General features: G+C 72.4%; 49 protein-coding genes (1 of these 49 cut by a window edge). 31 read left to right on the forward strand and 18 right to left on the reverse strand.

Features of this window, described 5'->3' with window-relative positions:
* From N538_RS0120040 to N538_RS0120055, 4 genes are all read right to left on the reverse strand, one after another.
* Nucleotides 1-487, reverse strand: the 5' portion of a protein-coding gene (locus N538_RS0120040; protein ID WP_028638775.1) for an ABC transporter substrate-binding protein. It extends 470 nt beyond the left edge of the window; 487 of the gene's 957 nt are visible here — the first part of the coding sequence; its start codon is at nucleotides 485-487; its stop codon lies off the left edge, out of view.
* 79 nt (nucleotides 488-566) lie between these two features.
* Nucleotides 567-1,295 carry an ABC transporter permease gene (locus N538_RS0120045; RefSeq protein ID WP_028638776.1) on the reverse strand — a complete coding sequence of 243 codons (729 nt, stop codon included), beginning with the start codon at nucleotides 1,293-1,295 and terminating at the stop codon, nucleotides 567-569.
* Complete coding sequence (locus N538_RS0120050; protein WP_197025407.1) at nucleotides 1,285-1,971, reverse strand: ABC transporter permease; 687 nt, start codon at nucleotides 1,969-1,971, stop codon at nucleotides 1,285-1,287. Before N538_RS0120050 ends, N538_RS0120045 begins: the two co-directional genes overlap by 11 nt.
* Nucleotides 1,972-1,980: 9 nt before the next feature.
* Nucleotides 1,981-3,090, reverse strand: coding sequence for a glycosyltransferase family 2 protein (locus tag N538_RS0120055; RefSeq protein WP_028638778.1), 1,110 nt, complete (start codon nucleotides 3,088-3,090; stop codon nucleotides 1,981-1,983).
* A 33-nt stretch (nucleotides 3,091-3,123) separates the two neighbouring features.
* Between N538_RS0120055 and N538_RS0120060 the strand changes: the two genes are divergently transcribed.
* From N538_RS0120060 to N538_RS0120105, 10 genes are all read left to right on the forward strand, one after another.
* Nucleotides 3,124-4,233, forward strand: coding sequence for a sulfotransferase family protein (locus tag N538_RS0120060; protein WP_028638779.1), 1,110 nt, complete (start codon nucleotides 3,124-3,126; stop codon nucleotides 4,231-4,233).
* Between the two features lie 10 nt (nucleotides 4,234-4,243).
* Nucleotides 4,244-5,158 (forward strand): glycosyltransferase, encoded by a 915-nt coding sequence (locus N538_RS0120065; protein WP_028638780.1) that lies wholly within the window; start codon nucleotides 4,244-4,246, stop codon nucleotides 5,156-5,158.
* Between the two features lie 203 nt (nucleotides 5,159-5,361).
* Entirely contained in the window at nucleotides 5,362-6,261 is a 900-nt protein-coding gene (locus tag N538_RS26460) for a Rossmann-like and DUF2520 domain-containing protein (protein ID WP_036571382.1), read from the forward strand.
* Nucleotides 6,258-7,142: a pantoate--beta-alanine ligase gene (gene panC / locus N538_RS0120075; RefSeq protein WP_028638781.1), complete on the forward strand. Its 885-nt coding sequence runs from the start codon at nucleotides 6,258-6,260 to the stop codon at nucleotides 7,140-7,142. The genes N538_RS26460 and panC overlap by 4 nt, the downstream gene beginning before the upstream one ends.
* Entirely contained in the window at nucleotides 7,142-7,561 is a 420-nt protein-coding gene (gene panD, locus N538_RS0120080; protein ID WP_028638782.1) for an aspartate 1-decarboxylase, read from the forward strand. The genes panC and panD overlap by 1 nt, the downstream gene beginning before the upstream one ends.
* Before the next feature lie 9 nt (nucleotides 7,562-7,570).
* Nucleotides 7,571-9,277, forward strand: coding sequence for an L-aspartate oxidase (locus tag N538_RS26465; protein ID WP_036571384.1), 1,707 nt, complete (start codon nucleotides 7,571-7,573; stop codon nucleotides 9,275-9,277).
* A complete protein-coding gene (gene nadC, locus N538_RS0120090; protein WP_028638783.1) occupies nucleotides 9,274-10,149 on the forward strand; it encodes a carboxylating nicotinate-nucleotide diphosphorylase in 876 nt (291 codons plus the stop codon). The genes N538_RS26465 and nadC overlap by 4 nt, the downstream gene beginning before the upstream one ends.
* A 2-nt stretch (nucleotides 10,150-10,151) precedes the next feature.
* Entirely contained in the window at nucleotides 10,152-10,925 is a 774-nt protein-coding gene (locus N538_RS0120095) for a type III pantothenate kinase (RefSeq protein ID WP_028638784.1), read from the forward strand.
* A gap of 88 nt (nucleotides 10,926-11,013) precedes the next feature.
* The gene (locus N538_RS0120100) at nucleotides 11,014-11,343 is read left to right on the forward strand and encodes a histone-like nucleoid-structuring protein Lsr2 (RefSeq protein ID WP_028638785.1); all 330 of its coding nucleotides are present in this window, start codon (nucleotides 11,014-11,016) and stop codon (nucleotides 11,341-11,343) included.
* Nucleotides 11,344-11,606: 263 nt separating this feature from the next.
* Nucleotides 11,607-14,183 (forward strand): ATP-dependent Clp protease ATP-binding subunit, encoded by a 2,577-nt coding sequence (locus tag N538_RS0120105; RefSeq protein WP_028638786.1) that lies wholly within the window; start codon nucleotides 11,607-11,609, stop codon nucleotides 14,181-14,183.
* Between the two features lie 50 nt (nucleotides 14,184-14,233).
* Here N538_RS0120105 and N538_RS0120110 read toward each other — a convergent pair whose 3' ends face one another.
* Nucleotides 14,234-15,109 carry an adenine glycosylase gene (locus N538_RS0120110; protein WP_028638787.1) on the reverse strand — a complete coding sequence of 292 codons (876 nt, stop codon included), beginning with the start codon at nucleotides 15,107-15,109 and terminating at the stop codon, nucleotides 14,234-14,236.
* Between the two features lie 63 nt (nucleotides 15,110-15,172).
* Here N538_RS0120110 and N538_RS0120115 point away from each other — a divergent pair, with 63 nt between their 5' ends.
* Nucleotides 15,173-15,982 carry a hypothetical protein gene (locus N538_RS0120115; RefSeq protein WP_028638788.1) on the forward strand — a complete coding sequence of 270 codons (810 nt, stop codon included), beginning with the start codon at nucleotides 15,173-15,175 and terminating at the stop codon, nucleotides 15,980-15,982.
* Between the two features lie 4 nt (nucleotides 15,983-15,986).
* On the opposite strand, the gene disA is transcribed toward N538_RS0120115, so the two are convergent.
* Entirely contained in the window at nucleotides 15,987-17,069 is a 1,083-nt protein-coding gene (gene disA / locus N538_RS0120120; protein ID WP_028638789.1) for a DNA integrity scanning diadenylate cyclase DisA, read from the reverse strand.
* 9 nt (nucleotides 17,070-17,078) lie between these two features.
* Nucleotides 17,079-18,497: a DNA repair protein RadA gene (gene radA, locus N538_RS0120125; RefSeq protein WP_028638790.1), complete on the reverse strand. Its 1,419-nt coding sequence runs from the start codon at nucleotides 18,495-18,497 to the stop codon at nucleotides 17,079-17,081.
* A gap of 82 nt (nucleotides 18,498-18,579) precedes the next feature.
* Between radA and N538_RS0120130 the strand changes: the two genes are divergently transcribed.
* A complete protein-coding gene (locus tag N538_RS0120130; RefSeq protein WP_028638791.1) occupies nucleotides 18,580-19,608 on the forward strand; it encodes a LacI family DNA-binding transcriptional regulator in 1,029 nt (342 codons plus the stop codon).
* Here N538_RS0120130 and N538_RS0120135 read toward each other — a convergent pair.
* The 3 genes from N538_RS0120135 to N538_RS0120145 form a co-directional block, all read right to left on the reverse strand.
* Complete coding sequence (locus N538_RS0120135) at nucleotides 19,605-20,297, reverse strand: class I SAM-dependent methyltransferase (protein WP_028638792.1); 693 nt, start codon at nucleotides 20,295-20,297, stop codon at nucleotides 19,605-19,607. The genes N538_RS0120130 and N538_RS0120135 overlap by 4 nt on opposite strands.
* The gene (locus N538_RS0120140) at nucleotides 20,294-20,932 is read right to left on the reverse strand and encodes a VOC family protein (RefSeq protein ID WP_028638793.1); all 639 of its coding nucleotides are present in this window, start codon (nucleotides 20,930-20,932) and stop codon (nucleotides 20,294-20,296) included. The genes N538_RS0120135 and N538_RS0120140 overlap by 4 nt, the downstream gene beginning before the upstream one ends.
* A 68-nt stretch (nucleotides 20,933-21,000) precedes the next feature.
* Nucleotides 21,001-21,762 carry a hypothetical protein gene (locus N538_RS0120145; protein ID WP_028638794.1) on the reverse strand — a complete coding sequence of 254 codons (762 nt, stop codon included), beginning with the start codon at nucleotides 21,760-21,762 and terminating at the stop codon, nucleotides 21,001-21,003.
* 33 nt (nucleotides 21,763-21,795) lie between these two features.
* Between N538_RS0120145 and N538_RS0120150 the strand changes: the two genes are divergently transcribed.
* Genes N538_RS0120150 through proC form a run of 7 tightly spaced genes read left to right on the forward strand, consistent with a single transcriptional unit; the run spans nucleotide 21,796 to nucleotide 27,371 of the window.
* The gene (locus N538_RS0120150; RefSeq protein ID WP_028638795.1) at nucleotides 21,796-22,731 is read left to right on the forward strand and encodes a Ppx/GppA phosphatase family protein; all 936 of its coding nucleotides are present in this window, start codon (nucleotides 21,796-21,798) and stop codon (nucleotides 22,729-22,731) included.
* The gene (locus N538_RS0120155) at nucleotides 22,731-23,522 is read left to right on the forward strand and encodes a sugar phosphate isomerase/epimerase family protein (protein WP_028638796.1); all 792 of its coding nucleotides are present in this window, start codon (nucleotides 22,731-22,733) and stop codon (nucleotides 23,520-23,522) included. The genes N538_RS0120150 and N538_RS0120155 overlap by 1 nt, the downstream gene beginning before the upstream one ends.
* Nucleotides 23,519-24,115 (forward strand): TetR/AcrR family transcriptional regulator, encoded by a 597-nt coding sequence (locus N538_RS0120160; RefSeq protein ID WP_028638797.1) that lies wholly within the window; start codon nucleotides 23,519-23,521, stop codon nucleotides 24,113-24,115. The genes N538_RS0120155 and N538_RS0120160 overlap by 4 nt, the downstream gene beginning before the upstream one ends.
* Nucleotides 24,116-24,143: 28 nt before the next feature.
* The gene (locus N538_RS0120165; protein ID WP_051549472.1) at nucleotides 24,144-24,857 is read left to right on the forward strand and encodes an ABC transporter ATP-binding protein; all 714 of its coding nucleotides are present in this window, start codon (nucleotides 24,144-24,146) and stop codon (nucleotides 24,855-24,857) included.
* Nucleotides 24,854-25,585 (forward strand): ABC transporter permease, encoded by a 732-nt coding sequence (locus tag N538_RS0120170; protein ID WP_028638799.1) that lies wholly within the window; start codon nucleotides 24,854-24,856, stop codon nucleotides 25,583-25,585. Before N538_RS0120165 ends, N538_RS0120170 begins: the two co-directional genes overlap by 4 nt.
* A gap of 39 nt (nucleotides 25,586-25,624) precedes the next feature.
* Nucleotides 25,625-26,560 carry a proline dehydrogenase family protein gene (locus N538_RS0120175; protein WP_028638800.1) on the forward strand — a complete coding sequence of 312 codons (936 nt, stop codon included), beginning with the start codon at nucleotides 25,625-25,627 and terminating at the stop codon, nucleotides 26,558-26,560.
* A gap of 7 nt (nucleotides 26,561-26,567) precedes the next feature.
* Entirely contained in the window at nucleotides 26,568-27,371 is an 804-nt protein-coding gene (proC, locus tag N538_RS0120180; RefSeq protein WP_028638801.1) for a pyrroline-5-carboxylate reductase, read from the forward strand.
* Nucleotides 27,372-27,670: 299 nt separating this feature from the next.
* Here the strand turns inward: proC and N538_RS0120190 are convergent, their stop codons facing one another.
* The 5 genes from N538_RS0120190 to trpS all read right to left on the reverse strand — a co-directional run bounded on the left by N538_RS0120190 (nucleotide 27,671) and on the right by trpS (nucleotide 30,580).
* Entirely contained in the window at nucleotides 27,671-28,072 is a 402-nt protein-coding gene (locus N538_RS0120190) for a hypothetical protein (protein ID WP_028638802.1), read from the reverse strand.
* Nucleotides 28,069-28,743 (reverse strand): TetR family transcriptional regulator, encoded by a 675-nt coding sequence (locus N538_RS0120195; protein WP_028638803.1) that lies wholly within the window; start codon nucleotides 28,741-28,743, stop codon nucleotides 28,069-28,071. The genes N538_RS0120190 and N538_RS0120195 overlap by 4 nt, the downstream gene beginning before the upstream one ends.
* The gene (locus N538_RS0120200) at nucleotides 28,709-29,137 is read right to left on the reverse strand and encodes a hypothetical protein (protein ID WP_028638804.1); all 429 of its coding nucleotides are present in this window, start codon (nucleotides 29,135-29,137) and stop codon (nucleotides 28,709-28,711) included. Before N538_RS0120200 ends, N538_RS0120195 begins: the two co-directional genes overlap by 35 nt.
* Nucleotides 29,134-29,550: a hypothetical protein gene (locus N538_RS0120205; protein ID WP_028638805.1), complete on the reverse strand. Its 417-nt coding sequence runs from the start codon at nucleotides 29,548-29,550 to the stop codon at nucleotides 29,134-29,136. Before N538_RS0120205 ends, N538_RS0120200 begins: the two co-directional genes overlap by 4 nt.
* A gap of 76 nt (nucleotides 29,551-29,626) precedes the next feature.
* Entirely contained in the window at nucleotides 29,627-30,580 is a 954-nt protein-coding gene (trpS, locus tag N538_RS0120210) for a tryptophan--tRNA ligase (RefSeq protein WP_028638806.1), read from the reverse strand.
* A gap of 168 nt (nucleotides 30,581-30,748) precedes the next feature.
* On the opposite strand from trpS, the gene N538_RS0120215 reads away from it, so the two are divergent.
* The 5 genes from N538_RS0120215 (at nucleotide 30,749) to N538_RS0120235 (ending at nucleotide 34,708) form a co-directional block, all read left to right on the forward strand.
* Nucleotides 30,749-31,942, forward strand: coding sequence for an acetoin utilization protein AcuC (locus N538_RS0120215; RefSeq protein WP_231496281.1), 1,194 nt, complete (start codon nucleotides 30,749-30,751; stop codon nucleotides 31,940-31,942).
* Between the two features lie 163 nt (nucleotides 31,943-32,105).
* Complete coding sequence (locus N538_RS0120220; protein WP_028638808.1) at nucleotides 32,106-32,309, forward strand: helix-turn-helix domain-containing protein; 204 nt, start codon at nucleotides 32,106-32,108, stop codon at nucleotides 32,307-32,309.
* Nucleotides 32,310-32,403: 94 nt separating this feature from the next.
* Nucleotides 32,404-32,505 carry a 30S ribosomal protein bS22 gene (locus N538_RS28115; protein WP_008356322.1) on the forward strand — a complete coding sequence of 34 codons (102 nt, stop codon included), beginning with the start codon at nucleotides 32,404-32,406 and terminating at the stop codon, nucleotides 32,503-32,505.
* A 15-nt stretch (nucleotides 32,506-32,520) separates the two neighbouring features.
* Nucleotides 32,521-33,558, forward strand: a complete 1,038-nt coding sequence (locus N538_RS0120230) for an NAD-dependent epimerase/dehydratase family protein (RefSeq protein ID WP_028638809.1) — start codon at nucleotides 32,521-32,523, stop codon at nucleotides 33,556-33,558.
* A complete protein-coding gene (locus N538_RS0120235; RefSeq protein WP_028638810.1) occupies nucleotides 33,551-34,708 on the forward strand; it encodes a lysophospholipid acyltransferase family protein in 1,158 nt (385 codons plus the stop codon). Before N538_RS0120230 ends, N538_RS0120235 begins: the two co-directional genes overlap by 8 nt.
* Nucleotides 34,709-34,724: 16 nt before the next feature.
* Here N538_RS0120235 and N538_RS0120240 read toward each other — a convergent pair whose 3' ends face one another.
* The 3 genes from N538_RS0120240 to N538_RS0120250 form a co-directional block, all read right to left on the reverse strand.
* On the reverse strand, nucleotides 34,725-35,870 hold the full coding sequence (locus N538_RS0120240) for a DUF5667 domain-containing protein (RefSeq protein ID WP_028638811.1): 1,146 nt from the start codon (nucleotides 35,868-35,870) through the stop codon (nucleotides 34,725-34,727).
* 79 nt (nucleotides 35,871-35,949) lie between these two features.
* Entirely contained in the window at nucleotides 35,950-36,714 is a 765-nt protein-coding gene (locus N538_RS0120245) for a sigma-70 family RNA polymerase sigma factor (protein WP_028638812.1), read from the reverse strand.
* A 100-nt stretch (nucleotides 36,715-36,814) separates the two neighbouring features.
* On the reverse strand, nucleotides 36,815-37,693 hold the full coding sequence (locus N538_RS0120250; protein ID WP_028638813.1) for an HAD family hydrolase: 879 nt from the start codon (nucleotides 37,691-37,693) through the stop codon (nucleotides 36,815-36,817).
* Between the two features lie 56 nt (nucleotides 37,694-37,749).
* Between N538_RS0120250 and N538_RS0120260 the strand changes: the two genes are divergently transcribed.
* The 7 genes from N538_RS0120260 (at nucleotide 37,750) to hemB (ending at nucleotide 45,231) form a co-directional block, all read left to right on the forward strand.
* Nucleotides 37,750-39,279: a class I adenylate-forming enzyme family protein gene (locus N538_RS0120260; protein ID WP_036571394.1), complete on the forward strand. Its 1,530-nt coding sequence runs from the start codon at nucleotides 37,750-37,752 to the stop codon at nucleotides 39,277-39,279.
* Nucleotides 39,280-39,283: 4 nt separating this feature from the next.
* Complete coding sequence (locus N538_RS0120265; protein WP_028638815.1) at nucleotides 39,284-39,523, forward strand: glutaredoxin family protein; 240 nt, start codon at nucleotides 39,284-39,286, stop codon at nucleotides 39,521-39,523.
* 174 nt (nucleotides 39,524-39,697) lie between these two features.
* Nucleotides 39,698-40,381 carry a redox-sensing transcriptional repressor Rex gene (locus N538_RS0120270; RefSeq protein ID WP_036571395.1) on the forward strand — a complete coding sequence of 228 codons (684 nt, stop codon included), beginning with the start codon at nucleotides 39,698-39,700 and terminating at the stop codon, nucleotides 40,379-40,381.
* A complete protein-coding gene (locus N538_RS0120275; protein WP_028638817.1) occupies nucleotides 40,378-41,670 on the forward strand; it encodes a glutamyl-tRNA reductase in 1,293 nt (430 codons plus the stop codon). Before N538_RS0120270 ends, N538_RS0120275 begins: the two co-directional genes overlap by 4 nt.
* Nucleotides 41,667-42,620 carry a hydroxymethylbilane synthase gene (gene hemC, locus N538_RS0120280; protein WP_028638818.1) on the forward strand — a complete coding sequence of 318 codons (954 nt, stop codon included), beginning with the start codon at nucleotides 41,667-41,669 and terminating at the stop codon, nucleotides 42,618-42,620. Before N538_RS0120275 ends, hemC begins: the two co-directional genes overlap by 4 nt.
* Nucleotides 42,617-44,251: a uroporphyrinogen-III synthase gene (locus N538_RS0120285; protein WP_028638819.1), complete on the forward strand. Its 1,635-nt coding sequence runs from the start codon at nucleotides 42,617-42,619 to the stop codon at nucleotides 44,249-44,251. The genes hemC and N538_RS0120285 overlap by 4 nt, the downstream gene beginning before the upstream one ends.
* Nucleotides 44,248-45,231: a porphobilinogen synthase gene (gene hemB / locus N538_RS0120290; protein WP_028638820.1), complete on the forward strand. Its 984-nt coding sequence runs from the start codon at nucleotides 44,248-44,250 to the stop codon at nucleotides 45,229-45,231. Before N538_RS0120285 ends, hemB begins: the two co-directional genes overlap by 4 nt.
* The last annotated feature ends 213 nt before the right edge of the window (nucleotides 45,232-45,444 follow it).

The raw sequence follows: 45,444 nt of genomic DNA on the forward strand, positions 1-45,444 counted from the left end.
GGTCCGCGAAGTCCTTCGTGACGAAGAAGGCGTTCTGGTCCGTGGCGTCCGACGGCGGCAGGATCGAGATGCCCTTGGCCTCGGCCAGCGGCTTCAGCGCCTGCAGGGTGGCGTCCGGGTCGTGGCTGGAGACCAGGGGGGCATCGGCGCCGTTCGCCTCGCTGTTGAGGAAGTCGGTGAGGCCCGCGAGGTAGTCGGGGACGATGTCGACCGAGCCCTTGCTCAGCTCGGGCAGGTAGACGTCGCGGGTCGTGACCAGCTTGGTCTGCACGGTGTAGCCGGCGTTCTCCAGCACCTTCTGGTAGATCGCGGCCATGATCTGGCTCTCGGTGAAGTCCTGTCCGCCGACGGTCACCGAGCCCTTGTCGGCGCTGCCGGTGCTGTCGCCCGAGCCCGTGTCCTCCAGCGAGTCGCTCCCGCCGCACCCGGCCGTCGCGAGCAGGAGCGCTCCGGCCACCATCCCTCCGAGTACGCGTCCGATGCGCATGGGCGCCACCACCTTCTGTGTCCCGCGGGAATCCCCGCGCGTGTCCGATGGGCGCCCGTACGGCACCCGCTGTCTGACCCTAACGCGGACCACCGACAGCCGTCGGTGACGATCTGGTGACGGAGACCCGCGCACGACGCATCGGATCGGCGTAGCGCTGGACCAGGGCCATCGTCGCCTCCAGGACCAGTGCCCCGAGCGCGACCAGCACGGCGCCCGCCACCACCTCGTAGGTGCGGTGGTTGGCGAAGCCGCGCGTGATGATCCGGCCCAGCCCGGGACCTGCCACGAGGGCGGCGATCGTCGCCGTGGCCCAGACCTGCACCAGCGCCACCCGCACGCCGGTCATCACGACGGGCATCGCGAGCGGGAGCTCCACCGAGCTGAACACCTTGGCCCCGTTCATGCCCATCCCGCGCGCCGCCTCCACGGCACCGGGATCGACCTCCACCACGCCGACGTACGCGTTCGTGATGATCGGCGGCAGGGCGAACAGCACCAGGGCGATCAGCGTCGCCAGCCCGGCCCGGCCGTAGGGTCCGAACTGCTCCGATCCCACCGGTCCGAGGGCGAGGACCAGCAGCACGGCGAAGACGGGTACGGCGCGCCCGACGTTGGTCACGTTGACCGCGAGCGTGCCGCCGTGGTGGCGGTGGCCGAGGTAGAGCGCGAGCGGCAGCCCGAGCACCATCGCGATCAGCAGCGCGGTCACGGTGAGCAGCAGCTGCTGGACCATGAAGGTGCCGATGCCGGTCGACCCGGACCAGTTCGACCCGTCGGTGAGGTAGGAGAAGACGTCACCGAGCACGGCGCGTCCAGGGGGTGAGCAGGCGCTGGACCAGCACCAGGGCGAGGTCGAACGCCACCGCGAGCACGACGCACAGGACGCTCGCGGCGAAGATCTGAGCCTTGAACTGGTTGCCGACCGCGAGCAGGAGCAGGTTGCCGAGGCCGCCGTACGACACGATCGAGCCCACGGTGACGAGGGCGACGGTCGAGACGGTCGCGACCCGGATGCCGGCCATGATCACCGGCAGCGCCAGCGGGATCTCGATCTGCAGCAGCATCCGCCTGTCGGAGTAGCCGATGCCGCGCGCCGACTCCTTCACCTCCTCCGGCACCGAGCGCAGACCGGCGATCACGTTGCGCACCAGGATCGTCAGCGAGTACAGCGCCAGGCCGATGATCACGGTGGTCGAGGTCAGGCCGGTGAACGGCAGCAGCAGCGAGAACAGGGCCAGCGATGGGATCGTGTAGACGATCGTCGTGCCGCCGACCACGGCGGTCTCCAGCGTCGGGTTGCGGCGGGCAAGCAGCCCGAGGGGGATCGCGATGAGCAGCCCGGCGAGGACCGAGACCACGGTCAGCCAGATGTGCTCGACGGTGGCGTCGACCAGCTCGGGACGGTAGTCGTGCCAGTACTGCGCGCAGATCCAGTCGTTGTCGACGTAGCACTGCGGCACGTCGTCCACGAGAGCGAGCACGGGCTGACGCTACTCCCGGATCTCGAAGTCGCGTAGTGCCAGCGCCACGGGGTCCACGCTGCCGGTCTCGATCACGGGGACGTCGATGCGAGCGCCCGACCCGGTGTGGACCTGGGGGACCGGGCCGCCGATCCGCGCGACGTACTCCATCACCGCGGTCGCGTCGTCCCGGCGGCCCATCTGCACCAGCCAGCCGGTGAGCCGGTGCACGGGCGGAAGCCCGGAGTGCACCAGCGACCGGGTGCCCCAGAACTCCCGCACGCCCGCGACCAGCAGGTCCCACCACTCGTCGGAGCAGCCCGGGATCTCGGTGAAGTAGCGGTGCAGGTCGCCGGCGAGCACCCGATCCACGAAGACCTTGGTGACCTTGTCCGAGCCGAAGCCGGTCACGGTGGCCAGGGACATCCGCTTGGTCGTCCAGCGGTCCCGCAGGTCGTCGAGCGAGGAGCGCTGCTGGGTGATCGAGGAGCCGTCGTACCGGATCCGCCAGTGGTAGACGACGTCGGGCACCACGCCGAAGCGTCGCGCCCGGACGTACGCCGCGGTGGTCGTCGGCTGGTCCTCGTAGCGGATGCCCTCCGGCCAGGACAGGCCGGCGTTGTCCCAGAAGTCGCGCCGGTACAGCTTGTTCCACGCGAACACGTCGCCGAGCAGCTCGGGATGCTCCTCGACCACCACCGCCGCGCGCTGCCGGTGCAGCCGCCGCATCCAGGGCAGCTCGGCCAGCGTGTGGCCGTCCCAGCGCGCGACCGACCCCGTGACGAAGTCCGCGCCGGTGCGCCGCATCTGCCGGTGCAGCACGGCGTACGCGTCCGCGGGCACGACGTCGTCGGAGTCCGCGAAGGCGAGCAGCTCGCCGGTCGCGTGCCGAAGCCCCTCGTTGCGGGCGGCACCGAGACCGCGGTTCTCGACGTGCACGACGCGGACCCGGGGGTCCCGGGCGGCGTACTCGTCCGCGACGGCGCCGGAGCCGTCGGTCGACCCGTCGTCGACGACGACCACCTCGAGGGCGGGGTAGGTCGCGCCGAGCACGCTGTCCAGCGCCTCGGGCAGGTACGCCTCGACGTCGTACACCGGCACGACCACGCTGATCAGCGGTGAGCGGCGCCCGAACTTCATGGGGGAACGCTATCGACCGTAGAGTGCGACAGCGTGAGCGCCGAGCCAGCAGCCGACCCGTCCACCGTGGACCGCAGCGACGTCGACCCGTCGGCCTACCCGCGGAAGGTGCTGTTCGTCGCCGGGGCCGGCCGCAGCGGCACCAGCACGATGGCCGGGCTGATGCAGATCATGGGCCTGCACGTCCCCCTGCCCGAGGTGGCTGCCGACGAGACGAACCCCAAGGGCTTCGGCGAGCCGCAGTGGGTGGTCGAGAACCACGACCGGCTGCTCAAGGAGTCCCTGGTCCAGGTCAGCGACGCGCGCCCGGACGCGTGGTTCGAGACCGGGCGCGTGTCGACCAAGGAGCAGGAGCGGATCCGCGCCGCCGAGTGGCTCGAGGGCCACTTCGCGGTGAACCCCGAGCTCGTCGTGAAGGACCCGCGGCTGAGCTGGTTCCTCTCGTTGTGGCGGGTCGCCGCGATCCGGACCGGTGCGACCCCGGTCTTCGCGACCATGCTGCGCCCGCCCGCGGAGGTGGTCGGCAGCAAGCAGACCTACTACAAGAACCGGCTGGGCTCGGCGCACCTCGCGGCGTCCTGGCTGAACATGCTGCTGCACACGGAGCGGGCGACGCGTGAGTCCGTGGCCGACGGCGGCCGCGTGTTCGTGCGGTACGGCGACCTCCTCGACGACTGGACCAGGGTGGTGATGCGGGTCGGCGAGCAGCTCCAGCTGGAGCACGTCATGCACGCGCGCAGCGAGGCGATCCGCAACGGGCACCGCTTCGTCGACCCGAACCTGCGCCGGATGAGCCAGACCCTCGACGACCTCGGACTGCCGCCGCGCCTGCACGAGCTGACCGCCCAGACGTGGGAGGAGCTCAACAAGCTCGCCGAGCCAGATGGCGACACCGCCGAGGTGCACGCCGCCCTCGACCAGCTCCGCGAGGGGTACGTCGACCTCTACGAGGAGGCGGAGGCGATCTCGGCCTCGTCGGTCGTGGCCGCCGAGCAGAAGGTCCGCAAGCAGCTCAAGGGCGGCGCGAAGCCCGCGCCGGCTCCGGCCGCGTCGGGCGCGGACAGGATCCCGCACGGCGTCCGCGCTGCCGTGCCGGCGCCGGTGCGCCGGGGCATCCGCAAGATGCTCGGCAAGAGCCGATGAGGCGGGGCCGATGACCGCACACCTCGGCGCGACCGGCCTGCAGAATCTCGAGGGCCACACGGACTTCGACATCACCTGGCCGTGGCTGCGGCCGGAGGGCCTGCGGCCGGGCTCGACCGCGGTGCTGCGCGTGAAGAACGAGGCGCCGTCGCTGCCCTTCGTCCTGCCTCCGCTGCTGCGGGCGTGCGACTTCGTGCTGCTCGTCGACAACGGCTCCGAGGACGGTACGCCGGACGTCGCGCGCGAGACGGCGGCGAGGGCGGGGCACGCCGACAAGCTGACGGTCACGTCGTACCCGTTCCCGGTGGCGCGCGCAGGCGCCGAGCACCTCGAGGTGCACGAGCTGTCCGTGCACTCGCTGTCGTACTTCTACAACTGGTGCTTCGCCCAGGTCGGCACCCGCTACTCGTGGAAGTGGGACGGCGACATGGTCCTCACCACCGAGGGCGAGGTCACGATCGCGGACCTCGGCTGGCAGGTCGGGGACGTGCAGACGATCATCCGGGTGCCGCGGCACGGGCTGTACCTCGCGAGCGGGTCGAAGGGCTACCTCGACCTCGGCTGGCGCAACGCCGAGGAGTGGGGCTTCCCGATCGGTCCGGACTTCGTCTACACGAAGGCCTTCGAGTGGGAGATCCGGACCACGCCCGAGGGCGTCCGCTCGGTCGGGCTGCCGCACGGGATGTGCGTGGAGCTGAAGTACCTCGACGGCGAGGAGTTCGCGCACTGGACCGACCCGGAGTCGTTCGCGACGTCCTGGCGCAACCGCCGCAAGCGCCGCGAGTGGGAGGTCTTCCACGCGCTCAAGGACGGCGTCGTGCTGCCCGGCGTGCACGAGATCACCGCGCCGCCCGGCGTGCACATCGTGGACCACGTCACCCACGACTGGCTGCCGCGCGCACCGCGACCCCTCGACGTCGGCTGAGTCCCACCAGTCCCGACGTGTCGGCTACGTCACGTGCACACGCGGTTACGTAGGTCTGGACCGGGGCGTAGATTCGGCATCGCCGGGGAAGAACGACCCCGACACACCACCAGACGAGCACACCGTCCGGTACCCACACCGGCTCCGAACCGCAGACGCGGAGAGGGGTGGTCGGAGGGACTGGAACGAAAGGTTCGACACCCATGACGCATCGGATCGGCGTTGTCGGCGCGGGACGCGTCGGCGCTGTCCTGGCCGCCGCCCTCCAGTCCGCCGGCCACACGGTCGTGGCCGCCGCCGGCGAGTCGGACGCCTCGCGCTTCCGCATCGCCGACCTGCTGCCGGGCGTGGCCCACGCGAAGCCGACCGACGTCGCCCGCGCGTGCGACCTCCTGCTCCTGACCGTCCCCGACGACATGCTCGCGAACGTCGTCACGGTGCTCAGCGACAGCGGTGCCATCCGGCCGGGCCAGTACGTCGTGCACACCTCCGGTCGGCACGGTCTGGCCGTCCTCGAGCCCGCCCGCCGCATCGGCGCGCACGTCGTGGCGATGCACCCCGCGATGACCTTCACCGGCACCGCCATCGACCTGGACCGGCTGGCTGGCTGCGTCTTCGGCCTGACCGCGGCCGACGCGGAGCGCGCGTTCGCGGAGGGGCTGGTCGCGGACCTCGGTGGCCGCTCTATGTGGGTGCCCGAGGAGATGCGCACGCTCTACCACGCGGGTCTCGCGCACGGGGCGAACCACCTGGTCACGCTGGTGACGCAGGCGATGGAGCTGCTGGCCGCTGCCGGCGCCGACGACCCCGCCGGCACCCTGCGCCCGCTGCTGACCGCCGCTCTCGACAACGCCCTCGACCAAGGCGACTCCGCGCTCACCGGCCCGATCGTCCGCGGTGACGTGAACACCGTCCGGGCCCACCTCGCCGACATCGCGGCGAACGCGCCCCACACAATGCCGTCGTACGTCGCCCTCGCCCGCGACACCCTCGACCGGGTGGTCACCGACGGCCGGGTCCTCCCGATCCGCGCGGCCGCGATCCGCCGGGTCGTCGACGACGCCGAACGCACCGCCCAGCTCCAGGCCGCGCGACGCCGATGAGCTCGGGCCCCGCCCTCGCGAGCACGCGCGAGGAGCTCGCCACGCTGCTCGCGGACGCCCGCGGGCCGGTCGGCTTCGTGCCGACGATGGGGGCCCTGCACGAAGGGCACGCCAGCCTGCTGCGGGTCGCCCGGGAGCACATCGGCGGCGGACCCCTCGTCGTGTCGATCTTCGTGAACCCCCTGCAGTTCGGGCCGACGGAGGACCTGGACCGCTACCCACGCACGCTCGACGCCGACCTGGAGATCTGCGCGCGCGAGGGTGTGGACGTCGTGTTCGTCCCCAGCGTCGACGAGGTCTACCCGGGCGGAGAGCCTCAGGTCACGATCCAGCCCGGCCCGCTCGCGAAGGTGCTCGAGGGCAGGACCCGGCCCGGCCACTTCCGCGGCGTGCTGACCGTGATCGCCAAGCTGTTCGGGCTGGTGCGGCCCGAGGTCGCGGTCTTCGGGCAGAAGGACTACCAGCAGCTCGCGCTGATCCGCCGGATGGTGGTCGACCTCAACATGGGCGTGGAGGTCGTCGGCGCCGAGACCGTGCGCGAGGAGGACGGGCTCGCGCTGTCCAGCCGCAACCGGTACCTCGATCCCGACCAGCGCGCGCAGGCCGCGACCCTGAGCCGGGTGCTGCGCGCCGCCCAGGACGCGGCGGAGTACGGCGCCGCGAGCGCCCTCGCCGCCGCCCGTGCCGAGCTGCGGGCCGCCCAGGGGGTCGACCTCGACTACCTGGTGGTCACCGACCCGGACCTGGGCGCGCTGCCCGACGACGTACCTCCCGGGACCGAGGCCCGCGCGCTCATCGCCGCCCGCGTCGGTAGCACCCGGCTGATCGACAACATGCCGCTCGTGCTCGGGCGAGCAACCGCACCCCCGAAGGACTCCTGATGCTGCGCACCATGATGAAGAGCAAGATCCACCGGGCCACGGTCACCCAGGCCGACCTGCACTACGTCGGCTCGGTCACCGTCGACGAGGACCTCCTCGATGCCGCCGACCTGCTGCCGGGCGAGCTCGTGCACATCGTCGACATCACCAACGGTGCCCGCCTCGAGACCTACACGATCGCCGGCGAGCGCGGCTCGGGCGTGATCGGGATCAACGGCGCCGCGGCCCGGCTCGTGCACCCCGGCGACCTCGTGATCCTCATCGGCTACGGCCAGCTGGAGACCGCCGAGGCAAGGGAGCTGAAGCCGCACGTGGTGTTCGTGGACGCGGACAACAAGATCCTGGCGACCGGCTACGACCCGGCCGAGGCCGTCGCAGGGACCGGCCTGGTCCGTGGTGACCAGCCGGCCCAGCGGTAGCCTGCGGCAATGTCCTCAGCGTCCACCGCTCCGGTACGCCGCGTGCCCGGTCGCCTGGTCGCGCCGGAGCCCGGCTGGACCACCACCGCCGACGTCGTCGTCGTCGGCTCCGGCATCGCCGGGCTGACCGCCGCTCTGCGGCTTCGCGGCCAGGTCGAGAAGATCCTCGTCGTCACCAAGGACGTGCTGGCCGCCGGCTCCACCCAGTGGGCGCAGGGCGGCATCGCCGCCGCGCTCGGCCCCGGCGACACTCCCGCCGAGCACGAGGAGGACACCCTCGTGGCGGGTGCCGGTGCCTGCGACCGCGAGGCCGTGCGGGTGCTGGTCACCGAGGGACCGGACGCCGTGCGCGAGCTGATCGCCCTGGGCACCAACTTCGACCACGACCCGGACGGCGAGCTCTCGCTGACCCGGGAGGGCGGCCACCACCGGGACCGGATCGCGCACGCCGGCGGCGACGCCACCGGCGCGGAGATCCAGCGCGCGCTGATCGCCGCGATCGAGCAGGCACCCGAGATCGAGGTGGTCCAGCACGCACTGGCCGTCGACCTGCTGCTCGCCGGCGACGGCGGCGTCGCGGGCCTGACCCTGCACGTGATGGGGGAGGGTCAGCGAGACGGCGTCGGCGCCGTCCGCTGCCGGGCGGTGGTGCTCGCGAGCGGTGGCCTGGGCCAGGTGTTCTCCCAGACCACGAACCCGGTCGTCTCCACCGGAGACGGCATGGCGGTCGCCCTGCGGGCGGGCGCGGTGCTGCGCGACCTCGAGTTCGTGCAGTTCCACCCGACGGTGATGTACCTCGGCCCCGACTCCCACGGCCAGCAGCCGCTGATCTCCGAGGCGGTGCGGGGCGAGGGCGCCTTCCTGGTGGACTTCGAGGGCCACCGCTTCATGCAGGGCGAGCACGAGCTCGCCGACCTCGCCCCGCGCGACGTGGTCGCGAAGGCGATCATGCGGCGGATGATCGAGACCGGACAGCCGCACATGTGGCTCGACGCCCGCCAGCTCGGTCTCCCGGCGAGCGAAGCGAGGCGCGCCGGTGATCGAGTAGGCGGCGAGGAACGAGCCGCCGTATCGAGATTCTGGGAGCGCCGGTTCCCGACGATCCTCGCCACCTGCCGGCGGTACGGCATCGACCCGGTGACCGACCTGATCCCGGTGGCGCCCGCGTGCCACTACGCGTCCGGCGGCGTCCGCACGGACCTGTGGGGCCGCAGCAACGTCCCGGGCCTGTACGCGACCGGCGAGGTCGCCTGCTCGGGCGTGCACGGTGCGAACCGGCTGGCCTCCAACTCGCTGCTCGAGGGGCTGGTGTTCTCCCGCCGGATCGCGCAGGTGCTGCCCGGCGAGCTCCGGGCGCTGCAGCCGCCCGCACCGGACACCCGCACCCCGGGCCTGGTGCCGGGCACGCTCCGGCGCGACCTGCAGGAGGTGATGACCTCGCGCGTCGGCGTGCTGCGCAACGCCGAGGGCCTCGTCGACGCCACGAGCCTGCTGGACAAGCTGGCCGGGACGAGCGCCGACGTCGTCGACCAGGACTCGTGGGAGACCACCAACCTGCTGACGATCAGCACCGCGCTCGCGGACGCCGCCGCACTGCGCGAGGAGACCCGCGGCTCGCACTGGCGCGAGGACTTCCCCGAGCGCGACGACCTGCACTTCGCCGGACACTTCGACGCGGTCATGGCCGACGGCGCGACCACATTGGAGCTCCGGTGACCTCGCCGTACGACGACGAGCTGGCCGCGTCCGGCCTCGACCCGGAGGCGGTGCTCGCCCAGGTCCGGTCCGCGCTCGCGGAGGACCTGCCGCGCGAGGACGTGACGAGCGTGGCGACCATCTCCGCCGACGCCCACGGCTGCGGGGTGTTCGCCGCCCGCGAGCCGGGTGTGGTCGCCGGTCTGGGCGTCGCGGCCCTGGTCTTCCATGCCGTCATGGGCGAGAGCGTCGAGGTCACGGACCGGGTGCCGGACGGCACCAGGGTGGAGCCCGGCGACGTCGTGATGCGCGTGTCCGGCCCGACCCGCGGGTTGCTCACCGCCGAGCGCACCGCGCTCAACTACGCCAGCCACCTCTCCGGCGTCGCGACCGCCACGTCGCACTGGGTGGAGGCGCTGGCCGGGACCAGCGCGCGGGTGCTGGACACCCGCAAGACCCTGCCGACGTTCCGCGCGCTGCAGAAGTACGCCGTGCGCTGCGGTGGCGGCGTGAACCACCGCTTCAGCCTCAGCGACCGGGCGATGGTCAAGGACAACCACGTCGTCGCCGCCGGCGGAGTGGTGCCGGCGTACGAGGCCGTGCGCGCGGCGTACCCCGACCTGCGCGTCGAGGTCGAGGTCACCGACCTCGACCAGCTGCGCGAGCTGCTCGACGCCGGCTGCACCGAGATCCTGCTCGACAACATGGACACCGCCACGATGGCCGAGGCGGTGCGTTTCACGGCCGGCCGGGCCACCCTCGAGGCCTCCGGCGGGCTCACCATCGAGCGGGCCCGTGAGGTCGCCCAAACCGGCGTGGACTTCATCTCGGTCGGCGCGCTCACCCACTCGGTGAAGGTCTTCGACCTCGGACTCGACCTCTCCGAGGGCTGACGATGGCCCTGCTCGCCGCCGACATCGGCAACAGCCACACGCTCCTGGGCCTGCTCGCCGACGGCGAGGTCACCGCTGACTGGCGGGTGGCGACCGACGAGCGGCGCACCTCGGACGAGTGGGCGGTGCTGCTCCGGGGCCTCCTCGGCACCGGCCTCGACGAGGTAGACGGGATCGCGGTCTGCGCGACCGTCCCGGCGGTGCTGCACGAGTGGCGGGACATGCTGGCGCGGCACTTCGCCGACGTGCCCTGCCTGGTGGTCGAGCCGGGGGTCCGGACCGGCATTCCGGTGCTCATGGACAACCCGCGCGAGGTCGGCACCGACCGGATCATCAATGCGCTCGCCGCGGTCCACGAATACGGCGGGCCGGCGATCGTCGTCGACTTCGGCGGCACCGCGACCACGTTCGACGTGGTCAATGCCAAAGGACAGTACGTCGGCGGCGCGATCTCGCCGGGAATCGAGATCTCCCTCGAGGCGCTCGGTCGACGCGGCGCCCAGCTGCGCAAGGTGGAATTGCAGCGACCGCGCACCGTGATTGCGAAGAACACCGTCGAGGCACTCCAGTCGGGAATGGTTTTCGGCGTGGCCAGCCAGGTGGAGGGCATCGTCGCCCGGATGACGGCAGAGCTGGGCGAGCAGCCATCCAGGGTGCAGGTGATCGCGACCGGTTATCTCGCCGGCCTGGTTCTCGACGAATGCACCTGCTTCACCCACCACGCACCGTGGCTGACGTTGCGCGGGCTCGAGCTGGCATTCACCCGCAATAGGTGATGGCGCACACCCCGAAATGGGAAAAGTATTCGTCTTGTGGGAGCATGGGAAATAGTCCAATACCTATTCCCACAGTGAGGTCTAAGAAATGGCCCAGAAGGTCAACATTGTTCTCGTCGACGATATCGACGGGAGTGAGGCGACGGAGACCGTCTCCTTCGGTCTCGACGGCACGACCTACGAGATCGACCTGAACGAGAAGAACGCGGCGAAGCTGCGCGACTCGCTCTCCGGCTACATCGGCCACGGCCGCAAGGTGGGTGCGGCCCCGCGCCGGGGGCGACGCTCCGCAGCTGCCGCGGCGAACGGACCCAGCGCCCGGGAGATCCGGGACTGGGCGCGCTCCAACGGCCACGACGTCCCCGACCGGGGCCGGGTGTCGGCCGACGTACGGGCGGCGTACGACAACGCGCATTGATCACGCCCCCGCGACGGGGTGTCGAGACCCAGCAAGACGACACCCAGCAAGACGACACAGGGCGGTGACCACGCTGGTCACCGCCCTGTTCCGTCCCACCGGGTCTCGACGCGCCCGTCAGGGCTTCGCGTGCGTCGCTCACGCGCTGCTGCTGCCCCCGTGTTCGCTCTCAGCGGACTGACTGGGCTGCGATCGGGGAACGCGTAGGCTGTCCGTGGGGTTGGAGTCCACGTAGCCCCACCGAAGCTTCAGGAGCGATGCGCATGTTCGAGCGGTTCACTGACCGAGCCCGCCGGGTGGTCGTGCTGGCCCAGGAAGAGGCCCGCATGCTCTCCCACAACTACATCGGGACCGAGCACATCCTGCTCGGCCTCATCCACGAGGGCGAGGGCGTCGCCGCGAAGGCGCTGGAGAGCCTCGACATCTCGCTCGAGGCGGTGCGCGCGCAGGTCGAGGAGATCATCGGCCAGGGCCAGCAGGCGCCCAGCGGCCACATCCCCTTCACGCCGCGCGCCAAGAAGGTGCTCGAGCTGTCCCTGCGCGAGGCGCTGCAGCTCGGCCACTCCTACATCGGCACCGAGCACATCCTGCTGGGACTGATCCGCGAGGGCGAGGGCGTCGCCGCCCAGGTGCTGCAGAAGCTCGGCGCGGACCTGAACCGCGTCCGGCAGCAGGTCATCCAGCTGCTCTCCGGCTTCCAGGGCAAGGAGTCCTCGGGTCCCGGCGCGACCACGGGCTCGTCGTCCAGCGACGCGCCGTCGTCCTCGCTGGTGCTCGACCAGTTCGGTCGCAACCTCACCCAGGACGCCCGCGAGGGCAAGCTGGACCCGGTCATCGGCCGGGAGCAGGAGATCGAGCGGGTCATGCAGATCCTGTCCCGCCGTACGAAGAACAACCCGGTGCTGATCGGCGAGCCCGGCGTCGGCAAGACGACGATCGTCGAGGGCCTGGCCCAGGACATCGTCAAGGGCAACGTGCCCGAGACGCTCAAGGACAAGCAGATCTACACCCTCGACCTCGGTGCGCTGGTCGCGGGCTCGCGCTACCGCGGTGACTTCGAGGAGCGCCTGAAGAAGGTGCTGAAGGAGATCCGCACCCGCGGCGACATCGTGCTCTTCATCGACGAGATCCACACGCTCGTCGGCGCGGGCGCGGCCGAGGGCGCGATCGACGCCGCGAGCATCCTCAAGCCGATGCTGGCTCGCGGCGAGCTCCAGACGATCGGTGCGACCACGCTGGACGAGTACCGCAAGTACCTCGAGAAGGACGCCGCGCTCGAGCGCCGGTTCCAGCCGATCCAGGTCGCCGAGCCCTCGATCGCGCACACCATCGAGATGCTCAAGGGCCTGCGCGACCGCTACGAGGCGCACCACCGCGTGACGATCACCGACGAGGCACTCGTCTCGGCGGCGACCCTCGCCGACCGCTACATCTCCGACCGGTTCCTGCCGGACAAGGCCATCGACCTGATCGACGAGGCCGGCTCGCGGCTGCGGATCCGCCGGATGACGGCGCCCGCGGACCTGCGCGAGTACGACGACAAGATCAGCGAGGTGCGCCAGCGCAAGGAGGCCGCCATCGACGGCCAGGACTTCGAGGCGGCCGCCCGGCTGCGCGACGAGGAGAAGCAGCTGATCCTCAAGAAGTCCGAGCGCGAGCGCCAGTGGCGCGCGGGCGACATGGACGAGGTCGCTGAGGTCGACGAGGAGCTGATCGCCGAGGTGCTCGCCGTGGCGACCGGCATCCCGATCGTGAAGCTCTCCGAGGAGGAGTCGACCCGGCTGCTCAAGATGGAGGACGAGCTCCACAAGCGCGTCATCGGCCAGGACGAGGCCGTCAAGGCCCTGTCGCGGGCGATCCGGCGTACCCGTGCCGGCCTGAAGGACCCGAAGCGCCCCGGCGGCTCGTTCATCTTCGCCGGCCCCTCCGGCGTCGGGAAGACGTGGCTGTCCAAGACGCTCGCCGAGTTCCTCTTCGGCGACGAGGACTCCCTGATCCAGCTCGACATGTCGGAGTTCGGCGAGAAGCACACCGTCTCGCGGCTCTTCGGCTCGCCTCCGGGCTACGTGGGCTACGAGGAGGGCGGCCAGCTCACCGAGAAGGTGCGCCGCAAGCCGTTCTCGGTCGTGCTGTTCGACGAGGTGGAGAAGGCCCACCCGGACATCTTCAACAGCCTGCTGCAGATCCTGGAGGAGGGTCGCCTGACCGACTCCCAGGGCCGGGTGGTCGACTTCAAGAACACCGTCATCATCATGACCACCAACCTCGGCACCCGCGACATCGCCAAGGGCATCAACCTCGGCTTCCAGCAGTCCGGTGACGCGGCCGGCTCCTACGACCGGATGAAGGCCAAGGTGTCGGAGGAGCTCAAGCAGCACTTCCGCCCCGAGTTCCTCAACCGCGTCGACGAGATCATCGTGTTCCCGCCGCTGTCGCAGCAGCAGATCGTCGCGATGGTGGACAACATGATCGCCTCGGTCGAGCTGCGGATGCGCGACCGCGACATGCGGATCGAGCTGACGCAGGCGGCGAAGAACCTGCTCGCCGAGCGGGGCTTCGACCCGGTCCTGGGCGCCCGCCCGTTGCGCCGGACGATCCAGCGCGAGATCGAGGACGTGCTCGCCGAGAAGATGCTGTACGGCGAGGTCGGCCCCGGCCAGATCGTGCTGGTCGACGTCGAGGGCGAGGGCCCGACCGCGTCGTTCTCGTTCCACGGCCAGAAGGTCGGCGAGCTGCCGGATCTGCCGCCGTTCGAGACCGCCGAGGTCACCAGCGGTGACGTGGTGGCCGAGGGACCGGACGACTCCGACAGCGGGTCGGACGTCCCCCGCGCCGAGTGATCCACGCCGAGTCGGCGCAGTCTCAGCTGAGACTGCGCCGACTCGGCATTTCAGGGGAGCGCGTAGGTGTCCGGACCGACGTGCACGACCAGGCCGTCCTCGACGAGTGAGGCCAGGCAGCGCACCCGCTGCGCCTCCTCGGTCCACGCGGCATCCAGCCGCGACCGGTGCACCGGCCCGGCGCTGTCGCGCAGCACGGCGAGCAGCCGGCCCCGGCACTGGCGGTCGGTGCCGGCCCACGTCTGCACCTTGCGCGGCGGCCCGTCGTACGCCGGGTAGCCGGCCGCCCGCCAGGCACACAGGTCGCGCACCGGGCAGGCGTCGCAGCGCGGGTTGCCCGCGGTGCAGACGAGCGCGCCCAGCTCCATCAGCGCCACCGACCAGGTCGGTGCGTCCTCCTCGGGCAGCAGCTCCAGCGCGACCTCGCGCTCGGCCCTCGTGACCGCCACTGACGGGAGCTCGACGCCCTGCACCGTGCGGGCCAGCACCCGCCGCACGTTGGTGTCCAGCACGACGTGGCGCCGGCCGTGCGCGAACGACGCGATCGCGGCCGCGGTGTAGTCGCCGATGCCGGGCAGCGCCCGCAGGTCGTCGTACGCCGCGGGCACCTCGCCGCCGTGCCGCTCGACGATCGCGCCGGCCGCGGCGTGCAGCCGCAGCGCCCGGCGCGGGTAGCCCAGCCGGCCCCACGCGCGCACGGCCTCACCGCTCGGCTCGGCCGCCAGCGCGGCCGGCGTCGGCCAGCGCGCCAGCCACTGCTCGTGCACGGGCAGCACCCGGGCGACCGGGGTCTGCTGGAGCATGAACTCGGAGACCATCACCGACCACGGCGACGCCCGGGGGCCGCGCCACGGCAGGTCGCGCGCGTGCTCGCCGTACCAGCGCAGCACCGGACCGTGGAGCCGGCTGCTCGGTGAGGGGTTCATCGGCGCCCATCCTGCCCGGTGTGGCACCACCATCCGGGGCCGGGCGCTGACTAGCGTTCGACCATGCCGCCGCTGACCCGAGGACCGCTCCCCGCGAGGGTCTACTGGACGCGCCGGCTGCTCGTCCTCGGTACTGCGCTTGCGCTGGTCTTCGGCATCGGCCGGCTGCTCATCAGCGGCAGCGACGGAGCGTCCGGCGAGGACGCCGCAGCTCAGGTCGCCGCCGACACGACGCCCACGACGACCCCGTCCGACACCACCCTCACGACCGCCGTCACACCGTCCGGCACGAACCACCGGACGAGCACACCGGACCCGACGCCCACGCTGGCCGTGCCGGAGGGGGAGTGCGCCGGGACCGACATCGCCGTCACGCCGAAGGTCACCAACGCGGTCGGTGGCCGTCCGGTGCGGATCGTGCTGCAGCTGCGCACCCTCGAGACACCGGCCTGCACCTGGCGGATCGACCGCGACGCGGTCACCGTCAACATCACCTCCGGCAAGGACCAGATCTGGTCCAGCCGCCAGTGCCCGCGCGCGATCCCGGTGAGCGACGTCGTCGTGCGCCAGGCGGTCACGACGAACGTCGCACTCACCTGGAGCGCCCGGCGCTCCGACGACGCGTGCTCGAAGTTCACCGACTGGGCCGGCCTGGGCTGGTACCACGTCACCGCGGCCGCGCTCGGCGGCGAGCCGTCCGACGTGCAGTTCGAGCTGAAGGCGCCCACGGCGACCACCATCACCAGGACCGCCCAGCCGACGCAGAGCCCCAGCAACGGGCCCAGCAACCGGCCCAGCAACCAGCCCAGCAGCCGGCCGAGCAACACGGCGAGCGGCCGGCCTCTCACCAGCCCATCGGGCCACCCGGACTGACCGGTTAGACGTACCGCTCGAGGATCGTGGACTCCGCGAGGCGGGACAGGCCCTCGCGCACGCTGCGAGCGCGCAGCTCGCCGACGCCCTCGACCGCCTGGAGGTCGTCGACGCCGGCGGACAGCAGCTTCTGGAGCGTGCCGAAGTGGTCGACCAGCCGGTCGACGACGGTGCTGGGCAGCCGCGGCACCTTGGCCAGCAGCCGGTAGCCGCGCGGGGCGACCGCACCGTCGAGGTGCTCGCCGGTGCCGAGGCCGAGTGCCCGCGCCGCGGCGGCCGGGTCGACGAGCTCGGTCGACGACAGCGACTCGAGCCGGTTGAGCAGCGCCTCGGGGCTCTTGGTCCGACGGCCGGCCGGCAGGTAGTCGCGGATCACCAGCTCGCGCTCGGTGTCGACCCCGGTCACCAGCTCCTCGAGCTGGAGCGAGAGCAGCCGCCCGTCGGTGCCGAGCTCGAGCACGTAGTCCTCGATCTCGACGGCGATCCGGGTGACCATCTCGAGCCGCTGGGCCACGACCGCGACGTCGCGGACCGTGACGAGGTCCTCGATCTCCAGCGCGGACAGGGTGCTGGACACCTCGTCGAGGCGCAGCTTGTACCGCTCCAGGGTCGCCAGCGCCTGGTTCGCGCGCGAGAGGATCTGGCCGGAGTCCTCGAGCACGTGGCGGGTCTCGCCGACGTACGCCGCGATGATCTGCATCGACTGCGACACCGAGATGACCGGGTAGCCGGTCTGCCGTGCCACCCGGTCGGCGGTGCGGTGCCGGGTGCCGGTCTCCTCGGAGGGGATCGTGTGGTCGGGCATCAGGTGCACGGCCGCCCGGCTGATCCGGGTGACGTCCTTGTCGAGGATGATCGCGCCGTCCATCTTGGCCAGCTCGCGCAGGCCGGTGGCGGTGAACGGCACGTCGAGCGTGAAGCCGCCGGTGGAGATCGACTCGACGAGCTTGTCGTGGCCGAGGACGATCAGCGCACCGGTGCGGCCGCGGAGGATCCGCTCGAGCCCGTCGCGCAGGGGAGTGCCGGGCGCGATGGTGGCGAGCGTGGCGCGCAGGCGCAGCTGCTCGTCCGAGCGGTCGGTGGGCACGCGAGGAGTCTAGAGGTCTTCGACGGGTCGCGGACGCTGGACGTCCGTGGTGAGCAGCTGCAGCAGCCGCAGCGCCGAGCCGACGTCGGGAACGTCGAGCACCCGCATGCCGTCGACCATCCACGACTCCGGCGACCGGGCCGCGGGACGCCCGGGCTCGGTCGGCACCACCGCGAGCTGGAACCCCAGCCGGGCCGCCTCGGCGAGTCGCTGCGGCAGGTCCCGGACCCGGCGCAGCTCGCCGGACAGCCCGATCTCGCCCATCGCCACCACGCCCCGCGGCGGGGGTACCCCGCGGCTCGCCGACGTCAGCGCGACCGCGACCGCGAGGTCGCTCGCCGGCTCGACCACGCGGGCACCGCCAACCGTCGAGGCGAACACGTCGAGCGTGTGCAGCCGGACGCCGCAGTGCTGCTGGAGCACCGCCATCACCATCGCGACCCGGGAGGAGTCGAGCCCGGAGGTCGTACGGCGGGGTCGCTCCGCGGCGCTGTGCGTCACCAGGGCCTGCACCTCGGCGAGCAGCGGCCGCCGGCCCTCCATCGTCACCGCGACGCAGGTGCCGGGCACCTGGGCGTGGTGGTTCTCCACGAACAGCCCGGTCGGGTCGGTGACCGCGTTGATGCCCTCGGTGCCGAGGTCGAAGCAGCCGACCTCGTCGACGGGGCCGAACCGGTTCTTCATCGCACGCACCATCCGGAACCGCGAGTCCCGGTGGCCCTCGAAGTGCAGCACCACGTCGACGACGTGCTCGAGCACCCGCGGGCCGGCGATCGAGCCGTCCTTGGTGACGTGGCCGACCAGCACGGTGGTGATGTTGCGGGTCTTGGCCACCCGCACCAGCGCGGCCGCGACCTCCTTGACCTGGCTCACGCCGCCGGGGACGCCGTCCACGCCGGGGGCGCCGATCGTCTGCACCGAGTCCACGACGATCAGCGTCGGCCGCACCTCCTCGATGTGGGTGAGGACCGCGCCGAGGTCGGTCTCGGCGGCGAGGTAGAGCTCGTCGTGCACCCCGCCGGTGCGGTCCGCCCGGAGCCGCACCTGCGACGCCGACTCCTCGCCGGTGACGTAGAGCGTGCGGCGCTGGTAGCGCGCGGTCTGGGCCGCGACCTCCAGCAGCAGCGTGCTCTTGCCGACGCCGGGCTCGCCGGCGAGCAGGATCACCGCACCCGGCACCAGGCCGCCGCCGAGGACCCGATCGAGCTCGGGCACGCCGCTGGTCCGGAAGGTCGAGTCCTCCACCGACACCTGGCCGATCGGGACCGCAGGGCGGGTGACCGGCGTGGCGGCCGTGCGTCCCGCCGGCGCGGCGGCGGCCTCGGCCACCGAGCCCCACGCCTGGCACTCGCTGCAGCGGCCGACCCACTTCGAGGTCTCCCATCCGCACTCGGAGCATCGGAAGGCGGGACGGGCGGTCTTCGGCATGGCGGACACGCTAGGCGGCCGCGCCGACAGCGGGTTCTGTGGTCTCATTGGATCGATCAAGGTCGCGTGGAGAGGAGGGCGGGTGTCCAGGAGCACCGGTCGGCTCGCCACGCCCCCGACGCTCGCCGACGTCGCCGAGCTCGCCGGCGTCTCCCGCCAGACGGTGTCGAACGCCGTCAACAACCCGGACCTGCTGCGCGCCGACACCCTGGCCCGGGTCCTCGAGGCGATCGACGAGCTGGGCTACTCGCCGAACCGCGCCGCCCGCAACCTGCGCACCCGCGCGTCGCACCTGATCGGGATGCGGATCAGCGCGGCGCAGGAGGGCACCGCCAACGCCACCATGGACCGGTTCGTGCACTCGCTGGTGGAGACCTCACGGGAGGCGGGCTACCACGTGCTGCTGTTCGCGGGCGCCCACGAGGACCCCCTCACCGGGTACGACGACCTGCTCCGCTCGACCGCGGTCGACGCCTTCGTCGTCACCGACACCTACCTCGGCAACCCGCAGGCGACCTGGCTCCAGCAGCAGCGGGCGCCGTTCGTGGCGTTCGGCCGGCCGTGGGACAACCCCACCGCCGAGCACGCGTGGGTCGATGTCGACGGTGCGGCCGGCACCGACCTCGCGACCAGCCACCTGATCGAGCGCGGCCACCACCGGATCGCCTGGATCGGCTGGCGCAAGGACTCCTTCATCGGCGAGGACCGCCGCTCCGGCTGGAGCCGGGCCATGCACGCGCGCGGCCTGTCGACCACCGGGCTCGCCTCCCGTGTCGAGGACACCATCGCCAGCGGCCGGGAGGCCAGTGCCGTGCTGCTCGACGAGGCTCAGCCCTCGGCGTTCGTGTGCGCCTCGGACACGCTGGCGATGGGGGTGCTGCACACCCTGCGTGACCGGGACATGGAGGCCGGCCGCGAGATCTGCGTCATCGGCTTCGACGACTCCCAGGTCTCCCAGGTCGTGCCGCCCGGGCTCACCTCCGTCCGCCAGCCCTTGGAGCAGGTCGCGATCGAGATCGTGAAGGCGCTGGAGGGGATGCTCGCGCACCCGCCCGTCGTCGGCCCCGGCGTGATGCTGACGCCGACGCTGGCCGTGCGTGGCAGCAGCTAGTAGCGCCGCCACCAGAGGTTGACCGCGTAGTCGACCTCGGTGCCCTCGTGGGACGCGAGCACCTCGTCGGCCACCTCGCGGCTGAACTCGATGCGGACGACGCTCTCGAGGTCGGCCCGCGACGAGAAGGCCCACCGCATGTCGACGGGCGTGCGCGTCCAGCCGTGCGTCGACCAGAACCGCTCGACAGCACCGGGGTCGACCTCGGGGTACCCCCGGCGGAACCACGCCCCGAACGTCGTGCGGGTCGGGTCGTTGTCGATCACGAACGCCGTGCCGCCCCGGCGTACGACCCGGTCGAGCTCGGCCAGACCGGGCTCGCAGCCGGGGCCGAAGAAGTACGCCCACCGGGCGTGCGCGACGTCGACCGACGCGTCCGGGACCGGCAGTGACTGGGCCGTGCCCTGCACGACGGACACGTTCGGCAGCCGCCGGGTACGCCGGCGGGCCAGCGCGACCAGGTCGCCGTGCGGCTCGACGCCGACCACCGACGAGGCGGTGGAGGCGAACCGGGGCAGGTGGAAGCCGGTGCCGCAGCCGACGTCGAGCACCGCGCGCCGGTCCCACGGGGAGACCGCCCGCATCGCCGCCTCGATGGCCCGATCCGGGTCGACCGCGCGGTTCTCGAGCTCGTAGGTCGACGTGTGGTGCCAGATGTTGGGGCTCGGCCGAGCCCCGGGGTCGATCAAAGACGCACGAGGCCGCTGGGCGTCTGGAACTGCGCGGCGAGGATGCCCGGGGTGCCGTTCGGGGCGACCCACTCCACCTTCACGTCCTCCAGCGGCGCCTCGACGGTCTCGCCGAGCCACTCGCTGACCCGGTGCGGGTCGCCGGCGATCTCCAGGCAGGCCAGCGAGTACGCCGGGTCCGCGCCCGCGCTCGGGTGCATCTCCGCGGGGCTCTGCCACTGGATGAAGAACGGCAGCTGCGGGTCGGCGATCAGGCCGTTGACGCCGATCTGCTTCCACACCAGCTCGCTGCCGTCGGGGCGGTGCCGGTTGCCCTTCGCGGCCTCACGGCCCAGCCGCTGCTCGGCGACCGAGATGTCGTCGACCGCGACGACCCAGCCGAGCCAGCCGCCGCCGAGGAGGGACCGGGCGCGCACGGCCTGGCCGAACGGGGCCTTGTCCGACGCGGGGTGGTCCAGCACCTCGACGATCTCGAGGTAGGTGTTGCCGGCGAGCGGCAGGATCATGTTGCGGGTGCCGAAACGAGGGTGGACACCACCGTCGACGAAGTCCTTGCCGAGCAGACCCCCGATGCGCTGGGCAGTGCTGGCGAGGCCATCCGGTCCTGCTGCGAAAGAGAGATGGTCCAGGCGCATGCGACGATTCTCGGCGTTCTCTCAGGAACGCCGGACACCGGGGTCCCGGTCTCTTGACGTCGAGAGGTCTAGGCCGGATCGGCCGGATGCAGGGCGAGCGCCGACCGCGACCGCAGGTGCGCCTCGCAGTGCCGCACCAGCTCGGCGTACGCCGCCGCGCCCATCAGCTCGGTCAGCTCGGGCGCGTTGGTGACGTAGAGCGGCTCGACGTTGACGTGCGCCTCGGTGTTGCCGGAGCAGTACCAGTCGAGGTCGTGACCGCCCGGTCCCCACCCGCGCCGGTCGTACTCGCCGATCGTCACCTCGGTGTACGTCGTGCCGTCCTGCCGGCTGACCTCGCGGAAGGTACGCCGGATCGGCAGCTGCCAGCAGACGTCCGGCTTGGTCTCGAGGGGGTTCTTGCCGAGCACGAACGCCAGTGCGTGCAGGGCGCAGCCCGCGCCGTTCTTGAAGTCCGGGCGGTTGTGGAACACGCATGCCTGCTGGCCGTCGACGGTGATGGTGAGCGTCTTGCGCTCGCCCTCGTCGTCGACCTCGATCCAGTCCTGCTTGCGCACCTTGCCGGCCGGCTTGTGCTGCCAGAGCTCGTCGTCGAGCATCCCGACGTACGCCGCGACCCGCTTCTCGTCGTCCTTGTCGGCGAAGTGGGCGCCGAGCGTGCAGCAGCCGACGTCAGGGGCGTCCGCGTAGATGCCGGGGCAGCCCTGGCCGAAGATGCACATGTACGACGACGTCAGCCAGGTGAGGTCGCACTTCAACACCTCGGTCTCGTCGGCGGGGTTGACGAACTCGACGAACGCACGGGGGAACACCAGGTCGACTTCGGGCACGGGGAAACCCTACGTGCCTAGTAGCGTGGAGCCATGCGTCTGGGCGTGCTCGACATCGGGTCCAACACCGGACACCTGCTCGTGGTGGACGCCCACCGCGGCGCCGCGCCGCTCCCGGCCTACTCCTACAAGCAGCCGCTGCGCCTCGCCGAGCACCTCGACGGGACCGGCGCGGTGACCGCTGCCGGCATCGACGCGCTGGCCGAGTTCACCGCCCAGGCACTGCGCGTCGCGGAGGACAAGGGCAGCGAGGACATGCTGGCGTTCGCCACCTCGGCGGTGCGGGACGCGGTCAACAGCGAGGCCGTGCTGGCCCGGGTCCGCGAGCGGACCGGACAGGAGATCGCCGTGCTGTCGGGCGAGGACGAGGCGCGGCTGACGTTCCTCGCCGTCCGCCGGTGGTGCGGCTGGTCCGCGGGCCGGCTGTCGGTGTTCGACATCGGCGGCGGCTCCCTGGAGATCGCCGGGGGCGCGGACGAGGAGCCGGACGTCGCCTGGTCGCTGCCGCTGGGTGCGGCGCGGCTGGCCCGGCAGCACTTCGCCGGCGGTGTCCCCGAGGAGGACGACGTCCGGCAGATGCGCAAGGGGATCCGCGCCGAGATCGCCCGCGACGCGGGCCGGCTGCTGCGCGCCGGGACCCCCGACCGCGCGGCCGCGACGTCGAAGACGTTCCGCTCGCTCGCCCGGATCTGCGGCGCGGCGCCCTCGGCCGACGGGCCGCTCGTGGCGCGCTGGCTGCAGCTCGCGACCCTCACCGAGTGGATCCCGAAGCTGGTCGCGATGACGCCGGGCGAGCTCGCCGGGCTGCCGGGTGTCTCGCCGAGCCGCAGCCACCAGGTGGTGCCCGGGGCGCTGGTCGCGGAGGCGGTGATGGACATCTTCGACCTGTCCGAGCTGGAGATCTGCCCGTGGGCGCTCCGCGAGGGTGTGATCCTCGAGCGGCTCGACCAGATCACGGCCGGACTCTGATGGCGCCGCGCATCGGCCTGTCGACGGTCTCGGTCTACCCGGAGTCGTCAGCGCACGCGTTCGGGTACGCCGCCTCGCTCGGGTACGACGCCGTCGAGGTGATGGTCGGCATCGACGCGCTCAGCCAGCAGACCTCCGCGGTGAAGCAGCTCGCCGAGCACCACGGCGTCCCGATCAGCGCCGTGCACGCGCCGTGCCTGCTGTTCACGCAGCGGGTCTGGGGCACCGAGCCGTGGGGCAAGCTGGAGCGCTCCGCCGAGATGGCGCAGGCCGTCGGGGCGGAGGTCGTCGTCGTCCACCCGCCGTTCCGCTGGCAGAAGACGTACGCCGCCGGGTTCGTCGAGGGCATCGCAGCCCTGGAGACGTCGACCGGCATCGCGTTCGCCGTCGAGAACATGTATCCGTGGCGGGCCTCGACCAGGCGCGGCATGGAGATGTACCTGCCCGGCTGGGACCCCTCCGAGGAGCCCTACGCCAACACCACCATCGACCTGTCGCACGCCGCGATCGCGCAGTCCGACCCGATCCTGATGGCCAGGCGGCTCGGCGACCGGCTGCGGCACATCCACCTGACCGACGGCACCGGCTCGGCCAAGGACGAGCACCTCGTGCCCGGGCGCGGCTCGATGGGCGCCGCACCGTTCCTGCGGCACCTGGCCAAGGTGGGGTTCGCCGGCGAGATCGTCGTCGAGATCAACACCCGCAAGTGCCGTGACGTGGTCGAGCGCGAGGCGGACCTGCGGGAGTCGCTCGAGTTCGCGCGCGAGCACCTCACGGTGGCGACCCCGTGACGTCCGCGGCGCCGCGTCGCGGCCGCCGCCCCGGGGCGCCCGACACGCGCGCCGCGATCCTGGCCGCCGCCCGATCGTCGTTCGCCGCCCATGGGTATGCCGCCACGACCGTCCGGTCCGTCGCCGCCGCCGCCGGTGTCGACGCGGCGCTCGTGCACCACTACTTCGGCACCAAGGACGACCTGTTCGTCGCGGCGCTCGAGCTGCCGGTCGACCCGCGCGCCGCGCTGGCGGGGGCGGCCGCCGAGGGCCCGGACGGTGCCGGGGAGCGGATGCTGCGGGTCTTCCTCTCGGTCTGGGACGACCCGGAGCTCCGGCTGCCGCTGCTGGGACTGGCCCGGGGGATGCTCGAGCCCTCGGGCCACCGGCTGCTGACCGACGGCTTCCTCCCGGCCGTGCTCCAGCCGGTCGGCGTCGCGCTGGGCATCGAGCGCCCCGACGTCCGGATGCCCCTGGTCGCCAGCCAGGTCATCGGGCTGATCCTGGTGCGCTACCTGCTCGAGGTGGAGCCGGTCGCGTCGATGCCCCCGGAGGACGTCGTCGCGATCTACGCCCCCACCCTCCAGCGCTACCTCACCGGGCCCTTGCCCTAGGGGTCCGCGCCGGAGCACAATTCATCGCATGGTGAAAAACGCGGTGGAGATCCACGACCTGCACGTCGTACGCGGGAGGCGCACCGTGCTCGAGCACCTCGACATCACCGTCGGGGCTGGTGTCACCGGGCTCCTCGGACCGTCCGGCTGCGGCAAGTCCACGCTGATGCGCTGCCTGGTCGGGGTCCAGCAGGTCGCGGGAGGCGCCGTCTCCGTCTTCGGCGACCCCGCCGGCAGCAGCCGGCTGCGGGACCGGGTCGGCTACGTCACCCAGGCCTCGAGCGTCTACGACGACCTCACCGTCGACGAGAACCTCCGCTTCTTCGCCCGCGTGCTCGGCGTCGACCCGGCCCACGTGGACCGCGCGGTCGACGCCGTCGACCTCGACGACCACCGTGACCAGGTCGTCGGGCGGCTCAGCGGCGGGCAGCGCAGCCGGGCGAGCCTCGCCGTCGCGCTCCTGGGCGAGCCCGACCTGCTCGTCCTCGACGAGCCGACCGTCGGGCTCGACCCTGTGCTCCGCGCGGACCTCTGGCGGCTCTTCCACGACCTCGCCGACCGGGGCACCGCCGTGTTCGTCTCCAGCCACGTGATGGACGAGGCCGAGCGCTGCGACCGGCTGCTGCTGATGCGCGAGGGCCGGATCATCGCCGACGGCACGCCGACGGAGATCAAGGAGAAGGCCGGCGCCGGCAACATCGAGGACGCGTTCCTCGCGATCGTCAGGGGGGCGGCCGCGTGAACCCACGCATCCTGTTCGCCATCGCCGGCCGGGTGCTGGTCCAGCTGCGCCGCGACCGGCGCACCCTCGCGCTCCTGCTGGTGCTGCCCTGCGTCCTGATCACCTTGCTGTGGTGGATGTTCAAGGACACGCCGGTCTTCGACGCGGTCGGTCCCGCGCTGCTGGCGATGTTCCCGTTCATCGTGATGTTCCTCGTGACCAGCGTGACCACGCTGCGCGAGCGCAGCAGCGGCACCCTCGAGCGGCTGCTCGCGATGCCGATGGGCAAGCTGGACTTCCTGCTCGGGTACGGCGTCGCGTTCGGGGTGGTCGCGGCCGTGCAGTCCGCGCTCGCAGTCGCGCTCAGCGTCGGCTTCCTGGGCCTCGACGTGCAGGGCCCGGTCTGGCTGCTCACCGTCGTCGCCGTCGTCGACGCGGTGCTCGGCTCCGCGCTCGGGCTGTTCGTGAGTGCGTTCGCCCAGACCGAGTTCCAGGCGGTCCAGTTCATGCCGGCGCTGGTGATCCCGCAGATCCTGCTCTGCGGGCTGTTCATCCCCCGCGACCAGCTGCCCGCCACCCTGGAGGCGGTCAGCAACGTGCTGCCGCTCAGCTACGCGGTCGACGCGATGCAGACCCTCACCAGCACCACCGCCACCGCGGACGTCTGGCAGGACCTCGCGGTGGTGGCGGGGTTCGCCCTGGCCGGCCTCGCGCTGGGGGCGGCCACGCTGCGCCGGCGTACCCCCTGAAATCGGAGGTTCGGACCCTCCCGTCGTAGCCTGAGGGACATGTCGCTCCTCCGTCAGCCGCTCCTCCTCCTGGCCCGCAGCGCCGCGGTCAAGAAGGCGGTCAGCACCATGCCGGTCTCGGCCGGGATCGTCCGCAGCTACGTCCCCGGCGAGACCACCGCCACCGCCGTCGACGCCACCGCCGACCTGGTCGACGACGGGCTCCGGGTCACCCTGGACTTCCTCGGTGAGGACACCCTGGACGCCGAGCAGGCGGAGGCCACGGTGGCGGCGTACGTCGACCTCCTCGAGCAGCTCGCCGTCCGCGGGCTGACCCGGAGCGCCGAGGTGTCGGTCAAGCTCAGCGCCGTCGGGCAGGCCCTTCCGGACAACGGTCACAAGATCGCGCTCGAGAACGCCCGCACCATCTGTCGCGCAGCCCGCAACGCCGGCACGACGGTGACGCTGGACATGGAGGACCACACCACCACCGACTCGACACTGGCGATCCTGCACGAGCTGCGCAAGGACTTCCCCGAGACCGGCGCGGTGCTGCAGGCGGCGCTGCGGAGGACCGAGGCCGACTGCCGCGCGCTGGCCCACGAGGGCTCACGGGTCCGGCTGTGCAAGGGTGCGTACCTCGAGCCCGAGCACGCCGCGTTCGTCGACAAGCTCGAGATCGACCGGTCCTACGTGCGCTGCCTCAAGGTGCTGCTCGCCGGCGAGGGCTACCCGATGATCGCCACCCACGACCCGCGGATGGTCCGGATCGCCTCGTCGCTGGCCAGCCGCTACGGCCGCACCCCGGGGACCTACGAGTTCCAGATGCTCTACGGCATCCGCCCCGAGGAGCAGCGGCGCCTGGCGAAGGACGGCGAGACCGTCCGGGTCTACGTCCCCTACGGCCTCGAGTGGTACGGCTACCTGATGAGAAGGCTCGCCGAGCGCCCGCAGAACCTGACATTCTTCCTGAGGTCCCTGATCTCCAAGAAGTAGGTACGACATGGCGCAGACCGCGATCCTCGGAGCCGGCGTGATGGGGGAGACCCTGCTGTCCGGCCTGGTCCGCGCCGGCCGCCGCGTCGACCACCTCCTGGTCGGCGAGAAGCGGGCCGACCGGGCCCGCGAGCTCGAGGAGCGGTACGGCGTCGCAGTGGTCGGCAACGCCGAGGCGGCCCGCAAGGCGGACACCCTCGCGCTCGTGGTCAAGCCGCAGGACATGGCGGACCTGCTCGACGAGATCGCCGGCGAGCTGCGCCCCGGCCAGCTCGTCGTCTCGCTCGCCGCCGGGATCACGACGGCGTTCATCGAGTCCCGGGTGCCCGAGGGCGTCGCGGTCGTCCGGGTCATGCCGAACACGCCGGCCCTGGTCGACGAGGGCATGGCCGCGGTCTCGCCCGGCTCGCACTGCTCCGAGGAGCACCTCGCCGAGGCCGAGTCGCTGATGGCCTCGGTCGGGCGGGTCGTCCGGATCCCCGAGCGCCAGCAGGACGCGGTCACCGCGATCTCCGGCTCCGGCCCGGCCTACATCTTCTTCGTCGTGGAGTCGATGATCGAGGCCGGTGTCCACCTCGGCCTGCCGCGCGCGACCGCGACCGAGCTCGTCGTCCAGACCGTGGTCGGCTCGGCGAAGATGCTCCGCGAGACCGGCACCCACCCCGTCGTGCTGCGCGAGCAGGTCACCTCGCCCGGCGGGACCACGGCCGCCGCGCTGCGCGAGCTCGAGGTGCACAAGGTCCGCGCGGCGTTCCTCGCCGCCATGGAGGCCGCCCGCGACCGCTCGCGGTCGCTCGCCGACGGCAGCTGACGGCGACACGCCGGCCGGTTTCTCCGGCTGACCGGAGAAACCCGACCGACACGCCGCGCTGCCCCGGCGTGTCCGTCGGGTTTCACCCGACAAGGTCGGCCAGCGCGTGGTCTGTCGGGCATCGCGCGGGCGCGTGCCCGCAGCGCGGCGACACGCCGGCCGGTTTCTCCGGCTGACCGGAGAAACCCGACCGACACGCCGCGCTGCCCCGGCGTGTCCGTCGGGTTTCACCCGACAAGGTCGACCAGGGCGTCGGGTGTCCGGCATCGCGAGGCGTGTCCCCGCGGCGCGGCGGCTGGCTACGGCCGGCCGCCGGCCGACGGCCGTGAGCGGGCACGCCGAGACCGGGTGAGCAGCCAGTGGGCGAGGAGCACGTTCGTGATCGCCGCGGCGGTCAGCATGAACACCCCGATGGCGTCGGTGGTGAGCTGGAACCACGAGGCGAGGTCCCCGGTGGACGACGACTCACAGGCCCCGCCCGCATTGCACGACCCGCTCCCGCTGCTCGCGTCGGGGTTCGCGCCGGGCACCAGTGCCAGGAGGCCGTACGCCGCGTAGAAGGCGACCAGGCCCGCGAGGCCGGAGGGGAGCGCGAGTGCTGTCGCGGACAGGATCGCCACCGTGGAGTCGCCGGCGAAACCGGCACCCGCGAGCCCGGCCACCGTCCCGACGTACGCCATCGCGACGAGGCGGCCGATCATGACCGCAGGTCCCTGACCAGCCCGAGGACGTCGTCGACGAGCCCGCGAGCGACGGGCAGCCGGGCGAGCTTCACGAGCCGGTCCACGATAGGCACCAGGCCGGCGACCAGCCGCCGGCTGCGCTCCTGGCGCGGGCTGTCGTCGTACACCCAGAACAGCACCACGCCCATCTGCAGCAGCCACAGGAGCTCAGGCAGCTCGGCGCGGAGGTCCGCGGACGCCTTGACGTTCGAGCCGGTCACCAGCGTGCGGAAGACCCCGATGGAGGCGTCCCGGGCCGGGGCGGACTCGGGGCTGAACGGCGACAGCGGGCTGTGCGGGTCCGCGGCGTTGCGGAAGAACTCACCGGCGAACTCGTGGTGCGGCTCGGCGACGTACAGCCACGCGTCCAGCACGCCGCGCAGCCGCTGGTCGAACCGGCTGTCCCGCCCGAGGACCCGCTCCGCCGCCGCCTCGTGCTCGACCTGGAGCTGGTCGTAGAACGCCTGGATCAGGTGCTCCTTGGAGCCGAAGTAGTAATAGGCGTTCCCGAGGGAGACCCCGGCCTCGGTCGCGATCGCGCGCATCGTCGTCCGCCCGTAGCCGTCGCGGCTGAACAGCCGCATCGCAGCGTCCACGATGGTCTGCCTGGTCTGCTCAGCCTTGGGGGAGCGGGCGGCAGGGTCCGGCACAGTCATCAGCGTAGTCACCCCCCGACGCGCCCCTGGAGCCCAACAGGTGACGGAGCCCGGCGGCGCCGTACGCCGCGGCGCGGGCCGTCGGCAGCAGCCGCGGGCTGGACAGCCGCTCGGCCAGCCCGCGGTAGGACCGGGTCGCCCACAGGCACATCACCCACGCCCGGTCGTGGACCCACATCGCACCGTCCCCGCCGATCACGGTGACCTCCTCGAGGGTGCGCGCGTGGTCGAGGTCCGGGAACCGGCGCTGCGCCTCGAGCGAGCCGGCCGCGACCACGTCGAGCGGGACCAGCATCGGCTGCCGGGCCAGCCACCCCGCGAATCCCCGGCACAGCGGGCAGTCCGGGTCGGTGAGCACCGTCAGGCGCTCGACGGCCACCGCGGTCATGCGGGGTACGCCGGCTGCGTCGGCGGGAGGAAGCCCTGCGGCGGGAGCGGCGCGGTCCGGGTCCGCTCCAGCCGGCTCCGGCGGCGGATCGCGTTGAACGCGTAGACGTTGACGAAGTGCAGGACGCCGAGCGTCAGCGTGACGACCCCGACCTTCACGCTGAGGGTGTCGAACATGCCGCGCAGGTCGGCGACCGGCTCGCTGATCCGCAGGAAGAGCATCACGAAGCCGAGGTTCAGCAGGTAGAAGCCGACGACGAGCAGCCGGTTCACGGCGTGCGCGAGCCGCTCGTCCCCGGCGAACACGTCCTCCAGGAAGACCCGGCCGTTGCGCGACAGGGTGCTGGCGACCCAGATGGTGAGGGGGACGGTGATGAGCAGGTAGACGACGTAGGTGCCGACGGTCCAGGTCACGGTGCTCTCGCTTTCTTGAACGTGTTCAAAACTTCCGATGGAGCGACCGTACGCCCGTTTTTGAACATGTTCAAGATCAGAGTCCGAGTGCGGTCTGGGCCGCGGCGACCACCGGCGCCGTCACCTCCCGGCAGCGGGCCGCGCCGGCGGCGAACACCGACGCCACGTGGCTCGGGTCCGCGGCGAGCTCGGCGTACCGCTTCTGCACCGGCTCGAGCTCCGCGACCACCGCGTCGGTCACCGCCCGCTTGAGGGCGCCGTACGTCGTGATCCCGTCGGCCGAGCCCCCGCACGCGGCCAGGATGTCCAGCAGGTTGGTGACGCCGGGCTTGGTCTCCCGCTCGGCCCGGACCGCATCGGGCCCCGTATCGGAGTCGGTCACGGCCCGGGCGACCTTGCGGCGTACGACGTCGGGCGGGTCGAGCAGGCACACCGAACCGGCCGCGTCGGCGGACTTCGACATCTTGCGGGTCGGGTGCAGCAGGTCCATGACCCGGGCGGTGCCGTCCGTGGCGGTGACGACCTCGGGGATCGTGAACACCTCGCCGTACCGGCGGTTGAAGCGCAGTGCGAGGTCCCGGGTGAGCTCGACGTGCTGGTTCTGGTCGGCGCCCACGGGGACCTGGGCCGGCCGGTACAGGAGGATGTCGGCCGCCATCAGCGCCGGGTAGGTGAACAGCGAGACGCGCGTCGAGTCGACACCTCGGCCCTTCTCCTTGAACTGGATCATCCGGTTCAGCTCACCGGTCGTGGCGACGCACTCGAGCAGGTAGGCCAGCTGCGCGTGCGCGGGCACGTGGCTCTGCCGGAACAGCGTCGCCCGGTCCAGCCCGGTGGCGAGGAACAGCGCGGCCGTCTCGTCGGCGTACGCGCGCAGCAGCCGCGGATCGTGCTCGGTCGTCATCGCGTGCAGGTCGGAGACGCCGTAGAAGGCGTCCTCCTGGCGTCGCGACATGGGGCGGAGGGCCCCGAGGTAGCTGCCGAGCGTGAGCCGCCCGGACGGGGTGAGGAGGGAGAGGGTGCGGGTCATGGTGAGCTCCTGTGAGAGCCCACGGGTCGGCGCCGGACACGACAACGGCCGCCCGTGGGCGGCCGGTGGGTGACGTGGGTGCGCGTCGAGAGGTGGTCCGCCCTCAGGCGGGCCACCACAACATGGGACGCGTCAGCACGCCCCCAGAGTACCGGTACCGTCGCCGGCATGCCTCCGGCGTCGACGATGTGTCCCGGGCCCGCGGTGGTGGTCTTCGACCAGAGCCTCACCGAGTACGACTTCGGTGCCTCCCACCCGATGTCACCGGTGCGCGTGGACCTCACCATGCGGCTCGCCGAGAGCCTCGGCGTGGTCGGGGCGGCCGGTGCGCGGCTGGTGCGCGTCCCGGCGCCGGTCGCGACCGAGGACCAGATCGCGCGGGTGCACGACGCCGCGCTGATCGAGGCGGTGATGAAGGCCGAGTACGACGAGGCCCGCGGTCTCGGGACCGACGACAACCCGGTCTTCCCGGGGATGCACCGCGCGGCGGCGCACATCGTCGGCGCCAGCGTGGAGGCGTTCCGCCGGGTCTGGTCGCGCGAGTCCCTGCACGCGGTGAACATCGCCGGTGGCCTGCACCACGCGATGCGCGGCCGGGCCAGCGGGTTCTGCATCTACAACGACGTCGCCGTCGGCATCCAGCAGCTCCTCGACCAGGGCGCCGAACGGGTCGCGTACGTCGACGTCGACGTGCACCACGGCGACGGGGTGGAGCGGATCTTCTGGAACGACCCACGGGTCCTGACGATCTCGCTGCACGAGACCGGGCAGATCCTGTTCCCCGGCACCGGGTTCCCGAACGACCTGGGTGGGCCGGACGCCCTCGGGACGGCGGTGAACGTCGCGCTCCCGCCGGGCACCGGCGACGGCGGCTGGCTGCGCGCCTTCCACGCGGTCGTGCCGGACCTGCTCCGCGAGTTCCGTCCCGACGTGCTGGTCACCCAGCACGGCTGTGACTCCCACGTCGAGGACCCGCTCGCGCACCTGAGCCTGACCGTGGACGGCCAGCGCGCGGCGTACCTCGCCCTCCACGATCTCGCCCACGAGGTCTGCGAGGGGCGCTGGGTGGCGACGGGAGGGGGCGGCTACGCCCTGGTCGAGGTGGTGCCGCGCGCCTGGACCCACCTGCTCGCGATCGTGGGCGGCAGCCCGCTCGACCCGCTCACCGACACCCCCGACGTGTGGCGGGACCACGTGCGCACGGCCCTGGGCCGGGTCGCGCCGTACCGGATGACCGACGGGCGGACCCCGGCCTACCGGGACTGGCGTGAGGGGTACGACCCCGAGGCCTGGCTGGACCGGGCCATCCACGCGACCCGGATGGCGGCGTTCCCGCTGCACGGACTGGATCCGCTGCCCTAGACATCTGCAGGCCGGACGCAAGCGGACACGCCGCGTCCCGCGGGCTACTTTGGTGAACCCCTTCCCCACGAGTCACATCAGGCTCTATTCTCACGCTTGCGTGACGCGTGCACTCACCGGTGGGGAAGCCGGTGGCGCGTCAGACAGAAAGTATCGGTGCACGATGGCTACCAACTCCGGGGACATCTCCGACTCGAAGTTCCTCACCGTTGCCGAGGTGGCCGCGATGATGCGGGTCTCCAAGATGACCGTGTACCGCCTGGTCCACAACGGCGAGCTCCCGGCCGTGCGGGTCGGCCGGTCGTTCCGCGTCCTCGAGAAGGACGTCGACGAGTACCTGCGCAAGAGCTTCTACAGCGCCGGCTGACGGGCCGATTCTGCCGCGGGCGACCACGCCGGATAGGCTTGGCCGGTCCCGCGGGCCGACCGGGGACCGCAATAGTGCGTTGAAAGGTTTCCCTGTGGGTTCTGTCATCAAGAAGCGGCGCAAGCGCATGGCCAAGAAGAAGCATCGCAAGCTGCTGAAGAAGACGCGCGTCCAGCGTCGCAAGCTCGGCAAGTAGGCACGCGCACGCCGCATGGGCAGCGCCGGCAGGGTCGTCCTGGTCACCGGGGTCTCGCGCGACCTCGGCCGCCGATTCGCGCGTGCGGTGGCTGCCGAGCCCGGCGTCGCCCGGGTGATCGGCGTGGACGCGGTGCCGCCTCGCGGCGACATCGGTGACGTCTCCTTCGTGCGTGCGGACATCCGCAACCCGGTCATCGCCAAGGTGATCGTCAAGGAGGACGTCGACACCGTCGTCCACATGAGCGTCATCGCCACCCCCGGCTCCGCCGGCGGGCGGAACACGATGAAGGAGCTCAACGTCATCGGGACGATGCAGCTGCTGGCCGCCTGCCAGAAGGCGCCGGGGCTGCGCTCCCTGGTGGTCAAGTCGTCCACCACGATCTACGGCGCGAGCAGCCGCGACCCGGCCATGTTCACCGAGGCCATGGAGCCGCGCCGCGCGCCGCGGGCCGGGTACGCCAAGGACCTCGCCGAGGTCGAGGGGTACGTCCGTGGGTTCGCCCGCCGCCGCCCGGACGTCCGCGTGACGACGATCCGCGCCGCCAACGTCATCGGACCCCACGTCGTCAGCCCGCTGACGGCGTACCTCCGCCTGCCGGTCGTCCCGACCGTGCTCGGCTTCGACCCCCGCCTCCAGCTGCTGCACGAGCAGGACCTCGTCGACGTGCTCCGGCACGCGGCGACCACGGAGGCCGCCGGCACCTTCAACGTCGCGGGTGACGGTGTCCTCACGCTCTCGCAGGTCCTGCGCCGTCTGGGGCGGGCCTCGGTCGCGCTGCCGTCGTTCGCCGTCGGCGGGGTCGGCTCCGCGCTCCGCTCCGCCCGGGTCACCGACCTCTCGCCGGAGCTGCTCGCGCTGATCACCTACGGCCGCGGCGTCGACACGACCCGGATGCGGCGCGAGCTCGGCTTCGAGCCGGCGTTCTCCACCGCGGCCGCCGTCGCCGACTTCGCCGAGCCCCTCACGCCCACCGGCGGCCGGGCCGAGCGGGTGCTCGCCCGGGTCGCCGCCGGCCTGCCCGAGCCCGACGGAGGAGTCGTCCATGGGTGACGCCGAGATCATCCCGATCGGGACCCGCGGCCGACCCGGCCGCGGCACCGGCAGCACGCAGCCGTCCTCGGCCGCCCGCGGCCTGTCGGCCAAGCCGCCGGCCACCAAGGCCCCGGCGAAGAAGGCTGCGGTGAAGAAGGCCGCGGTGAAGAAGGCGGCGGCGAAGAAGGCTCCGCCGCCGAAGAGGACGGCCGCCCAGCCGGACCCGGTGGCCGAGCGCGCGCCCGTCACGGCCGTCGATCGCGTGCCCGCAGGTGGCATCCCCGTCTCGGACTGGCAGGCCGCCCTGCGCGGGGCGGCGACCGAGGTGTTCGGCGATCAGTGGGAGCCGCAGCTGGCCCGGTTCCTCGCGTTCCTGCGCCGCCGTCTGACCGGCGCCTTCGAGGTCGACGAGTACGGCTTCGACCCGGAGGTCACCGAGCGCTTCCTGATGGCGACGCTGCGGCCGATCGCGGAGAAGTGGTTCCGGGTCGAGGTCCGCGGGGTGGAGAACATCCCCACCGAGGGCGGGGCGCTGGTCGTCTCCAACCACTCCGGGACGATCCCGGTCGACGGGCTGATGACGATGGTCTCGATCCACGACGCCACCGGCCGGTTCCTGCGCCCGCTCGGCGCCGACCTGGTGTTCCGGCTGCCGTTCGTCAGCACCATGGCACGACGCAGCGGCGCGACGCTGGCCTGCAACGAGGACGCCGAGCGGATGCTGCGCGGCGGCGAGCTGGTCGGCGTGTGGCCGGAGGGGTTCAAGGGCATCGGCAAGCCGTACTCCCAGCGCTACAAGCTCCAGCGCTTCGGCCGGGGCGGCTTCGTGTCGGCCGCCCTCCGCGCCGGCGTGCCGATCGTGCCGCTCTCCGTGGTGGGCGCCGAGGAGATCTACCCACTGGTCGGGAACGTCCCGTCGCTGGCCCGCCTCCTCGGGCTGCCGTACATCCCGATCACGCCGTTCTTCCCGCTGCTCGGCCCGCTGGGCCTGGTGCCGCTGCCGTCCAAGTGGCTGCTGGAGTTCGGCGAGCCGATCCGCACCGACGAGTTCGACCAGGGCGCGGCCGACGACCCGATGCTGGTCTTCAACGTGACCGACCAGGTGCGGGAGACGATCCAGCAGACGTTGTACTCCCTCCTGATGCAGCGGGAGTCCGTGTTCCGCTGACCGGTGCCCGGACGGGCTACGGCGAGGGGGTCTGCCCGGTCAGCCCGCCGACGGCACCCTCGAGGATGCCGGTGACGCCGTCCACGACGTCGTCCACCGACGGCAGCGACGAGCCGCCGCTCGACGGGGTGCCGTGCGAGTTGCCGCCGGCGCTGAGGCTGTCGGTGATCGCCTGGATCGGGTCCGAGCCGGAGCCGTCGCCCGAGCCCTGACCGGGGTCGGAGACGCTGCCGGGCCCGAGGTCGCCGGGTTGGACGTGGGGCAGGTTCGGGCGGCCGCCGTCGCCGTGCCGGTGCTGCTTGCCGCCGGTGCCGGAGCCCGGCGCGCCGGTGTCGCGCGGCGCGAGGGGCACGAAGACGTTCTCCTGTGCCGCGGTGAGGAGCGGCGGGATCGACGCGATCGGCGTACCCCCGCAGTCCGGGCAGCGCTGGCCCGCTTCCGAGTCGATGGCCTCCATGGCCCGGGCCGCGCGGATCAGCTCGTCGCGGGCGTCGGCCGGGATGAGCGGCTCGAGCGCCTCGAGCTGGTCGAGGCTGGAGGAGGCGAAGTCGCGCAGCTGCGCGATCGAGGCCGCGTCGCCGGTGTGCGCGTAGTCGGCGAGCAGCAGGTCGGAGGCCTGCGTCGCCTGGTCGGTGAAGGTGTTGAGCGTGTCGGCGATGCGCAGGTCGTCGCCGAGGTTGTCCTGGTGCGTCAGCGCGTCGACCTCCGTGAGGCGGTCGGAGGCGTTCCCGAGCATCGTGGCGCCCTTGCCGCCCTCGCCGACGGACAGGCCGGTGTGGGCACTCTCGATGACGCGCTTGATCGGGTAGAGGGAGTCGCCGGGCAGCGCGCCCTGCGACGCGACCGCGACCCCGGTGGTGACACCGACGACCGCGATGCCGCCGATCACGGCGGCGAGCCGCCGCTCGCGCGTCGGGCGGCGGTCGGGGAGCCGGAGCCTGGAGGTGTCCGCGGGGACGAGGGCCGTGGCGGCCTCCGCCATCAGCTGCATCCGCAGGTCGGCGACGAACTCGGGCCGCGCGGTCACCTGGGGGACGGTCCGGAGGGCGCCGACCAGCTCGAGGAGATCGGCGTCCCGGGTCGCCGGTTCACCAGCCGAGGGGGCCTCGACCAGGTCCTGGAACGCGTCGGCGCGACGTTGCGCCGTGAAGCCCCATGTCATGTCGAACCCAACGACGCGCGGGGCGGCGAGGTTACGCGGCGGGGATCCGCTACGTAAACGATTTCGTGGAGCCGCGTCATCAGTCCCGGATCCCTTCCGGCATCAGCTTCGCGAGGTTGCGCACCCCGCGCAGCTGGAGCTGCTTGACGGCGCCGTCGGAGCGGCCGAGGACCTCGGCCGTCTCGGCGATGCTCATGCCCTGGAGGAACCTCATCACCAGGCAGTCGCGCTGCTCGGGCGGCAGCTCGGTGAGGGCCTTGAGGAGGATCTCGTTGGTGAGACCGGCGAGCACCGACGACTCGGGCCCCTCGGTGGCGTCGTCGTGCAGCGCCATGTCCTCGGTCGTCAGCTCGAGGCGGGTCCGGCCGGCCTTGAAGTGGTCGGTGGCGAGGTTCCTGGCGATCGTCATCAGCCAGGCCCCGAAGTCCTTGCCCTGCCACCGGAAGTTGTTCATGCTCCGCAGCGCGCGGAAGAACGTCTCCGAGGTGAGGTCCTCGGCCAGCGTGCTGGAGCGGGTCCGGTAGAAGAGGAACCGGTAGACGGAGGCCTGGTAGTGGTCGTAGAGCATGCCGAACGCGTCTGCGTCGCCCTTGCGGGCCAGCTCGACCAGCGCGATCAGCCGGGTCCGCTCGGCGGCGTCCTCCTCCGAGGAGGCGGCCAGGTCGGCGTCGTCGTACCCACCGCCGCCACCGGTGCCGGCCCCGGCGCGGTCGCTCGCGATCGCCTCGGTGAGGAGCATCCCGGGCGCGCCGACCAGCGCGGGGCGCCCGCTCAGCAGCGCCTGGGCGACGAGCCGGCGCAGGGCGTCCAGCCCGTGCACGACGTCGCTGTCCTCCGACGACATGGATCGATCCTCCCAGAAAGCTTCCCCCGAAGCCTTCCCCATCGTAAACGCGAGTTACGGTTCTGGGAACCGTCTCGCGTGCCGGGATGGTTACGGACGATCAGTGACGCTTGCTCCTGAGTGCGACGCCCGCCGCGACCGCACCGGAGACCGCGCCGGCGACGGCTCCGACGACGAGTCCACCGCGCACCGCCTTGCGCCCGGTCCGGTAGTCGTGGATCCGCCAGCCCTGCTCGCGGGCGTGCGCGCGCAGCCTGGCGTCCGGGTTGATCGCGCAGGGATCGCCGACCAGGGACAGCATCGGCAGGTCGTTGGCCGAGTCGGAGTACGCCGAGCAGCGGCGCAGGTCGAGTCCCTCGCGCTCGGCCAGCGCGCGCACCGCCTCGGCCTTGGCCGGGCCGTGCAGCAGGTCCCCGACCAGCCGGCCCGTGTAGACGCCGTCCTGGTGCTCGGCGACCGTGCCCATCGCCCCGGTGAGCCCGAGCCGGCGCGCGATGATCTGGGCGATCTCGATCGGCGCCGCGGTGACCAGCCAGACCCGCTGGCCCTCGTCGAGGTGCATCTGCGCGAGGGCGCGGGTGCCCGGCCAGATCCGGTCGGCCATCGCCTCCTCGAAGATCTCCTCACCCAGCTCCTGGAGCTCGGTGACGGTGTGCCCGGCGATGAATCCGAGCGCGGAGGCGCGGGCGTCGGCGACGTGCTCGGGGTCCTCGACCCCGACGACGCGGAAGTAGGCCTGCTTCCAGGCCGCGCCGAGGATCTCGCGGGTCGTGAAGAACTTCCGCCGGTGCAGGCCGCGGGCGAGGTGGAAGATGCTGGCGCCCTGCATCACGGTGTTGTCGACGTCGAAGAACGCGGCCGCATCGGGATCGGTCGGCGGCGTGAGCGCGGACTCGACCTCCGCGGCGGCCGCGGCGGCCTCGCCCGCGAGCACGGAGCGGAGCTGGAGGTTGCGTGGCCTCGCGCGCTTCTCGGACACAGTCGGAGCCTAGTGCTCGGCGGCGGTGGGCACGGACGCTGTGGAAGGATCGGCCCATGTCCGGAGTGCGCGACGTCGCGGAGCTGGTCGCCACCGCTGCCGCCGAGCAGCCCGACCACCTCGCGGTGGTGGAGTCCGGCGGCCGGTCGCTGACCTGGGGCGGCCTCGAGGACGAGGTCGGGCGGATCGCCACCGGCCTCGGCGCCGCTGGGGTCGTAGGCGGGCAACGGGTGATGATCGCCTCCGGCAACCGCCTCGAGTTCGTCGCGACCTACCTCGGCGTGCTGCGGGCGCAGGCGGTCGCGGTGCCGGTCAACCCCGGGTCCACGGTCGGCGAGCTGGCGCGGATGCTCGAGGACTCGGGCTCGCGCGTGGTGGTCGCCGACGAGGCCTCCGCCGGCGCCGTGCGCGAGGCCGTCGCGACGCTCGAGCCGGCGCCCCGCGTGGTGGTCATGGGCGAGCCGTCGTACGACGAGCTGCGGGCCGCCCCGGCGCGCCCCGTGCCGCCGCTCCAGGACCCCGAGAAGCTCGCCGCCCTCCTGTACACCAGCGGTACCTCGGGTCGCCCGCGCGCCGCGATGCTCACCCACCGGGCGCTGCTCGCGAACCTCCAGCAGGTCGCCGAGGTCGACCCGCCGATGATGCACGGCGACGACGTGGTGCTCGGGGTGCTCCCGCTGTTCCATGTCTACGGCCTGAACGCCGTGCTCGGCGGCGTGCTGTGCCACCGGGCGAAGCTGGTGCTCGTGGAGCGCTTCGACCCGCACGAGACGCTCGGCCTCATCGACGACGAGGCGTGCAGCGTCGTACCCCTCGCCCCGCCGGTGTTCGCGTACTGGGAGGACGAGCCCGACCTGGCCGAGCACCTCGGACCGGTGCGGCTGATCCTGTCGGGCTCGGCTCCGCTGGCGGCCGAGGTCGTCGAGCGGTTCACCGCGCGCACCAGGATCCCGGTCCACCAGGGCTACGGGCTCACCGAGGCCGCGCCGGTCGTCACCAGCACGCTGTGCAGCGCCCGGCCCAAGGTCGGCTCGGTCGGGGCGGCGCTGCCGGGGGTGGAGCTGCGCCTGGTCGACGAGACCGGCCGGCCGCCCGAGGGCGAGGACCCCGGCGAGATCCAGGTCCGCGGCGCGAACCTGTTCAGCGGCTACTGGCCCGACGGCGACTCCGGCCCGGACGACCAGGGCTGGTGGTCGACCGGCGATGTCGGCTTCCTCGACGAGGACGGCGACCTGTTCCTGGTCGACCGGCTCAAGGAGCTGGTGATCGTCAGCGGCTTCAACGTCTACCCGACCGAGGTCGAGGACGTGGTCGAGGAGGTCCCCGGAGTGCTCGACGTCGCGGTGATCGGCGTCGACGACCCGCACACCGGCGAGGCCGTGGTCGCCTACGTCCGCGCGCCCGCCAGCGACCCCGACGCGATCGTCGCGGCGGTGCGGGAGCACTGCGCGGTCCGGCTGGCCCGGTTCAAGCGGCCCTCCCGGATCGAGGTCGTCGACGAGCTGCCGAAGACCGTCACCGGGAAGGTGCAGAAGGGCCGGCTGCGCGGGATCGAGCGACGGCGCAGCGTCGGGCTCCTCGAGTGACCCGATGACCGCGCGCGTCACGCTGTACTCACGCCCGGGCTGCCACCTCTGCGACGACGCCCGGGAGGTGGTCGCGCGGGTCTGCGCCGAGCTCGGCGAGGAGTACGACGAGGTGTCGATCGACGACGACCCGGACCTGGCCGAGAGGTACGGCGAGGAGATCCCGGTGACGTTCGTGGACGGCCGCCAGCACGACTTCTGGCGGGTCGACGAGCAGCGGCTCCGAACGGCTCTGCGCGCCTAGTCCGACCCCGCGGGAGTGGCTCATGTCACATGTGCTAAGCCCAACGCCCGCAGGGTGCCGTCCCGGTTTGTTCTCCCGTTCACAAACTCCTACAGTGAAGGCGCCGCCGGGTGCGCAGCGGGCCTCGAAATGAGCGTCGTTCGCCATGCCCGACGACGGCCCAGTCACCTGGTGATGGAAAGAGCTGCAGTGACCGCACGGACCTCCCCCGAGAGTGCCCGGGACATCCCCGAGGCGACGGTCGCGCGACTGCCCGTCTACCTCCGGGCCCTCACCACGCTCTCCGAGCAGGGCACCGGCACCTGCTCGAGCGAGGAGCTCGCGGGCGCGGCCGGGGTGAACAGCGCGAAGCTGCGCAAGGACCTCTCCTACCTCGGCAGCTACGGCACGCGCGGGGTCGGGTACGACGTCGACTACCTGCGCTACCAGATCGCCCGTGAGATCGGGGTCACCCAGGACTGGCCGGTCGTCATCGTCGGCATCGGCAACCTCGGCCAGGCGCTCGCGAACTACTCCGGCTTCCGCAGCCGCGGCTTCCGCGTGGTGGCGCTGCTCGACGCCGACCCGGCCCGCCGCGACGAGGTCGTCGCCGGGATCGAGGTTCGCCCCTTCGACGACCTGGAGGGGATCGTCCGCGAGCACTCCGTCGCGATCGGCGTGATCGCCACGCCGGCGCTGTCGGCGCAGGACGTCGCCGACCGGATGGTCGCCTGCGGCATCACCAGCATCCTGAACTTCGCGCCGTTCCCGCTGAACGTGCCCGACCAGGTCGACGTGCGCAAGGTCGACCTCTCGATCGAGCTGCAGATCCTGGCCTACCGCGAGCAGCGCAAGACCGGTCAGGGGGCGCCCGCGTGAGCGTTCTCGTGGTGGGGATGTCCCACAAGTCCGCGCCCGTCTCGCTGCTGGAGCGGGTCGCGCTCGACGGTGACGGTGTGCACAAGCTCATCGACGACGTCGCCGCCTGCGAGCACGTCACCGAGGCGACCGTCATCGCGACCTGCAACCGGCTCGAGATCTACGCCGAGGTGGACCGCTTCCACGGCTCCGTCGAGGAGGTGTCCCGGCTGCTCGTCGAGCGCGCCGGCGAGTCCACCGAGGCGATGCTGCCGCACCTCTACGTGCACTACGACGACGGCGCGGTCTCGCACCTGTTCCAGGTCGTCGCCGGCCTCGAGTCGATGGCCGTCGGCGAAGGGCAGATCCTCGGCCAGACCCGCGACGCGCTGAGCTCGGGCCAGGAGATCGGCACCGTCGGCCCGGCCCTGAACCTGCTGTTCCAGCAGGCGCTCCGGGTCGGCAAGCGGGCCCGCGCCGAGACCGACATCGACCGCGCCGCACCCTCGCTGGTGAGCGCCGCCCTGGACCGCACCCACGCCGCCGTCGGTGACCTCTCCGGCAAGCGGGTGCTGGTGCTCGGTGCCGGTGCGATGGCGGGACTCGCGACCGCCACCGTCGCCCGCCGCGGCGCGGGCAGCGTCACCGTCGCCAACCGCACCACCGGCAACGCCGACCGGCTCGCGGCCGAGTACGGCGCCCGCGCGGCCGCCCTCGCCGACCTCGAGGCCGAGCTCGCGCTCGCCGACGTCCTGGTCTCCTGCACCGGCTCCACCGGACTCGTCGTCAGCCGCGAGGTCGTCGCCGCGGCGACCGCCGGTGGCCGCGAGCTCGCGATCATCGACCTGGCGCTCCCGCACGACGTCGACCCGACGGTCGCCGAGCTGCCCGGCGTCACGCTGATCAACCTGGCCGAGCTCGCGGAGGAGCTGCGCGACTCCGACGCCGGCCGCGAGGTCCTCGAGGTGCGCCGGATCGTCGCCCAGGAGGTCTCCGCGTTCCTCGGCGCCCGCCGCCAGGCGAGCGTCACGCCGACCGTCGTCGCGCTCCGCTCGATGGCGACCTCGGTCGTCGACGCCGAGATGGAGCGGCTCGCCGGCCGGCTCCCCGACCTCGACGACGCCACCCGCGCGGAGGTGCTGCACACCGTGCGCCGGGTCGCCGACAAGCTGCTCCACCAGCCGACGGTCCGGGTCAAGGAGCTCGCGAACGAGACCGGCGCCGTGTCGTACGCCGCCGCCCTGGCCGAGCTGTTCGCGCTCGACCCCGAGGCCGTGGACGCCGTGACCCGGGCGGAGGGTCTCTCATGACCCGGACGATCCGGATCGGCACCCGGGCCTCGGCCCTCGCGACGACCCAGTCCCGGCTGGTCGCCGACCAGCTGTCGCAGCGTCTCGGCCGCGAGGTCGAGCTCGTCGAGATCAGCACCGAGGGCGACCGCACCCAGGCCGCCGGCACCCCGCTCGCGGGCACGGCGTCGACGGGCGTGTTCGTCTCCGCGCTGCGCGACGCCCTCCTGGACGGCCGCGTGGACATCGCCGTGCACTCGCTCAAGGACCTGCCGACCTATGCCGCCGAGGGGATCGCGCTGGTCGCCGTACCCGCCCGTGAGGACCCGCGCGACGTCGTCGCGGCCCGCGACGGGCTGACGCTCGGCGAGCTGCCGGTCGGCAGCAGGGTCGGCACCGGCTCCCCGCGCCGGGTCGCGCAGCTGCACGCCCTCGGCCTCGGTTTGGACGTGGTCGGCGTTCGTGGGAACGTCGACACCCGGATCGGCAAGGTCCGCTCCGGTGAGTACGACGCCGTCGTGCTCGCGCGAGCGGGTCTGGCCCGGCTCGGCCGCCTCGACGAGGCGACCGAGGTGCTCGACCCGTTGCAGATGCTGCCCGCTCCCGGGCAGGGGGCGCTGGCGGTCGAGTGCCGGGCGGACGACGAGCTGGGTGACCAGATCGCCGCCGTCCTCGACGATCCGCACGCCCGGGCGGCGGTCACGGCCGAGCGCGCGGTCCTCGCCACCCTCGAGGGCGGGTGCTCCGCGCCGATCGGGGCCCTGGCGGAGGTCGTCGAGGGCGACGACGGCGAAGAGCTCTGGGTGCGGGCGGTTGCGCTCTCACCCGACGGGGCGCTCTCGGTGCGGATGTCCGCGACGGGGAAGCCCAACGACGCACACGGCGTCGGAACCCGGTTGGCGGACGAGATGCTCGCCGACGGGGCAGCAGGACTGACATCACCCGCAGCAGACAAGAGGCAGGACGCATGACGCGAGGCAAGACCACCACCACCGGCACGGGGTCCACCCGCGGCTGGGTGTCGTTCGTCGGCAGCGGTCCGGGCGACCCGGGCCTGCTGACGGTGCGCGCCGTGGACCTGTTGCAGCAGGCCGACGTCGTGATCACCGAGGTGCCCGAGCACACCGAGCTGGTCCGGGTCCTGCGGGGCGCCACCGAGGACGGGCCGGAGCTCGTCGACGGCGGCTTCGGGGAGGACGGGCAGCCGCTCACCCACGCCGCTCGGGCGAAGGTCGTCGTGCGGCAGGCGAAGCGCGGGCTGCGCGTCGTCCGCCTGATGTCCGGCGACCCGTTCCTGTACGCGTCCGGCCCCGAGGAGGCGCAGGCCTGCGTGAAGGCGGGCATCGCGTTCGAGATCGTCCCCGGCGTCTCGTCGGTCACCGCGGTCCCGGCGTACGCCGGCGTCCCGCTGACCACGAAGGACCACCGCGAGGTCGCCGTCGTGACGTGCGGTGACAAGGTCGACTGGGCGCAGTACGCCGACAAGCGCACGCTCGTGCTGCTCTCGGCGGTCGGCCAGATCGGCGACATCGCCAGGGCGCTGGTCGCCGCCGGCCGCTCACCGCAGACGCCCGTGGCCATGACCCGCGTCGGCACCACCACCGAGCAGTCGACGGTCACCTCCACCCTGGAGCGGATCGCCGCGGACGCCCGGAACGCCCGGATGTCCCCGCCGGCGGTCACCGTCGTCGGTGACGTGGTCGACCTGCGCGAGTCCCTGTCCTGGTTCGAGACCAAGCCGCTGTTCGGCTGGCGCGTCCTGGTGCCCCGCACCAAGGAGCAGGCCGGATCGGTCTCGCAGCGGCTCCGCGGCTACGGCGCCGTGCCCGACGAGGTGCCGACCATCTCGGTCGAGCCGCCGCGCAACCCGCAGCAGATGGACAAGGCCGTGCGCGGCCTGGTCGAGGGCCGGTACGAGTGGATCGCGTTCACCTCGGTCAACGCGGTCCGCGCGGTCCGCGAGAAGTTCGAGGAGTACGGCCTCGACGCGCGCGCCTTCTCGGGCCTGAAGATCGCCGCGGTCGGCGACAAGACCGCGCAGGCGATCGCCGCATGGGGCCTGCGCGCCGACCTGGTGCCGTCCGGTGAGCAGTCCGCGGCCGGCCTCCTCGAGGACTGGCCCGAGTACGACGAGCTGCTCGACCCGATCAACCGGGTCTTCCTGCCGCGCGCCGACATCGCCACCGAGAACCTCGTCGCCGGCCTCATCGACCTCGGCTGGGAGTGCGACGACGTGACGGCGTACCGGACGGTCCGGGCCGCACCGCCGCCGGCGCCGACCCGCGACGCGATCAAGACCGGGAAGTTCGACGCGGTCGTGTTCACCTCGTCCTCCACGGTGCGCAACCTGGTCGGCATCGCCGGCAAGCCGCACCCGTCGACGGTGATCGCCGTGATCGGGCCCGCGACCGCGAAGACCGCCGAGGAGCACGGCCTGCGGGTCGACGTGCTGGCCGCCAGGCCGGACGTCGACGAGCTGGTCGACGCGCTCGCCGACTTCGGTGCCGCCCGCCGGATCGCGATGGTCGAGGCCGGCCAGCCGGTCACCCGCCCGTCCGACCGCAAGCCGTCGGCGCGCCGGAAGGCCAGCACCTCCCGATGAGCCACCTCGGTCCCGTCGTCCGGCCGCGGCGCCTGCGGACCACCGCGGCGCTGCGCCGGATGGTGGCCGAGACCTCCCTCGAGGCGCGGCAGCTGATCCTGCCCGTCTTCGTGCGCGAGGACATCTCCGAGCCGCAGCCGATCTCGTCGATGCCGGGCGTCGTGCAGCACACCCGCTCGTCCCTGCTCGCGGCGGTGTCGGAGGCGGCGTCGCTGGGGCTCGGCGGTGTGATGCTGTTCGGCATCCCGGCCTCGAAGGACGCGACCGGGTCGGGTGCGCTCGACCCGGCCGGGATCCTCAACGTCGCGATCGCTGACGTCGTCGCCGAGGTCGGCGACGCGATCACGGTGATGAGCGACCTGTGTCTCGACGAGTTCACCGACCACGGCCACTGCGGCGTCCTCACCCCCGACGGCCGGGTCGACAACGACCGCACCCTGGAGCTGTACGCCGAGATGGCGCTCGCCCATGCAGCCGCCGGCGTCGACATGGTCGGGCCGAGCGGGATGATGGACGGCCAGGTCGGCGCGATCCGCGAGGCCCTCGACGGTGCCGGGCACACGGACATCTCGATCCTGGCGTACTCCGCGAAGTACGCCTCCGCCTTCTTCGGCCCGTTCCGCGAGGCGGTCGGGTCCTCGCTCGAGGGCGACCGGCGGACCTACCAGCAGGACTCCGCGAACGCCGTGGAAGGCGTCCGGGAGGCGCTCCTCGACGTCGACGAGGGTGCGGACATCGTCATGGTGAAGCCCGCCCTCGCCTACCTCGACGTGATCCGCCGGGTGCGCGACGCGGTCGACGTCCCGGTCGCGGCGTACAACGTCTCCGGCGAGTACGCCATGCTCGAGGCGGCCGCGGCGAACGGGTGGATCGACCGCGAGCTGGCCATCCTCGAGACGCTGCTCTCGATCCGGCGGGCCGGCGCGGACGTCGTGCTCACCTACTGGGCCGCCGAGGCCGCCCGGTTGCTCGCGCGCTGACGCTCGTTGGTTCGTCGCGGCGGAGTGGGTTAGGCCGCGCTGCGGGCTTGTTTCGTTGGTCGAGTAGCCGTCGCGGGGAACGAGCGGCGGCGTATCGAGACCTCTCTTGCGGCATCAGCGGGTCTCGATACGCTCGCTGGCGCTCGCTACTCGACCACCGAGGGGTTGGCAGGGCCTCGTTGGCGCTCGCTACTCGACCACCGAGGGGTTGGC

Source organism: Nocardioides sp. URHA0032, from assembly GCF_000620645.1.
Lineage (GTDB): Bacteria > Actinomycetota > Actinomycetes > Propionibacteriales > Nocardioidaceae > Nocardioides.

Bases quoted from the DNA above. Each gene is read 5' to 3' on its own strand.
- panC (WP_028638781.1), top strand. From the start codon at position 6,258: ATGAGCTCGGGCCCCGCCCTCGCGAGCACGCGCGAGGAGCTCGCCACG.
- N538_RS0120200 (WP_028638804.1), bottom strand. From the start codon at position 29,137: ATGACCGCGGTGGCCGTCGAGCGCCTGACGGTGCTCACCGACCCGGAC.
- N538_RS0120065 (WP_028638780.1), top strand. From the start codon at position 4,244: ATGACCGCACACCTCGGCGCGACCGGCCTGCAGAATCTCGAGGGCCAC.
- N538_RS0120230 (WP_028638809.1), top strand. From the start codon at position 32,521: ATGGGCAGCGCCGGCAGGGTCGTCCTGGTCACCGGGGTCTCGCGCGAC.
- N538_RS0120220 (WP_028638808.1), top strand. From the start codon at position 32,106: ATGGCTACCAACTCCGGGGACATCTCCGACTCGAAGTTCCTCACCGTT.
- trpS (WP_028638806.1), bottom strand. From the start codon at position 30,580: ATGACCCGCACCCTCTCCCTCCTCACCCCGTCCGGGCGGCTCACGCTC.
- N538_RS0120285 (WP_028638819.1), top strand. From the start codon at position 42,617: ATGACGCGAGGCAAGACCACCACCACCGGCACGGGGTCCACCCGCGGC.
- radA (WP_028638790.1), bottom strand. From the start codon at position 18,497: ATGCCGAAGACCGCCCGTCCCGCCTTCCGATGCTCCGAGTGCGGATGG.
- N538_RS0120270 (WP_036571395.1), top strand. From the start codon at position 39,698: ATGGAAAGAGCTGCAGTGACCGCACGGACCTCCCCCGAGAGTGCCCGG.
- panD (WP_028638782.1), top strand. From the start codon at position 7,142: ATGCTGCGCACCATGATGAAGAGCAAGATCCACCGGGCCACGGTCACC.
- N538_RS0120055 (WP_028638778.1), bottom strand. From the start codon at position 3,090: ATGAAGTTCGGGCGCCGCTCACCGCTGATCAGCGTGGTCGTGCCGGTG.
- N538_RS0120175 (WP_028638800.1), top strand. From the start codon at position 25,625: ATGTCGCTCCTCCGTCAGCCGCTCCTCCTCCTGGCCCGCAGCGCCGCG.
- N538_RS0120265 (WP_028638815.1), top strand. From the start codon at position 39,284: ATGACCGCGCGCGTCACGCTGTACTCACGCCCGGGCTGCCACCTCTGC.
- N538_RS0120190 (WP_028638802.1), bottom strand. From the start codon at position 28,072: ATGATCGGCCGCCTCGTCGCGATGGCGTACGTCGGGACGGTGGCCGGG.
- N538_RS0120165 (WP_051549472.1), top strand. From the start codon at position 24,144: ATGGTGAAAAACGCGGTGGAGATCCACGACCTGCACGTCGTACGCGGG.
- N538_RS0120155 (WP_028638796.1), top strand. From the start codon at position 22,731: ATGGCGCCGCGCATCGGCCTGTCGACGGTCTCGGTCTACCCGGAGTCG.
- N538_RS0120150 (WP_028638795.1), top strand. From the start codon at position 21,796: ATGCGTCTGGGCGTGCTCGACATCGGGTCCAACACCGGACACCTGCTC.
- N538_RS0120105 (WP_028638786.1), top strand. From the start codon at position 11,607: ATGTTCGAGCGGTTCACTGACCGAGCCCGCCGGGTGGTCGTGCTGGCC.
- N538_RS0120240 (WP_028638811.1), bottom strand. From the start codon at position 35,870: ATGACATGGGGCTTCACGGCGCAACGTCGCGCCGACGCGTTCCAGGAC.
- N538_RS0120215 (WP_231496281.1), top strand. From the start codon at position 30,749: ATGCCTCCGGCGTCGACGATGTGTCCCGGGCCCGCGGTGGTGGTCTTC.
- hemC (WP_028638818.1), top strand. From the start codon at position 41,667: ATGACCCGGACGATCCGGATCGGCACCCGGGCCTCGGCCCTCGCGACG.
- N538_RS0120260 (WP_036571394.1), top strand. From the start codon at position 37,750: ATGTCCGGAGTGCGCGACGTCGCGGAGCTGGTCGCCACCGCTGCCGCC.
- N538_RS0120115 (WP_028638788.1), top strand. From the start codon at position 15,173: ATGCCGCCGCTGACCCGAGGACCGCTCCCCGCGAGGGTCTACTGGACG.
- N538_RS0120245 (WP_028638812.1), bottom strand. From the start codon at position 36,714: ATGTCGTCGGAGGACAGCGACGTCGTGCACGGGCTGGACGCCCTGCGC.
- N538_RS0120110 (WP_028638787.1), bottom strand. From the start codon at position 15,109: ATGAACCCCTCACCGAGCAGCCGGCTCCACGGTCCGGTGCTGCGCTGG.
- proC (WP_028638801.1), top strand. From the start codon at position 26,568: ATGGCGCAGACCGCGATCCTCGGAGCCGGCGTGATGGGGGAGACCCTG.
- N538_RS0120235 (WP_028638810.1), top strand. From the start codon at position 33,551: ATGGGTGACGCCGAGATCATCCCGATCGGGACCCGCGGCCGACCCGGC.
- N538_RS0120095 (WP_028638784.1), top strand. From the start codon at position 10,152: ATGGCCCTGCTCGCCGCCGACATCGGCAACAGCCACACGCTCCTGGGC.
- N538_RS0120140 (WP_028638793.1), bottom strand. From the start codon at position 20,932: ATGCGCCTGGACCATCTCTCTTTCGCAGCAGGACCGGATGGCCTCGCC.
- hemB (WP_028638820.1), top strand. From the start codon at position 44,248: ATGAGCCACCTCGGTCCCGTCGTCCGGCCGCGGCGCCTGCGGACCACC.
- N538_RS26465 (WP_036571384.1), top strand. From the start codon at position 7,571: ATGTCCTCAGCGTCCACCGCTCCGGTACGCCGCGTGCCCGGTCGCCTG.
- N538_RS0120100 (WP_028638785.1), top strand. From the start codon at position 11,014: ATGGCCCAGAAGGTCAACATTGTTCTCGTCGACGATATCGACGGGAGT.
- N538_RS26460 (WP_036571382.1), top strand. From the start codon at position 5,362: ATGACGCATCGGATCGGCGTTGTCGGCGCGGGACGCGTCGGCGCTGTC.